Origin of the sequence: Litchfieldia alkalitelluris (genome assembly GCF_002153425.1) — a bacterium.
Taxonomy (GTDB): Bacteria; Bacillota; Bacilli; order Bacillales; family Salisediminibacteriaceae; genus Evansella; species Evansella alkalicola.
On the sequence record NZ_KZ119600.1, the window covers coordinates 3,540,120 to 3,597,790 of the forward strand.

55 protein-coding genes, 1 pseudogene, 1 riboswitch and 1 other annotated feature (1 of these 58 only partly in view) are annotated in these 57,671 nt (G+C 36.4%); of the genes and pseudogenes, 14 read left to right on the top strand and 42 right to left on the bottom strand.

The window, feature by feature from the left end; all coding sequences use genetic code 11:
- Positions 1-91: 91 nt before the first annotated feature.
- Positions 92-650 (bottom strand) — a sequence feature (16S ribosomal RNA rRNA prediction is too short).
- 467 nt (positions 651-1,117) lie between these two features.
- The gene (locus tag BW724_RS17065; protein WP_176371449.1) at positions 1,118-1,972 is read right to left on the bottom strand and encodes a hypothetical protein; all 855 of its coding nucleotides are present in this window, start codon (positions 1,970-1,972) and stop codon (positions 1,118-1,120) included.
- 271 nt (positions 1,973-2,243) lie between these two features.
- Here BW724_RS17065 and BW724_RS17070 point away from each other — a divergent pair, with 271 nt between their 5' ends.
- Entirely contained in the window at positions 2,244-2,846 is a 603-nt protein-coding gene (locus tag BW724_RS17070; RefSeq protein ID WP_088076354.1) for a biotin transporter BioY, read from the top strand.
- A gap of 168 nt (positions 2,847-3,014) precedes the next feature.
- Positions 3,015-3,647 (top strand): hypothetical protein, encoded by a 633-nt coding sequence (locus BW724_RS17075; RefSeq protein ID WP_088076355.1) that lies wholly within the window; start codon positions 3,015-3,017, stop codon positions 3,645-3,647.
- A 95-nt stretch (positions 3,648-3,742) separates the two neighbouring features.
- On the opposite strand, the gene BW724_RS17080 is transcribed toward BW724_RS17075, so the two are convergent.
- The 4 genes from BW724_RS17080 to BW724_RS17095 all read right to left on the bottom strand — a co-directional run bounded on the left by BW724_RS17080 (position 3,743) and on the right by BW724_RS17095 (position 8,242).
- Positions 3,743-5,089, bottom strand: a complete 1,347-nt coding sequence (locus BW724_RS17080; RefSeq protein WP_088076356.1) for a Na+/H+ antiporter family protein — start codon at positions 5,087-5,089, stop codon at positions 3,743-3,745.
- Between the two features lie 239 nt (positions 5,090-5,328).
- Positions 5,329-6,363: a TRAP transporter substrate-binding protein DctP gene (gene dctP, locus BW724_RS17085; protein WP_088076357.1), complete on the bottom strand. Its 1,035-nt coding sequence runs from the start codon at positions 6,361-6,363 to the stop codon at positions 5,329-5,331.
- A 56-nt stretch (positions 6,364-6,419) separates the two neighbouring features.
- Positions 6,420-7,694: a TRAP transporter large permease gene (locus BW724_RS17090; protein WP_088076358.1), complete on the bottom strand. Its 1,275-nt coding sequence runs from the start codon at positions 7,692-7,694 to the stop codon at positions 6,420-6,422.
- 23 nt (positions 7,695-7,717) lie between these two features.
- Positions 7,718-8,242, bottom strand: coding sequence for a TRAP transporter small permease (locus BW724_RS17095; RefSeq protein ID WP_235849002.1), 525 nt, complete (start codon positions 8,240-8,242; stop codon positions 7,718-7,720).
- Between the two features lie 601 nt (positions 8,243-8,843).
- Between BW724_RS17095 and BW724_RS17100 the strand changes: the two genes are divergently transcribed.
- Complete coding sequence (locus tag BW724_RS17100; RefSeq protein ID WP_088076359.1) at positions 8,844-9,320, top strand: divergent PAP2 family protein; 477 nt, start codon at positions 8,844-8,846, stop codon at positions 9,318-9,320.
- Positions 9,321-9,430: 110 nt separating this feature from the next.
- Here BW724_RS17100 and BW724_RS17105 read toward each other — a convergent pair whose 3' ends face one another.
- From BW724_RS17105 to BW724_RS17115, 4 genes are all read right to left on the bottom strand, one after another.
- Entirely contained in the window at positions 9,431-10,153 is a 723-nt protein-coding gene (locus tag BW724_RS17105) for a 3D domain-containing protein (RefSeq protein WP_088076360.1), read from the bottom strand.
- Between the two features lie 126 nt (positions 10,154-10,279).
- Entirely contained in the window at positions 10,280-10,600 is a 321-nt protein-coding gene (locus BW724_RS17110) for a YuiB family protein (RefSeq protein ID WP_088076361.1), read from the bottom strand.
- Positions 10,601-10,749: 149 nt separating this feature from the next.
- Positions 10,750-10,890 (bottom strand): YuiA family protein, encoded by a 141-nt coding sequence (locus BW724_RS23705; RefSeq protein ID WP_176371450.1) that lies wholly within the window; start codon positions 10,888-10,890, stop codon positions 10,750-10,752.
- Between the two features lie 285 nt (positions 10,891-11,175).
- Positions 11,176-12,384, bottom strand: a complete 1,209-nt coding sequence (locus BW724_RS17115) for an NAD(P)/FAD-dependent oxidoreductase (protein WP_088076362.1) — start codon at positions 12,382-12,384, stop codon at positions 11,176-11,178.
- Between the two features lie 470 nt (positions 12,385-12,854).
- On the opposite strand from BW724_RS17115, the gene BW724_RS17120 reads away from it, so the two are divergent.
- Complete coding sequence (locus BW724_RS17120) at positions 12,855-13,853, top strand: NAD(P)/FAD-dependent oxidoreductase (protein ID WP_088076363.1); 999 nt, start codon at positions 12,855-12,857, stop codon at positions 13,851-13,853.
- A gap of 115 nt (positions 13,854-13,968) precedes the next feature.
- On the opposite strand, the gene erpA is transcribed toward BW724_RS17120, so the two are convergent.
- Positions 13,969-14,328: an iron-sulfur cluster insertion protein ErpA gene (gene erpA, locus BW724_RS17125; protein WP_088076364.1), complete on the bottom strand. Its 360-nt coding sequence runs from the start codon at positions 14,326-14,328 to the stop codon at positions 13,969-13,971.
- Positions 14,329-14,596: 268 nt separating this feature from the next.
- On the opposite strand from erpA, the gene mqnE reads away from it, so the two are divergent.
- Complete coding sequence (mqnE, locus tag BW724_RS17130; RefSeq protein ID WP_088076365.1) at positions 14,597-15,691, top strand: aminofutalosine synthase MqnE; 1,095 nt, start codon at positions 14,597-14,599, stop codon at positions 15,689-15,691.
- Positions 15,692-15,747: 56 nt separating this feature from the next.
- Here the strand turns inward: mqnE and dapF are convergent, their stop codons facing one another.
- The 3 genes from dapF to BW724_RS17145 form a co-directional block, all read right to left on the bottom strand.
- Positions 15,748-16,611, bottom strand: coding sequence for a diaminopimelate epimerase (gene dapF, locus BW724_RS17135; protein WP_088076366.1), 864 nt, complete (start codon positions 16,609-16,611; stop codon positions 15,748-15,750).
- Between the two features lie 20 nt (positions 16,612-16,631).
- The gene (locus BW724_RS17140; protein ID WP_088076367.1) at positions 16,632-16,868 is read right to left on the bottom strand and encodes a hypothetical protein; all 237 of its coding nucleotides are present in this window, start codon (positions 16,866-16,868) and stop codon (positions 16,632-16,634) included.
- A gap of 79 nt (positions 16,869-16,947) precedes the next feature.
- On the bottom strand, positions 16,948-17,184 hold the full coding sequence (locus tag BW724_RS17145; RefSeq protein WP_088076368.1) for a YuzB family protein: 237 nt from the start codon (positions 17,182-17,184) through the stop codon (positions 16,948-16,950).
- Positions 17,185-17,447: 263 nt separating this feature from the next.
- On the opposite strand from BW724_RS17145, the gene BW724_RS17150 reads away from it, so the two are divergent.
- Entirely contained in the window at positions 17,448-18,518 is a 1,071-nt protein-coding gene (locus BW724_RS17150) for an NAD(P)/FAD-dependent oxidoreductase (RefSeq protein ID WP_088076369.1), read from the top strand.
- An 85-nt stretch (positions 18,519-18,603) separates the two neighbouring features.
- Here the strand turns inward: BW724_RS17150 and BW724_RS17155 are convergent, their stop codons facing one another.
- The gene (locus tag BW724_RS17155) at positions 18,604-18,915 is read right to left on the bottom strand and encodes a YuzD family protein (RefSeq protein ID WP_088076370.1); all 312 of its coding nucleotides are present in this window, start codon (positions 18,913-18,915) and stop codon (positions 18,604-18,606) included.
- 188 nt (positions 18,916-19,103) lie between these two features.
- Here BW724_RS17155 and BW724_RS17160 point away from each other — a divergent pair, with 188 nt between their 5' ends.
- Entirely contained in the window at positions 19,104-19,340 is a 237-nt protein-coding gene (locus BW724_RS17160) for a NifU family protein (protein ID WP_088076371.1), read from the top strand.
- Positions 19,341-19,410: 70 nt separating this feature from the next.
- Here BW724_RS17160 and BW724_RS17165 read toward each other — a convergent pair whose 3' ends face one another.
- Together BW724_RS17165 and yutH are read right to left on the bottom strand one after the other, a co-directional pair.
- Entirely contained in the window at positions 19,411-20,376 is a 966-nt protein-coding gene (locus tag BW724_RS17165) for a 2-hydroxyacid dehydrogenase (RefSeq protein ID WP_088076372.1), read from the bottom strand.
- A 70-nt stretch (positions 20,377-20,446) separates the two neighbouring features.
- Positions 20,447-21,490 carry a spore coat putative kinase YutH gene (gene yutH / locus BW724_RS17170; RefSeq protein WP_176371451.1) on the bottom strand — a complete coding sequence of 348 codons (1,044 nt, stop codon included), beginning with the start codon at positions 21,488-21,490 and terminating at the stop codon, positions 20,447-20,449.
- Positions 21,491-21,829: 339 nt separating this feature from the next.
- On the opposite strand from yutH, the gene BW724_RS17175 reads away from it, so the two are divergent.
- The gene (locus tag BW724_RS17175; protein ID WP_088076374.1) at positions 21,830-22,321 is read left to right on the top strand and encodes a phosphatidylglycerophosphatase A family protein; all 492 of its coding nucleotides are present in this window, start codon (positions 21,830-21,832) and stop codon (positions 22,319-22,321) included.
- Between the two features lie 63 nt (positions 22,322-22,384).
- Here the strand turns inward: BW724_RS17175 and BW724_RS17180 are convergent, their stop codons facing one another.
- The 3 genes from BW724_RS17180 to BW724_RS17190 all read right to left on the bottom strand — a co-directional run bounded on the left by BW724_RS17180 (position 22,385) and on the right by BW724_RS17190 (position 24,434).
- A complete protein-coding gene (locus BW724_RS17180; protein WP_140354993.1) occupies positions 22,385-23,155 on the bottom strand; it encodes a TIGR01457 family HAD-type hydrolase in 771 nt (256 codons plus the stop codon).
- A 65-nt stretch (positions 23,156-23,220) separates the two neighbouring features.
- Positions 23,221-23,850: a helix-turn-helix transcriptional regulator gene (locus BW724_RS17185; RefSeq protein WP_088076375.1), complete on the bottom strand. Its 630-nt coding sequence runs from the start codon at positions 23,848-23,850 to the stop codon at positions 23,221-23,223.
- Between the two features lie 140 nt (positions 23,851-23,990).
- A complete protein-coding gene (locus BW724_RS17190; RefSeq protein ID WP_088076376.1) occupies positions 23,991-24,434 on the bottom strand; it encodes a DUF86 domain-containing protein in 444 nt (147 codons plus the stop codon).
- 218 nt (positions 24,435-24,652) lie between these two features.
- Here BW724_RS17190 and BW724_RS17195 point away from each other — a divergent pair, with 218 nt between their 5' ends.
- Entirely contained in the window at positions 24,653-24,919 is a 267-nt protein-coding gene (locus BW724_RS17195; protein ID WP_088076377.1) for a DUF3055 domain-containing protein, read from the top strand.
- Positions 24,920-24,971: 52 nt separating this feature from the next.
- Complete coding sequence (locus tag BW724_RS17200) at positions 24,972-25,241, top strand: hypothetical protein (protein ID WP_088076378.1); 270 nt, start codon at positions 24,972-24,974, stop codon at positions 25,239-25,241.
- Between the two features lie 210 nt (positions 25,242-25,451).
- Here the strand turns inward: BW724_RS17200 and BW724_RS17205 are convergent, their stop codons facing one another.
- Positions 25,452-26,951 carry a CE1 family esterase gene (locus BW724_RS17205; protein ID WP_176371452.1) on the bottom strand — a complete coding sequence of 500 codons (1,500 nt, stop codon included), beginning with the start codon at positions 26,949-26,951 and terminating at the stop codon, positions 25,452-25,454.
- A gap of 498 nt (positions 26,952-27,449) precedes the next feature.
- Here BW724_RS17205 and BW724_RS17210 point away from each other — a divergent pair.
- Positions 27,450-28,070: pseudogene (locus BW724_RS17210) on the top strand (IS1595 family transposase); the annotation flags it as partial.
- Positions 28,071-28,211: 141 nt separating this feature from the next.
- On the opposite strand, the gene BW724_RS17215 reads toward BW724_RS17210, so the two are convergent.
- The 3 genes from BW724_RS17215 to BW724_RS17225 all read right to left on the bottom strand — a co-directional run bounded on the left by BW724_RS17215 (position 28,212) and on the right by BW724_RS17225 (position 29,251).
- Positions 28,212-28,505 carry a hypothetical protein gene (locus BW724_RS17215; RefSeq protein WP_088076380.1) on the bottom strand — a complete coding sequence of 98 codons (294 nt, stop codon included), beginning with the start codon at positions 28,503-28,505 and terminating at the stop codon, positions 28,212-28,214.
- Positions 28,506-28,510: 5 nt separating this feature from the next.
- Positions 28,511-28,711, bottom strand: coding sequence for a helix-turn-helix transcriptional regulator (locus BW724_RS17220; protein WP_140355097.1), 201 nt, complete (start codon positions 28,709-28,711; stop codon positions 28,511-28,513).
- 237 nt (positions 28,712-28,948) lie between these two features.
- Positions 28,949-29,251, bottom strand: coding sequence for a YutD family protein (locus BW724_RS17225; RefSeq protein ID WP_088076382.1), 303 nt, complete (start codon positions 29,249-29,251; stop codon positions 28,949-28,951).
- Positions 29,252-29,402: 151 nt separating this feature from the next.
- On the opposite strand from BW724_RS17225, the gene BW724_RS17230 reads away from it, so the two are divergent.
- A complete protein-coding gene (locus BW724_RS17230; protein ID WP_088076383.1) occupies positions 29,403-30,113 on the top strand; it encodes a YhcN/YlaJ family sporulation lipoprotein in 711 nt (236 codons plus the stop codon).
- A 1,604-nt stretch (positions 30,114-31,717) separates the two neighbouring features.
- On the opposite strand, the gene lipA is transcribed toward BW724_RS17230, so the two are convergent.
- Positions 31,718-32,626, bottom strand: a complete 909-nt coding sequence (gene lipA, locus BW724_RS17235; protein WP_088076384.1) for a lipoyl synthase — start codon at positions 32,624-32,626, stop codon at positions 31,718-31,720.
- Positions 32,627-32,948: 322 nt separating this feature from the next.
- Between lipA and BW724_RS17240 the strand changes: the two genes are divergently transcribed.
- On the top strand, positions 32,949-33,941 hold the full coding sequence (locus BW724_RS17240) for a M23 family metallopeptidase (protein WP_088076385.1): 993 nt from the start codon (positions 32,949-32,951) through the stop codon (positions 33,939-33,941).
- Between the two features lie 45 nt (positions 33,942-33,986).
- Here BW724_RS17240 and BW724_RS17245 read toward each other — a convergent pair whose 3' ends face one another.
- From BW724_RS17245 to BW724_RS17285, 9 genes are all read right to left on the bottom strand, one after another.
- Positions 33,987-35,336 carry a sodium-dependent transporter gene (locus BW724_RS17245; RefSeq protein ID WP_088076386.1) on the bottom strand — a complete coding sequence of 450 codons (1,350 nt, stop codon included), beginning with the start codon at positions 35,334-35,336 and terminating at the stop codon, positions 33,987-33,989.
- A gap of 818 nt (positions 35,337-36,154) precedes the next feature.
- Entirely contained in the window at positions 36,155-37,717 is a 1,563-nt protein-coding gene (locus tag BW724_RS17250; RefSeq protein ID WP_088076387.1) for a Na+/H+ antiporter NhaC family protein, read from the bottom strand.
- Positions 37,718-37,915: 198 nt separating this feature from the next.
- Positions 37,916-38,097: riboswitch (Lysine riboswitch) on the bottom strand.
- Between the two features lie 120 nt (positions 38,098-38,217).
- The gene (gene yunB / locus BW724_RS17255) at positions 38,218-39,099 is read right to left on the bottom strand and encodes a sporulation protein YunB (protein ID WP_088076388.1); all 882 of its coding nucleotides are present in this window, start codon (positions 39,097-39,099) and stop codon (positions 38,218-38,220) included.
- 102 nt (positions 39,100-39,201) lie between these two features.
- Complete coding sequence (locus tag BW724_RS17260) at positions 39,202-39,687, bottom strand: dihydrofolate reductase (protein ID WP_088076389.1); 486 nt, start codon at positions 39,685-39,687, stop codon at positions 39,202-39,204.
- Positions 39,684-40,478, bottom strand: coding sequence for a thymidylate synthase (locus tag BW724_RS17265; protein ID WP_088076390.1), 795 nt, complete (start codon positions 40,476-40,478; stop codon positions 39,684-39,686). Before BW724_RS17265 ends, BW724_RS17260 begins: the two co-directional genes overlap by 4 nt.
- A gap of 55 nt (positions 40,479-40,533) precedes the next feature.
- The gene (locus BW724_RS17270; RefSeq protein ID WP_088076391.1) at positions 40,534-41,637 is read right to left on the bottom strand and encodes an HD-GYP domain-containing protein; all 1,104 of its coding nucleotides are present in this window, start codon (positions 41,635-41,637) and stop codon (positions 40,534-40,536) included.
- A gap of 79 nt (positions 41,638-41,716) precedes the next feature.
- Positions 41,717-42,019, bottom strand: coding sequence for a YunC family protein (locus BW724_RS17275; RefSeq protein ID WP_088076392.1), 303 nt, complete (start codon positions 42,017-42,019; stop codon positions 41,717-41,719).
- Positions 42,020-42,132: 113 nt separating this feature from the next.
- The gene (locus BW724_RS17280; protein ID WP_088076393.1) at positions 42,133-43,536 is read right to left on the bottom strand and encodes a bifunctional metallophosphatase/5'-nucleotidase; all 1,404 of its coding nucleotides are present in this window, start codon (positions 43,534-43,536) and stop codon (positions 42,133-42,135) included.
- A 30-nt stretch (positions 43,537-43,566) separates the two neighbouring features.
- Complete coding sequence (locus BW724_RS17285) at positions 43,567-44,391, bottom strand: sulfite exporter TauE/SafE family protein (protein ID WP_088076394.1); 825 nt, start codon at positions 44,389-44,391, stop codon at positions 43,567-43,569.
- Positions 44,392-44,860: 469 nt separating this feature from the next.
- Between BW724_RS17285 and BW724_RS17290 the strand changes: the two genes are divergently transcribed.
- A complete protein-coding gene (locus BW724_RS17290; protein ID WP_088076395.1) occupies positions 44,861-46,792 on the top strand; it encodes an FAD-dependent oxidoreductase in 1,932 nt (643 codons plus the stop codon).
- 409 nt (positions 46,793-47,201) lie between these two features.
- On the opposite strand, the gene BW724_RS17295 is transcribed toward BW724_RS17290, so the two are convergent.
- From BW724_RS17295 to BW724_RS17335, 9 genes are all read right to left on the bottom strand, one after another.
- Positions 47,202-49,949, bottom strand: coding sequence for a DEAD/DEAH box helicase family protein (locus BW724_RS17295; RefSeq protein ID WP_088076396.1), 2,748 nt, complete (start codon positions 49,947-49,949; stop codon positions 47,202-47,204).
- A 2-nt stretch (positions 49,950-49,951) separates the two neighbouring features.
- Positions 49,952-51,964, bottom strand: a complete 2,013-nt coding sequence (locus BW724_RS17300; protein ID WP_088076397.1) for a site-specific DNA-methyltransferase — start codon at positions 51,962-51,964, stop codon at positions 49,952-49,954.
- Between the two features lie 149 nt (positions 51,965-52,113).
- Positions 52,114-52,560 carry a hypothetical protein gene (locus tag BW724_RS17305; RefSeq protein ID WP_088076398.1) on the bottom strand — a complete coding sequence of 149 codons (447 nt, stop codon included), beginning with the start codon at positions 52,558-52,560 and terminating at the stop codon, positions 52,114-52,116.
- Positions 52,541-54,409 (bottom strand): DEAD/DEAH box helicase, encoded by a 1,869-nt coding sequence (locus tag BW724_RS17310; RefSeq protein ID WP_088076399.1) that lies wholly within the window; start codon positions 54,407-54,409, stop codon positions 52,541-52,543. The genes BW724_RS17305 and BW724_RS17310 overlap by 20 nt, the downstream gene beginning before the upstream one ends.
- Before the next feature lie 380 nt (positions 54,410-54,789).
- Positions 54,790-55,362, bottom strand: a complete 573-nt coding sequence (locus BW724_RS17315; protein ID WP_088076400.1) for a hypothetical protein — start codon at positions 55,360-55,362, stop codon at positions 54,790-54,792.
- Between the two features lie 3 nt (positions 55,363-55,365).
- Positions 55,366-56,034, bottom strand: coding sequence for a head maturation protease, ClpP-related (locus tag BW724_RS17320; RefSeq protein ID WP_088076401.1), 669 nt, complete (start codon positions 56,032-56,034; stop codon positions 55,366-55,368).
- 16 nt (positions 56,035-56,050) lie between these two features.
- Entirely contained in the window at positions 56,051-56,335 is a 285-nt protein-coding gene (locus BW724_RS17325) for a hypothetical protein (protein WP_088076402.1), read from the bottom strand.
- Positions 56,336-56,634: 299 nt separating this feature from the next.
- On the bottom strand, positions 56,635-56,850 hold the full coding sequence (locus BW724_RS17330) for a hypothetical protein (RefSeq protein ID WP_088076403.1): 216 nt from the start codon (positions 56,848-56,850) through the stop codon (positions 56,635-56,637).
- Between the two features lie 301 nt (positions 56,851-57,151).
- Positions 57,152-57,671, bottom strand: the final stretch of a protein-coding gene (locus BW724_RS17335; protein WP_088076404.1) for a DUF5906 domain-containing protein. It continues 1,343 nt past the right edge of the window; 520 of the gene's 1,863 nt are visible here — the last part of the coding sequence; its start codon lies beyond the right edge, outside the window — the gene reads right to left on this strand; it ends in the stop codon at positions 57,152-57,154.

Here is a 57,671-nt window from a genome sequence, read left to right on the forward strand (position 1 = left end):
CCCAGTTTCCAATGACCCTCCACGGTTGAGCCGTGGGCTTTCACATCAGACTTAAGAGACCGCCTGCGCGCGCTTTACGCCCAATAATTCCGGACAACGCTTGCCCCCTACGTATTACCGCGGCTGCTGGCACGTAGTTAGCCGGGGCTTTCTGGTTAGGTACCGTCAAGGTGCCAACCTATTCGAATGGCACTTGTTCTTCCCTAACAACAGAACTTTACAATCCGAAGACCTTCATCGTTCACGCGGCGTTGCACCGTCAGGCTTTCGCCCATTGCGGATGATTCCCTACTGCTGCCTCCCGTAGGAGTCTGGACCGTGTCTCAGTTCCAGTGTGGCCGATCACCCTCTCAGGTCGGCTACGCATCGTTGCCTTGGTGAGCCGTTACCTCACCAACTAGCTAATGCGCCGCGGGCCCATCTCACAGTGTTAGGATAAATCCCAACTTTTACAATTGAACCATGCGGTTCATTTGATCATCCGGTATTAGCTTCGGTTTCCCGAAGTTATCCCAGTCTGTAAGGCAGGTTGCCCACGTGTTACTCACCCGTCCGCCGCTAACTTCTCTAAAGCAAGCTTTAAAGAAGTCCGCTCGACTTGCATGTATTAGGCACGCCGCCAGCGTTCGTCCTGAGCCAGGATCAAACTCTCCAATAAAGTGTTTGATGTCTAGCTGCAGATTTTCATCTGGCTAATTTTGTAATTCATTGACGGGATATTCTTCATCACCTCATATAATATGAAGTAACTTCTTATCCCACTTCGCTTGGCTTTTTGTTTAGTTTTCAAAGGTCAATTTTGAAACAATGTCGTTTGACAGCGACTTTTATATTATATCAATATATTTTGTCGGAGTCAACAACTTTTTTAAATAGTGTTTACATCGTTTTTAGCGACAAATACTAATTTAACATCTTTCTAAATATAAGTCAACAAAAAGTTTATTTAAATAATAAGGTTTTTTGCGACGACTAAAAATATAACATACTATGATCCTGTCTTCAAGAGGTATTATATAATTTTCAGGTGAAAATCAACAAAAAAAAGACCAACAACTGAAGTTAGTCTTTATTTAATATATAGATCAAATATTCCTAAAAAAATATTCCCCATTATTTAATTTGCTTTATATAACGGAAAGGGATCGACATCAAACCTGTCAGCAAAACCCCAGTCATACAAATTTACCTTATTACCATAGTAACCTGATTTAGAATCATAGCAGTCAGTTATATTTGGTCCTTTATATCGTTGTTCATGCCAAGCTCCCATTAAGTCTATCCCATCATAAGAAATAGGTAGAGTTTTTATAAATTCATTTTCCGGCGAGAAAGAAGAAAGTAAACATATACTACGAATACATTGAATATTTACCTCACTATGATTATCTGGAAATACTAAGTGATGGTGTAGATCAGTTCCTTCATATAATAACTTATATAAAATGGATAACGATCTTCCATCAAGACCAGACCATTCTGAGACTTTTTCAAGAGTATATTGTTCTATTAACCACCTATAGGCCTCATTGGTTTTAAAGCATTTAGAAGAAAAATGTTCAGGTAAAGGTTTTCTAGTTAAATAGTAATAGAAGAAACCAAGAACTATTGGTATGCTACTATCATTTTTAATTGAAAAATAGTTCTCGTAGTGACTGGACCCACTATTATTAGTACTATCAATAATATAAACATTAGTCTTTCTTTGTTTGACTGTTTTAATTTGTCTGATGATCTCATGTAGGCATTTTGATTCGTCTGAGTACCATATAATTACGGAATTACTACTAGTAATATTCGAAAATGAAATATTATCGCCGTATATGGCATGAATGATTTTGTTAGTGATGTGTCCATACTCCTTATAATTTTTCTTTTCATCTGAACTGAATTGCCTTCTCCCTGTAATTGACAATGGCTCACCAATAAAGATTTCCTTTATTTTATTTTCAGATATCAATGATTTTACCACGTTAATAACACCTCTATTTTTAGGTGCTATAGTTAACACCATAATAACAATCCTTTAGAATCATGAAATTATTCCACACTACAAGTTTACACAAGAACTAGCCTCAATTTTTCACCAAAGAATGAAATGTTTGTGAATATTCTTACATTAACCTCTTGAGAGTTGTTAACCGTTTTAGAGGTTTTAGTTGACAATAAACTTGATAGATTTTAATATATTGTTAACAATATATAGTTATTGGTTAACAATACTGCGAGAGTGAGGTAGAGTGATGGCAAAAACAAAAAATAATATGTTTACAGTTTTAGATTTAACGAAGGCTGCAATGTTTATTGCTTTAATGGGGATTGGGGCTAATATTACAGCTTTTATTACCGTAGGAGCAGTTCCCTTAACATTCCAAACAGTTATTGCAATTTTAGCTGGTGTTTTATTAGGAAAGAAAGTTGGAGCATTTTCTATGATTGGTTATACCATCATTGGATTAATCGGTGTTCCAGTATTCGCTGGTTTTCAAGGAGGAATGCACAACTTTCTAAGCCCTACTTTCGGATTCGTTCTATCTTTTATTATCTTGGCATTCTTTGTGGGCTGGATTCTTGAAATAGTAAAACCTTCTATACTAATGTATCTATTCGCTTGCTATATTGGCTTAATAATTAATTATGCTATCGGAGTACCATATTTATACTTACATCAACAGTTTATTTTAAATTTAGATGAGGTAACATTTTTGTCTACCTCTGTTATTATGGCTCCTTTTTTTGTAAAAGATTTTATTCTCACTGGAATGATTGCTTTGGTTCTTCCGAGGATGGTGAAGGCTATTAATAGGTCAAAGTCAGGAATAAACAACATTCAACATAGTGCTTAAGATAGGTTCATTAATTAGACAAGATGACCTCCTGATAAAACACGGATAATGTAACTCATTTGACTAGCTGACTGGGACCAAGTTTGTTAGTCTTTTTTTTGTAAAAATGGATTTAATATAAAAAAGAGCAAAAACTACATAACGATTATATTAAGTAGGTGGGTTGAAATGAGAATCAAAAAAAATTATGAAAATAGGAGAAGACACACAGTTTTAGTAATTCTAATCATATTGTTAGCCCTATCAAGTAATTCTTTGCCTAAAATTCCTAAGTTTTATAAAAATATGATTTATGTCAGTTCCTTTAATGGACTTTATTATTTGCTATGTAGACGACACCTAGTTTGGGAATTCATCCCAAACATTGGAGTTAACTGGTTACTTCTTAGATTAGTTCATACAATACTTGTAACTCCTTTAGTAGTGCTTGTTTTCCTAAGTGAGATGCCACATACACTATCTAAGCAATTTATTCATTTTGCACGTTGGATTACAATAAGCTTTGCTGTTGAGTATTTGATTCACAAGGAAGACTTAATTCTTTATGCTCATGGTTGGAACGTTTTTTGGTCAGGAGTAATTTATGTGAAAATGTATTTTTATAGCTATTTAATAACAAAACGACCTCTCCTTACATTATTTCTATCTTTTTGTTCAACCATTTATTTCATTACAAAGTTTAATGTCCCTTTAAAAAAGAACCACATTTCAAGGTATTTTGAACCACTAGTTGATGTGTACTACCATACATTTTTGGAAGACTTAACTGATAAAAAACGTAAAATATTCGGTCTTCCTTAATACAGTGGATGAACAAATAAGAACCTGCTCCTTTCACAAGCGTGAACAGAGCAGGCTCTTTTATATTTTTTCACTATAAATTATTGATTACACCCTTATAAAATAACCGCAGCTAACCAACCAAATATGATTAATGGTATATTAAAATGCAAGAATGTTGGTACACAAGTATCCCAAATGTGATGATGTTGTCCGTCCACATTTAAACCTGCAGTTGGTCCAAGTGTACTGTCAGATGCTGGTGATCCTGCATCACCTAAAGCTCCAGCTGTTCCTATTAACGCTATTGTTGCTAAAGGACTGAATCCTAATACAGATGCTAGTGGTACAAAGATAACCGCTATAATCGGAATCGTCGAGAATGATGAGCCTATTCCCATTGTAATCAATAGACCAACTATAAGCATTAATAAAGCTCCTAACCCTTTATTATCTCCAATTAAATCAGCGACTGAGGCCACTAATGTGTTTACATGCCCCGTCTCTCTAATTACTTCCGCAAAACCACCTGCAGCTATCATAACGAAGCCAATGAAAGCCATCATTTTCATTCCATTTGTCATCAATGTTTCTGATTCTGACATGCTATGCTTCCCTTTAAACTGTTTTACAATAAAATAAAGATAAATAATTACTAAACCAACAAATGAACTGAATATCATAGAGTCAGTAAGAATTTGTAAGACAAGAACTGTAATAATTGAAAGTATACCAATTACAACAGACGGTATAGTATAAGCAAAATCATTTTGTTTATCTTCTTGACTAACTATCTCACGGTCTTCATATGTCCTTCGTTTTCGATATGAAATGAACACAGCAACGATTAAACCAATTACCATTCCAAGTACTGGGAGTGCCATCGCTTTCGGTATCATTGAAAGCTCGATCTCCATACCACTTTCAACCATGTTTCTCTCAATTATTTCATGGAATATAAGTCCAAAACCAAAAGGTAATAAAATATATGGTGCTTTTAAACCAAAAGTCATAATAGCTGCAATTCCACGTCTATCAATCATTAAGGCATTAAACACTTTGATCATAGGTGGTATTAATATAGGAATAAATGCAATATGAATTGGAATTAAGTTTTGTGAAGACACTGAAATTAATAATATTCCAAGTAAAATCAATACCTTTGTAAGCGTCCTAGTTTCCGTTTCTCCTTCTTTCCCAACTGCAGACACTACACTTCGAACTAATAGATTTGGTAAACCTGTAAAACTGATAGAAATTGCAAACGCCCCAAGCATTGCATAACTTAACGCTACTCCTGCATTCGCTCCTAACCCTGTGCCAAATATCGTCAATGTTTCTTCTAGTGTAAAACCAGCAGTTAGCCCTCCAACAAGTGCCCCAGACACAAGTGCAATAACGACATGAATTCTAAATAAACTTAAAACGATCATAACTAAAACTGCAATTATTACTGCATTCATGATTCATTCTCCTCTCCAAATAAATGATTTTTAATATATTACAATATTTTCGCTTTATCATGCTAAATCACTAATGTATTAAAATGCTTGTTTAATATAACATTAGACTAATATAGTGTCAATAGATTAACAAAAAGTTCGGGGACCTGGTCCCCGAACTTTTTCCGAACTTTTTGTGGACTAAAGAAAAGACCTAAGGAACTATATCCTCAGGCCTTTCTCAAACTATCTTTTCTACATTACTGTTGAGCTGCTTGAATCTCTTCTTCTAACATGTTTAAGATTCTACCAGAATCCTCACCATAGTTATCAATGAAGAATTGACGAACTGGAATTGCTAGTTCACGGAACGCTTGACGCTCATCTTCAGATAAATAGTAAACTTCTGTTGGGTTTTCTGTATCTTCTTCAATAGCAGTTAATAGTTCTTCATTCATTTGATCCTGCATTTCAAATCCAACTGATCGCATTTCTTCTACTGTTTCATCAACCATTTCACGAATATCATCTGGAAGGTCGTTATAGAAATCTGTATTTACAACAGTCATAGCGACATAGTTATTGTGATTAGAAACTGTCATATGGTCTTGCACTTCATGGAATCCAGCATCCTCAATAAAGAAGATAGGGTTTTCCTGACCATCTAGTGCACCTTGCTGTAAACTAGTGTATAACTCACCCCAGTCAAGTGGAGTAGGGTCTGCACCATATGCTTGATAGGAATTACTAATTAATGGAGACTCTTGGATACGCATTTGGAAACCATCAAAATCATCTGGAGTTCTTAATGGACTACTACCAGTCCATTGCATAGCACCTTCAGTCCAGAATGCTAGCGGTGTCATATTATGTTCTTCATACTTTGCACGTAGTTCTACATTTAATGCTTCACTTTCGTCCAAGATTTGCTGAGTTAAAGCAATATCATCTGGGAACAAGAAATGTAATGCGAATAATTGAGCTTCCTCAACCATTGTTCCAGTAAAACCTGGAGAAACAATAGCTAACTCCGTGTAACCATCCATTAACTGCTCCGCTTGGTCTACACCATCACCAAGACCACCATATTCAAAAACAGTGATTTCTACTCGACCGTCAGATTTCTCTGCCATTCTTTCTGCAAATTCAGCAGCATATTCATATTGTACTTGTCCTTGCACTTCCTCTGTTACAAAGTCCCATTGAAACTCTGCACCGTCGTCGTCACCACAAGCTGCCAAGAAGAAAGCCATGGAAATAGCTGTGATGAGCAATAAGCTTTTTTTCAAATTCATAACTAAAATTACCCCCATAATTTGATTTATTTATTTTAAGGATATCTCAAACCTTCTTACATCAAGCGAACTAAGAAAAGTGAGATGTCCTCAAACAGTATGACTAATACAGCAACTATCACTAACATAACGATATATGGCGGTGTCCCACGAATAACATCGAGATAGGACTTGTTGAACACCGCACTGGCGGTGAAGATATCGACGCCAAAAGGTGGTGTTGCTGAACCTAAAGCTGCTTGGAATACTATTACTACACCTAGATGGACTGGATCTACACCTGCAGCAGTTGCTACTGGAGCAAATATTGGTGATAAAATCAAAATCACTACTATTGGATCCACAAACATACAACCAATAAAGAAGAATAGTGCAACAATAAATAGAACTGTCAATGCTGAAGGGTCTGGCCCTAAAACAGCATCAGTAAGTGTATGTGGGATTCTCGCCCTATTAATAGCCATTGAAAAAGCTTGACCTGCTGCTACAAGAATGAAAACTGCAGAGGTTACTAGACCACTAGACATAGCAATTTTTGGAATGTTCTTCAATTTTATAGTTCTATAAATTAACACTTCCAAAATCAATGCATATAAAACGGATATCCCAGCTGCTTCCGTAGGCGTGAACATTCCAGTGTAAATCCCACCTACGATAATAAAAGGGAAACCTAATGGAAGAAGTGCCTTTCGTGTTCTCTCTAATCTATCAGACCAGGTTGCCTTTTCCACTTTTGGTATTTTATAAATTTTTGCGTGTATGTAGGCATAAACCGCAAAAAATATAAAAATTAAAACTCCTGGACCAATCCCTGCAATAAACAAATCCCCAACGGATGCATTGGAAACTAGCGCGTAAATAATCATTCCAATACTAGGTGGAATAAGTAATGCAATATCACTAGCATTAATAATAAGAGCAATTGCACTAGAATCTTTATATCCCATTTTTAACAACCGTTGACGCATTGGAGTACCAACTGCAACAACCGTCGCTTGTGTCGAACCTGATATCGATCCAAACAAAGTACAAGCTGCAGCTGTTGTGATCGCGTAACCACCACGAAGGTGTCCGACGAAAGCACCAACAAAATCTACTAATCTATTTGAGGTTTTTCCTGTTGCCATTATATCCGCAGCAAATATAAACAGAGGTACTGCTAGAAGGGCATAAGGAACAATCCCTGTCCTCATTTGTTGTATGATAATATACGGGTCCAATGAACCAAGGAAAAAGAAAACTAAGACCAAGGCCCCTGCTATTAAAGGAATCATCATTGGCAGACCCATAACGAGTAATACTACCATTACAAGAAGTATAATCCACTCCATATTAAATTCCTCTCATTTTCATTTTATTGTTCATCATAATCTTTTTTCTCCTGGGCCAGATAAACTTCATCATTAACTATGTTCACCCATGCATTTCGTAAGAATTGTAATCCACCTAGAAACAAGCCGATTGGTATAAACATAACCATTACCCAATAAGGAAGCTCCATTGCTGCTGTTGTTCTCGTCTGATTTACCGTATACCCATATGCATAGTACGTAAGAAGGAATAATATGAGCGCTGTTATTAATGGATTGACAATAGCTAAAACTTTCTTTACTTTTTTAGGTGCCATATCAAAGAATGCTGACATGCTAATATGTCTTCCTTTTCTAGCCGCGTAACTAATTCCCATAAAAGTTGCCATTATAATAGCTATTTCACTTACTTCAGAAGCAAACAACCAACTACTTCCCGTTACCCTACGGCTAATTACATTCCCAAAAGTCATGACCGAAATGATGATGATGGACCAACTTAAGACGATAGTTTCGAATTTTATCAATAAGTTATCTAGAAATTTAAGTACTTTTTTTATACCGTCCAATTCTCCTACCCCTCCTCTCCGAATTTGACATTTTTCATCAATATACCCATGTATTTCGATGTGTTTAGTAGGATATATGTTATATGAAGGCTTTCTTTATCAGCTTTTCGTTAATTGTTGTCGAATAAAGTCATATGTAGTAGACGGTTATTTTTCAACTAACTCGCCTATTAAATAGCATAAAGCAATATTCGTAAATGTACAAAAAGGATATGTGGACATATTAGAGGATTTCTCTGTAAATATTACGCTTAGTTCAAATAACACTGTCCCTATATAATATTACTCCGCTCAACTCCATATAATTACCATATTCTCTAAAATGTCTTCATTATATATTTCCCTAACCCCAGATATGCAAACCTTCATTTGTTTAAATCCAACTATGCTCTCAAAACGTGAGTAGCGTGCAGCGATCACCAACACAAAATATGTATTTTCACGGTAGCTAATTAAATGTAATAATAAAAAAATAGTCTATATAATAATCACCTATAAAATTATGCTATAATGAACGTTGCAAAATACGTTTATACTATAGTTTAGATTCCTAATAGCTAGGGTAAATATACTATCAACTGAGGAAAGGACATCTATCGTTATGGAATTATTCTCTAATTTTCCCTTATGGGCGGCTCTATTTGCAATTGGGTTTGCTCAATTTATAAAAGTACCACTTCAATATATCGCATCTAAAAGATTCGATTGGACGCTTCTCACCAGTACAGGTGGAATGCCCAGTTCTCATTCTGGTGCTGTAACCGCGTTATCGACTGCGATTGCCCTAGAGGAAGGTCTAGGCTCGCCACTATTTGCTATTGCAGCAACTTTTGGTATCATCGTGATGTTTGATGCAACAGGAGTACGCTGGCATGCAGGCGAACAAGCTACAGTTCTAAACAGATTAGTGATGGATTTTAATAAGCTAGTTGAAGAGATGAGGTCTTGGCCTGATAAAAAAGAGCAGGAAAAAAGGAAAGAATTAAAAGAGCTATTAGGTCATCAACCAATAGAAGTATTTTTTGGTGGGATCTTAGGCATCGTTCTTACATTAATATTACATGCAGTATTGCATTAGTCCAAAAAGTTTCATTTATACGCCATATACAGCTTTCTTGCTTCTTGAACTTAAAACACTTACTACAAAAAACTGCTGACCTGTTATTTACAAGGCAGCAGTTTTTGTTATTAAGAAGCATCTACAAAACGCATCTGTCTTCTATATACTTGTATCGCTTCATCTTCATTTAACTTGATTAATTCGTCATCCGTTAAATGACCTTCTCCACTCTCTACAATATATACTTCAACAGAGCGTTTACCCCATTGTTCATAAACATCATCCACGGTTTCATAGTAAAGATCTATTTTATTACCCTTGATAGCTGATCCAGTATCTGCAACAACACCATACCCATACCCTGGTATAAAAAGAATTGTCCCGATAGGAAATACTTCCGTATCAGCAGCAACAGTGGAATAAATATCCCTCTTCACCTCAACACCAGAATAAGTTATACCATATTGTGGATGGTCTTCAGTCTTCCCTGTTGATTCAGGTCCTGCTGTGTATCCTGTTGCTACTACCTCAACAGCTGGGTACTGACTCCAATCTTCAAGATCTTCTAATGCCTGAAATGTCTCTTCAGTTGTGTTAAAAGTCAGTTGTTCCATATCTACATGATGAAACACATTTATAAATTCCCTGTTCCTCAACTGACTTTCTCTTTTTAAATGTGTCCTTCCAGCTAATATCTCAGAACTTTTGTTCCATAATAAATTCCGTTCCGTGACCAAGGAATCCAGTTCATTAGCTTTAACATTTGATAAACCAAAGAAAGTTGAAAAAATAGCGCCAATAAATAAGAACGTGAAAATAATGTACTTAAATGGCACTTTTAGTCTTGTCATTTTTTTCACTCCTCTCACCTTGACAGAGTTTCCAAATGACGGGACCTTTATTCAACCACTAGTCTGAAAATAACAATGATGCATATAAAAAAGCCCTAAAGGCAAAAACCTTTTGGGCTCGATTAATTAGAACATTTGATATCCGCGGTTTCTTAACATTCGATTAGCAATGCCTGACAAAATTGCTCCAGCCATTCCCGCACTTAAGATAATGATGTCTGCAGTTTTTAATGCAATTAAATCATTAAAAAAAGTAGGAAACGCTTCTCCAGGACTCAAGAAATACTGCAGTAAACCTGACTCATCTACAATAAAGAAAATGACAATTGGATAAATAACTGCCATTGTCCACGTGGAGCGAAGCAACATATTTAATATAAATCCAATCCCGAAGAAAAGTACGAAATATAATACAATAGCTATTATTAATTGTGGTAAGCTCAACATTACTTTCACCCCCATAAGGTCAAAATTAAGTTTACTCTATCTATAGAAGCTTAGTCAATTAGAAGGTCCATTCAAAGGTCATTTTTATAATAATTGCAAACAAAAAAATAACCCTCAGGCGTTAAACCTGAGAGTTCATTCATCATTAATCATTTTGCTACACTATTTTTCTGGCCAGTACCATGACAATTATCGCAAGTTTCGGAACCACCCAGCAACAACTGGAAATACCCTTTTCCTGTACAGTATGGACAATCACCTGTTTTAAGCTTTTGCTTTCTTAGAGCCATGATGACTCCTCCTTTATGATTATTTTTTCTGAAGTTTCTGATAATATAACAGTTTTTAAATAAAATGAAAAACTGCATATACGTGCTAAATCCTCGATGAAAGCGTAATCAACACTTCTTTCCTTTTAATATCTCCATGTTAAAAAAACTTACATACATTTTTTCTTTAACGCTTTTTATAGTTAAAGTCCCTAATCCAGTACCATCTTATTCGCAATTGCATATAAATACATAAAATAAAAAAAGCAATTCTGGATATTGTCATCCAGAACTGCTTTAAAATCCTTAAAAGAAGTTTAATTTACCTTTTTTCAATACAAGTGGCATTCCACCAAGTAAGAACAGGTACCTATTATCAATAACTTTCTTCATTGCGGAAGCTGAATGTCCATATAGCTTTGTAGAACCAACTAGACCGATCGCTTCTTTTCCACCAAGAGAAGCCACTGTACCTTTAATATCAGGTGTAAATTCTTCCAGCTTTTCTTTACCTGCTATTAGGGCTTTTATATTATTCGAACAAGTATAAGATTGTTGAATAGCAATTTGAGCAGTAGGTGGATATGGGCGGTTAATCTCTTCATTGATAATTAAAGCACAATCACCAATGACGAAGATGTTATCAAAACCAGGTGCCCTTAAATCCTTCTCCACTTTAATTCTTCCTCGCATTGCTTCAAATCCAGACTTTTCAATTACCGCATTCCCTCTAACACCAGTAGTCCAGACCACAGTACTCGCTTTAATCTCTTCACCATTATTCAATAATACGCCATCTTCTTTTACTTCTTTGATCGGAGTATTGATTAGAAACTCAACGCCTCGACTCTCCAATAAATTCATAGCGTAATTGACGAGTTCGTCATCAAAGCCAGGAAGTGCTGTTGGTGCTGCTTCAACAGAATAAATTTTTACTTTATCACGATCGATATCATATTCCTCGCAAAGTTCAGGAACTCGTTTAGAAAGTTCACCAACAAACTCAATTCCAGTGAAGCCTGCTCCAGCAACAATAAATGTTAAATCTTCATCGTGTTTTTCTTCTTGGCTGTTATAAGATGCAAATTTATATTCGATGTGCTCCCGAATATGACGAACTGAGTTGACACTTCGAATAGCAAATGCATGCTCTTCAACCCCAGGAATACCAAATGTTTCTGGCTCCGACCCTAAACCTATTACTAAATAATCATATTCCAATTCTCCACCTTCGAGAATTACTTTCTGTTCATCTGTTTTTATCTCACTTACTGCATCTTTTATGAAATGAATTTTTTTTGTATCAATGACGCTATCAATACGCATTCTCGTTCGATCATGATGCAATGTTCCTGCCGCCGGTTCATGTAACCATGTTGTTTGGTAATGATAATTGTGCTTATTCACTAACGTGATTTCAGCATCATGATGAGCATTCGCCTTTTGAAGTCTCGTGGCTGTCATCATTCCCCCATAACCCGCACCTAAAATAACTATTTTTGGTCTTTTATGCATGCTTCTCACTCCATTTATTATCTTTCTTATTCTCCATTTTTCCCTACATAACAATCAATCACGCATGTGTTTTTTTCCATAAAGGAAAACCCTTCATTTGTGATATAATTCACGTACAAGATCATAAAATAACGATAAACTTTTTAACCAATAAGGTATTACTATTATTTACACGGAGAATATGTTTTTTTCTCATATTTCATCATATGGGTATCCTGCAATTTTTTCAACCTATTTTTGACGAATTGTTGAACTTTTTTATTATTATATTACTTTTCCAGAAAAATTGTTAAGATAAACACCTATCAAAAATGATTTATATTTTTCCGATATTTATAACGGATTAGTTATTAGAATTTTTTGATTAATTTTAGTATTTTACATTCGATCCTTTGCATTAAATCATTTTACATTTATAATAAATGTGATGTGACATTGTCAAATATTTTTAAAAAGTGGAGGTGTGAGATTTGTCTACAGAAAGAGATGTATACGATATTACGATTATTGGGGGAGGACCTGTCGGAATTTTTACATCATTTTATGCTGGAATGCGACAGGCTAAAGTAAAAATTATTGAAGCTATGCCTCAACTTGGAGGCCAATTATCGGCGCTTTATCCAGAAAAATATATTTACGATATTGCTGGTTTCCCTAAAGTCCGTGCTCAAGAACTTGTAGATAGTCTTATTGAACAAACAAATCAATTTAATCCAACAGTTGTTTTGGAACAATCTGTGGAGGAGGTTGAAAAGGGCGAGGATAATATTTTCTCATTGAAAACAAATAAGGAAACTCATTATTCTAAGACAGTGATAATCACTGCAGGAGTTGGGGCTTTCCAACCACGCCGTTTAGAAGTAGAAGATGCAGATCAATACGAAGGAAAAAATCTACATTATTTTGTTAGTGATTTAAATAAATTCGCTGGTGATCGTGTAGTATTATCTGGTGGCGGAGATTCCGCAGTAGACTGGACTTTAATGCTTGAAGATATTGCGGAAGAAATTACAATCGTCCACCGTAGAAACAAATTCCGTGCACACGAACATAGTGTAGAACAATTAGAAGGATCTGATAAAATTCAGATTAAAACACCATACGTAATTACAAAACTCCATGGTAATGGTGAGAAAATTACAGCCGTTGACCTTAAAGAAAAAGATGGAGAAGTAGTTGAAACCATCGATATTGACACTTTAATTGTTAACTTTGGATTCATATCCAACCTTGGTCCAATTAAAGAGTGGGGCCTTGAAATAGTTAAAAATTCCATTGTGGTTAATTCAAGAATGGAAACTAATATTGAAGGTATTTATGCATGTGGAGATATTTGTACTTATGATGGAAAAGCCAAGCTGATTGCAACAGGTTTCGGTGAAGCACCAGTTGCAGTTAACCACGCAAAGGCTTATGTAGATCCAACAGCAAAACTTCACCCTGGACATAGCTCAAGCATTATGGGGTAATTGATCGTGGGTAAGAAGAAGAGGCTGGGACAAAATTACACTTTTGTCTCAGCCTCTATTTGTAAATTAAATGATGCGCTATTGGAAAGCACATTCCATTCTGAACAAGTCTACTTTAACAATCTTCCGGCGTTCCAGCATTTGTTGCAGTTCTAAAGGAAGAACCACATCCACAGGAAGCGATAGCGTTTGGATTATCGATCGTAAATCCTCCACCCATCATGTTTTGCTTATAATCTATAACAACACCCTTTAAGATAGCTGCACTTTCCTTATCGACTACAACATTTACACCATTTTGCTCAAATGTCGTATCCTCTTCCTTAACTTCCGCATCAAACCCCATTCCGTATGAGAGACCGCTGCAGCCACCTCCTTTGACACCTACACGAAGAAGAACATTTTCACTTTCCTCTTCCTTCATTTTCTTAATTTGTGCTGCTGCTGATTCAGTTATTTCAATCACATTATTCACCCCTTTAACATTTGGAAGTTATCTATAGTATATCGTTTCCCCTTTTCAGCTTCAACAAAAGCAGATTTCCCTTATTAATAATCCTCCAGGAAGGATTAACACATACTACCAGCTATTCTATTTGTCACTATTGAAAAAAAGATGGTAAGATAGATTAAGAGTTTCGTTTTACGAAAAGGATTAACACATATTATATTTTATGTTATTTTCAAAATGCTGTTAAACATAAAATGCTTGTATTTACTTATTGATTGGGGGAAGGAAGAATATGAGTACATTGCTGTTAGATAATAATCTTCAGGAAATAAAAGAAAAAATCGCCAATGGTGAAAGACTAACTATAGAAGATGGTCTTAAGCTATATGACACTCCTGACTTATTATCTGTTGCACAATTAGCTAACCACGTGAACACAGAGAAGAACGGAGACAACGTTTACTTCATTCAAAATATGTACATTAATCCTACGAATGTATGTGAAGCAAGTTGTTCATTCTGTGGTTTTAAAAGAAAACCAGGTGAAGAAGGCGCGTATACAATGGATGAAGAAGATCTTCTAAAATACGTGTCAGATCGTTGGAATGATAATATCCGCGAATTTCATATTGTTGGGGGACATAATAACGAGGTCCCATTTGACTATTACTTAGACACTATTCGAATATTAAAGAAACATTACCCACAATGTACAGTTAAGGCTTATACAGGAGCTGAAATTGAGTTTTTCTCTCGTATTTCTGGATTGTCAATGAAAGAAGTTCTAGAAGAGCTAATCAAAGCTGGTCTAGATACTTTACCAGGCGGAGGCGCTGAAATACTTACAGAACGCTACCGTGCAAAAATGAGTCCTGAAAAGGCATCGACGGACCAGTGGTTAGAAGCACATGAAATTGCCCATGGACTTGGCTTAAAAACACATGCCACTATGCTTTATGGTTCCATAGAGTCAAAAGAAGAACGATTAATCCATATGGATCGTGTTCGTCAATTGCAAGATAAGACTAACGGGTACATGGTGTTTATTCCCCTTGCAATGCAGCCTAAGAGTATTAATGCTGGGCTAAAACGCCGAACAACTGCCTATGATGACTTAAGAACAATCGCTATTAGTCGCTTAATGTTGGACAACTTTGATCATATTAAAGCTTATTGGATCAATATTGGTCCTCAATTAACTCAAATGGCCTTAACTTTTGGTAGTTCAGATATTCATGGTACGCTTATTGAGGAAAGAATCTCTCACTCCGTAGGTGCTTTAACTTCACAAGGCTTAACTCGTGAAGAATTAATCTACATGATAAAAGGTGCAAATAAAACACCAGTTGAGCGCGATACTTTCTATAACGTAATTAAGAAGTACTAACACAAATAAAAAAACGAGGCTGTGACATTTACGTCCAAGCCTCGTTTTTTTTTACCTTAATTTCTTTCTTGTTTTCTAAAATAGGTTCCTTCACATATCGTTTCTGCAGGGCCTTTCATCCATATATGATCATTGACATTCCAAGTAATGTATAAATCGCCGCCAGCTAGATGAACGCAAACCTCTTCACCTTTATCTGAAAAATCGTTTAATACTGATGCGACAACAGCAGCACAAGCGCCTGTACCACAAGCTTGCGTCACCCCAGATCCCCTTTCCCACACTCGAAAATGCATTTCATCTCTTGATACGACTTCAATAAATTCCACGTTTACACTTTCAGGAAACCTCTTATGCTTTTCGACTTTAGGACCTAATGCCGTTAGGGGTGCTTTTTCAATATCATTAACAAAGAAAACTGCATGTGGGTTCCCCATTGATACTGCTGTCATTTCATACTCTTGACCAGCCACTTCTATTTTTTCACCTATAACTTTCGTTTCTGAAACACCTGTGACTGGGACTTCCTCTGGTTTCAGGCGAGGGATCCCCATGTCTACAGTAATTAGCTCTATTTTATTGTTTGAATCAGGGTGAACCGTTGCGTGAACATTACCGCCCAAGGTCTCTATAGACATATTACCAGTTGTTATTAGTCCATTTTCATAAGCGTATTTGGCTACACATCGCAATCCATTACCACAATTCTTTGCTTCAGAGCCATCTTTGTTGAAGATTCTCATTCTTAAATCAGCCACATGTGAAGGACCAATTAGAATGAGACCGTCAGATCCTATTCCTGTAAAAATATCAGCAACTTCAATCGCCAATGAAGGTAACTCTTCTTCTTTTAGAACCTCTTCAAATTCATTAACAAATATATATTGATTTCCTAGTCCATGCATTTTTGTAAACTTCATCTCTATCTATCCTTCCTGCATTATCTCAATGATTCATTTGTCCAAAAATAATCCTCGTCCGCTTCTAAAATAATCATTGTTTTCCTACAACATGGTAAGTTTAATCGCTGTTTCACTTTATCCTTGGCTAACTCTAAGGAATCGAGAGCCATATGTGTCAGTACATTATTAGTCCCACAATATGGGCATTCATGTAAATATATTTCACCCATTTGTTTTTCGTATGGCCATGTATGATCAAATGGTATTGGTTTCATCGTATTCCCCCATTTATTATTATTGAAGTTATTTTATCACAATTATTAAAAACTGCCGGCATAAACTGCCGACAGTGATTTAAAACATTGGGTTATCTTCTATAAACTGATATATATTGGTCAGCAATTCCTCATTCGTATCTCCTGTGACAACTTCCCCATTCACAAGAGCGAACTTCTTCCTAGCACATTGACCACAAAAGCTAAGGCATCCGTATTCAATTACATCTAAATTTGGATCCTTTTCTAACTCTTCCTTCACAGCTTGTGTTCCACTAGCTAAATTGCTAACACAAAATTCGATGATTGGATTCAAGTTAAACCACCTCTGTGTTAGTCAAATTTGTATCATTTACATCTTCCTATTTTACCATCTGTTTGTCAACATCTTAGGACTGGCAATGAATTTTTTACAAAAGAAAAATTATTCTAAAATATATTGTTATTTCGACAAATAGCTGATATGATTTACATGGTACGAAACTTATTATTATATGCACGTTGTTTATGATATATACATAAAATATATATTTGCTTAAAAGAACCTTTAAAAATGCTCTTTGAAGAGGAGGCCATCCAATGCGGAATCTACTCATACTTGGCGGTGGTTATGGAGGACTTCGTGTAATACATAAGCTTTTAGCAGTAAAAAATCTTAAGAATACAACCATAACCTTGATTGAAAAGGAACCATATCATAGTTTAAAGACAGAATTTTATGCATTAGCGGCAGGAACCGTTGCCGACACACATTTACGTGTTTCTTTTCCAAACGATGTCAGATTAGAACTGAAATTTGAAAGCGTATCAAATATTATGTTAGAAAAGAAAATGGTCCAGTTAGGAAACGGAGAGTCTTTACCTTATGATGACCTTATTATTGGTTTGGGTTGTGAGGATAGGTATCATGGCGTACCAGGTGCAGATAAGTATACGTTAAGTATTCAAAGTATGCGCCGTGCTAGGAAGACTTATCAAGTTCTTCAAGGAATTAGGGCTAACGGTTCTGTAGCAATTGTTGGAGGCGGGTTAAGCGGTGTTGAACTTGCCAGTGAATTAAGGGAAAGTCGCCCTGATTTAAATGTAAAGATTTTTGACCGTGGCAAAAATATATTATCTATGTTTCCAGCGAAGCTGTATACATACGTTCAAAATTGGCTCAAAGATCACCAAGTAGAGATTATTAGTGAGGCCAACATAACAAAGGTTGAACCTGAGACACTATATAATCACGATCAAGCCCATGCTATGGATGCGATTATCTGGACAGCTGGTATTCAAGCAAATAAATCGGTTCGTGAATTAGATGTTGAGAAAGATAATATTGGACGAGTCAAAGTAACGAAATACCATCATATTCCAGGATATGAGGACGTTTTTGTTGTAGGTGATTGTGCAGCACTAAACCACGCTCCAAGTGCACAGCTTGCAGAAGCACAAGCTGAACAAATATCCATGCTACTTGTAAAAAAATGGAATGACGAGCCTTATCCTGAGGAAATGCCTAAAATTAAACTAAAAGGGGTTTTAGGTTCATTGGGGAAAAAGCATGGGTTTGGACTTATGGGAGAAAAAGCACTTACTGGTAGAGTGCCTCGTGTCTTAAAATCAGGAGTACTATGGATGTACAAGTATCATTCAGGTCATTAATTAAATAATTTAGTAAGCAGTCCATGATAACTTAAATCTAGGACTGCTTTTTCTTTTTTTATGGCAAAAAAAGTTGTGCCACTTATTATTGAGGATCATACTCTTCAATTTTTTTATAAACATCAGGGAGTCTTGGGTTCCCCTCCGCCACAATCTCATCATCAATCACAACAAGGGGATAGAAATACTCGTCATTTAATATTTTTTGTGCATATATCTTTTGTTCCTCATTAACTGGAGCTTCAATATCGCAATAAACAAATTGAAATGACTTTTCAGGGTATTTTCTGTTCACCGCCGCTTCCAACCATTCCATTGTTTCCAAAGCACTTGGTAAATGTATACAACTGGCACATTTCTCTTCTGCACCGTATACTGTAATAGTAATTGGATTCATGTAATTCGCCTCTCCTTTTAAGGACTAACAGTACTGACTATATCATATCATATAAAGTAATCCAGATATTAGTTTGCAGTATTGTCACATTTTTAACTATAAAGATAGAAAAAATAAGACGTGTTCATGGATTTTTTCCTTCATGGATATTATAATGTTTGTAAGAGTAAAGAAAGGAGTTGTTAAGAATGGCAGAAACTACAATTGAAGCACAAGTACAAGAAGTTCTTGATAAATTACGTCCGTTCCTACTTCGTGACGGCGGAGACGTTGAACTAGTTGATGTGGAAGACGGCGTTGTTAAAGTTCGATTAATGGGGGCTTGCGGTTCTTGCCCAAGTTCAACTATCACATTAAAAGCTGGTATTGAACGCGCTCTTCTAGAGGAAGTACCAGGAATAACTGAACTAGAACAAGTATTTTAATTAATAATTTCTAAATCAAAGACTATCCTGAGCTGTTTTTTCAAACAGTCTGGATAGTCTTTTTTTGGCTCTAATTTACTGTTGCTTCTGGTTTCTTCCCACTTAGGACATCAATGATATTACGACTAGCAAGCTTAGCCATCTCCTGTCTTGTCTCTACACTGGCACTGCCAATATGAGGAAGGGCAACGACGTTTGAAAAACCTAGGAGGGGATGGTCATTACTTATTGGTTCTTCTCTGAATACATCCAATCCAGCTGCAGCAATTTCCTTTGAGCTCAGGGCGATTATTAAATCATCTTCGTTCACTAATCCACCCCTAGAAGCGTTAATAAAAATACTACTGTTTTTCATTTGCTTAAATGCCTCTATATCAAACATTTCCTTCGTTTTTTCCGTTAAAGGGGCAAGACAAACCACAAAGTCCGAACGTTCTAATAAATGTTGAAAGCTAACATATGTAGCACCGAGCTCCTTTTCAGCATCGCTGTTATGCGTACGGTTATGATAAAGTATCTCCATGTCAAAACCTTTAGCCCGCTTTGCAACGGCTGCACCAATTCTCCCCATTCCTATTATTCCTAACGTCTTATGGTGAATATCAGTTCCAGCTAACAGCATTGGAGCCCAGTTTTTCCAATTACCAGCTTTAATATATTCTGCACCTTCCACAATCCTTCTTGCAGTTGCCATTAGTAAACCAAAGGTCAGGTCAGCAGTTGTATCAGTCAATACATCTGGCGTGTTGCAAACTACGACGCCTTTTTCTGTTGCAGCTTGAATATTAATGTTATCGAAACCAACAGCCATATTAGAAACAACCTTTAAATTGGGAGATTGATCTAATAATTTTTCATCAATTTTATCCGATAACATCGTATACAAAGCAGTGGCTGTTTTAGCTTTCTCTATGAGTATTTCACGTGGGATAGGTTCCATTTCATGTGGCCACATTTCCACTTCACCTATCTCCATTAAAGGGAGTAACGCCTCCTCAGGTACTTTCCGTGTAACATAAATAAATGGCTTTTCCATGTTACGATCCCCTCCTTAATACCATTATACTTATTAACTTTATTGAAATAAAAAATAAACACAGCTTATCCTAATCGGTGCTGTGTTGAGAATGAATGATCCAGTGTGGAAGTTTACTCACTACCTTTAATTGCTCAAATCGTTGAAACAAATACTCAAATAACAATTCAAAATCTCCTGAACCCTTAAATAATTGGTAACATTTTTGAGCAATGATTTCTTTTTCTATTTCATTTCCTACTTGGTAATACTTTTCGATGTTCTCGAAATAATGAAGTGGAAATAACAGCCTAGAAAACAATAGCTTTTGATCTAGTAATGATAAGGGTTGCACTTTTTCATATTCATTTAAGAATGTGTCTATTAGATTGATACGTAAATGAAGGTATTCTGGAGAAACCCATATATTACGAATATACTCTGCTATGTCTCTCGTATAGTGATCAAATGTTAGATCTGTTGGCACTTTAATTTGTGATGTAGCACCTTCCCAAATCGTTAACCAGGTTGATTCCTGAAAGCGCTCATGGCAAATAGTCTTATGGACTCCCTGATAAGAAAAATCGTCGATTGCCATATCAGCAATCATTTGAATAGCATTTTCACTTACACCTAAAAAATATGGAAAGGACAAACAAAATTCTTTTTCAAGCTCTGTTTTCTCACTACTTTTAGTAACAGTTACATACCAGTTTTCTAATTGATCGAGACGTCGTTCCCACCTTTCCTTCCAAGGAAGAAACTGATTAGATAAATTTTTATCACTTGGGGTGTAATGATATCCAAGCTGATGAAATTGTGCTAGGCGATAACCTAATTCCCCTCCCATGTCCCCATTAAATTCAGGGAGTTGGAAAACAATATAACTGACGCCGTTATCCCAAATTGTACTACTCCTTTTACCTTCAGGGCTTATATAGGCAGCTACGTCATAGTCACCTTGATTGTTCAGCCATTGACCCATAAATATTTTTTCATTAACCATCTTTTCAGGATAATTGATTGGACGAAGTAAATAGCCCAGACCTTCTGCAAAAATAATGTGGTCACTTCCAATTTGCATGATTTGTTCTGGATATATTTTAAATTGATTATACAGTTCTCTTTCTATCATAAAAACACCACCTTCCTCCATCCCTGATTACCCTTTTATAGTCTATGACCTAGAATCACAACACGTTCACTTCTAATGGAATATTTTAACGAACATCACACACACTAAAGGATATTCTGCACAATTAATTGACTAAAGCTACACAATTGAACTAGCTTCAGGCTACTCGAATTCCGTAATCGGCTAGCAAGGTTCTTATTGCATTATATCGCTTTACGCCTTATCCAATGCTAGCTATTTCGATTAACAGTGTACAACTTCTATCTCATTTACTATTTATATGTAACATAGGCTAATGAACTGCATATACTTTTCAAAAGATGCAGAAAGGGGATTTCAATGAAAAAGAACAGTGAATATTATACGCAAAAAGCTCGTGAGTGGTTGCTCGAACGTGGAGTGACTATTGAAGATATTGGTGATCTTGTATTTTTCCTTCAAGAAGCATACGTAGATGGACTTACGAAGGAACAATGTATTGAACACATTGAAAAGGTTTTGCAGAAAAGAGAAGTTCAAAATGCCATTATGACTGGCATTCAGTTAGACCGTTTAGCCGAACAAGGTAAGTTAGATGATCCTATTCAAGGAATTATTGAACGAGATGAAGGGCTATATGGTGTAGATGAAATTATCGCCCTCTCTATAGTTAATGTTTATGGATCAATCGGTTTTACCAATTATGGTTATATTGATAAGAAAAAGCCTGGTGTTCTCCAGAAGCTAAATGATAAGAATCAGGGATGTCATACATTTTTAGATGATATTGTAGGGGCAATTGCAGCTGCCGCATCTAGTAGGCTTGCCCACAGTGTCGAAGAAACAGAATAACGAAAGATATTATATAAAAAACACCACGAAATTGGTCAATTGAACGATTTCGTGGTGTTTCTTTTAAAATTTCCATTCATATAGGGAGTCAATGGACCAGGTTGGTTGAACCTCAATTTCCTTTAGGTGCTCCTTTGAAGTAACACCTGTATGTACAATAATCGTATCCATACCAGCGTTAATGCCAGCTAAAATATCTGTCTGATAGTTATCTCCTACCATCACCGTTTCTTCTAATGACGTGCCTAAAACTTCTAGTGCTTGATTAACGATAATCGACTCAGGTTTTCCAATAAATATAGGCTTAACCCCAGTAGATACATGAACAACAGAGGTCAGGGAACCGTTACCAGGAAGAAGCCCTCTCTCCGTTGGAATAGCAACATCTCCATTTGTAGATATAAATAGTGCACCGGCTCTCACAGCAAGACATGCCTTTGACAGCTTTTCATAATTAATATCTCTGTCAATTCCCATTACAACAACGTCTACATTTTTTTCAACTTCTACTAATTGTAATCCATTCTCCTTTAATGCTTCTTCAAGCCCTTCTTCTCCAATCATATATACACGGGCTTCAGGGGACCGTTCATGGATGTAATTTGATGTTGCCATACTTGTGGTAAAAACATGTTCTGCGGTCGCTGGAATGTCGAGCGTAATTAGTTTTTCTGCAACCTGCTCAGGTGTTCTTGAAGAATTATTTGTTACAAATAAATAAGGCAAGTTTCTATCTGCAAGATTCTTTACGAAATAAGATGCTGCTTCTATTTTTTCTTCTCCTCGATACATCGTTCCATCGAGGTCTATTAAATATCCTTTATACTCTTTCACACTAACTCTCCTCCTGTTCAATAAAAAATACCGTCACCCTTGTATGAGTGACGATACTCCAAATATTACTTTGGACTGATTTTATAATAACAGTGCCCATCTTGTCCAGTTGCCATGCAATTGATCACTTGAACTTCTGCATTTAAAAGTTCTGTTAATAGGTTCTTTTCACACTCACAGACCACTGGAAACTCCTTAGCCACTTCAGCTATGGGACAATTAAATTGTTTTAATACATAAGTCCCATCAGGTTCTTCAGTTACCTCCGCCATAAAGCCATTTTCATTTTGAAGCCTAGCAATTTCATATAGTTTTTCTTGGAAGTCTTTTAAAAACATTCGCTTTTCGTATTTCTTCTTGATTCGCTCTGTTCTCATGTCAAATAATGCTTTTACCTTTGTAGCACCATCCAATTCCTCTAAGTTTTTTAGTAGCTCAATTGCAAGTGTCGCATAATCCCTTGGAAACATCTCCTGACCTGAATGGGACAATTGATAAACATTTGTTGGGCGTCCCATCGCTTGCCTTAATAAAGTTGTCTCAACAATATCATCTCTCTCTAATGTGTTAAGATGTCTCCTTACTGCCATTTCTGTTATATCCAATTCATGAGCGATTGCTGAAACGGTTAGCTGCCTTTCCCTTTTTAACAGACTCAATATTTGTTCTCTTGTTGAGGTGGTTTTAGTTGCCATCTTCCTCACCTTCCTTCCCCTTTATTTTACATAATTAAATATAAGCAGAGAATAAGATTACATAAATGTTTACAAATTTGACTAAATCAGTTCACTGTTTGTTCACTATTTCACATAATTACTTGAAAAAGGAGTGTGCGTCACTCCTTAGTAGGGAGAAAAGCAGAAACTGGTCCCAATTCACTTTTTAAATACAATCTAATTTTTCCAGAATACTTTAGTAATATCTCTGATTCATTTCGTAATGATTCGGCTAACTTGTCGTGGTCAATACTTATGTAATCTTGTAATAGGACCTTTCTCCAAGGTATGATCCTCTTTAAAGACAAACCATCATTTTCAGAAATTACTCTTTCATCAACTAATATGTCTACGACGTCTTCATAACTTCCAGGATCGCGCATAATAAAACCATCAATCATCTGGTTCCCAACGTCTATAATAATTTCAATTGTCATATGAGCGATACGTTCTAAAGCTAATTTATTTATTTCATGATCCCATTCGTGTGCTGAAAATAACTCAAGCTGTTTTTCCAGGACTTTTAATCGCTTCTCGATTAAATCACGATCTACAAAGTACATTTTCATCACATCCTACTCTAAATCTACACTTACAGATATTTTACCACAAAAATTTATATATCTAGAGAGAATTTTGTCAAAAAGTTGTTAACATTTATTTTATAGTGTTTATTTGGTATGATTATGTAGTAATTCTTTTTATTCATAGACGGATTTTTACTTTTTATCATGCTGTTTTCTTAATGTAAACATCCCAAAAACGTAAAGGGGCGAATGATATGTCAGAACGGTTCTTTTTATATGATGAAAATGAAGACACTAAATCGAGGTATGTTAGTTTTATGGGGGAACAACAACGCTACGATATTATTTTAATATCTACCAATCGTTATTATGGGAAAAAATTAGTCTTAGATGTACAATCTAACCGTTTTGCTATTATAGGGCAAGATGACTTAGAAGAGCCTGGGTACATAGAAGAAGCTTTTAATCTGAAGGACGATGAAGGCCAAGAGTTAAGGGAATTTCTTTACGAAGTAATATAATGATTTAAATAAACCTCCTCTCCACATACTATTTGGAAAGGAGGTTTTTTTGGTGACGAAAAAGGAAGAAAAACACTACACTGACTTTTCTACTGTTGAAAAAAACAGAAATGAAGTTATTCCAGAACAAACCCCCGAAGGGCCATATGGCTCCCCTTACGAAGGGAGCTTAGAAAAAACCACACCTTGGCAAGAAGGACAAAGGTCAGTAAGCGGGTTTGCTTATGAAAATCGTAACCTACACCAAGACCTTGAACGAAAAGACCCTAATGCTCATAAAACACACGATGATAAACGGGTAGATAGTGAGGAACCATTTTAAATTTAAATTGGCTGCCCTGAAAAATTATTACTATTTTTATTGCCATTTAAAAACACTTCACTCGCTTTCCGTTGGTCGAACATGAGCATCGTCGCTATTTTCATGCTTTAACTAGTTAAGTGCCCAATATTATTTATTGGGCACTCTCTATAGTTATGGTTTCTTCATTCTCTTATATACCTCATAAAGTATTGCCGAAGCAGCCTCCAATTATTGAAGCTGGTCTGTGTTCAAAGTATATTGACTTAGATAATCCCAAACGATCTGACGGTTAATATCAACATTGTTTGGCTCACTGTGACCATGTCCAGCAATTGCATACTGAATAATATCAGCATGATCACCACTGTATGAGTATCTAGTGACGTTAGCATTCACTGTTTCTCCATCTACTCGGCCATCATTATCTATGCCTAACTTATCTGCCCACCAAGGACCTACATCTAAGAAGTGGTGGAAAGCAGGTTCACCAAAGTTCGCACCAAAGTTGTCTGTCCCGCCTTGGAATGGAATAACAGTATCTGCTTCTCCCATTACGTGAATAATGGAAATTGGTGTTGTTGGAGACTCATCATTTAATTCATATCCTAATGTCATAGTAGCTCCAAGCGGTGCAACTGCAGCAAGTCTATCTGACAGGTTCACTGCTAGGTTGAATGAGAACATCCCACCACTAGAGAAACCAGTAGCATATACGCGATCAAGATCAATGGTGTATAGTTCATCAAAATGATCAATCATTGCAGATACAAAACCTACATCGTCCACTTGATCTCTATAAATGTACTGAAGGGCGATAGAATATCCTGGATCCCATTGAGTACCTGCAACAGGTAACGGATTACCGAAGAAACCTGGAAGATAGCCTGAATTCGGGTCATCTAATGGCAATACTGTTGAACTTGGGAAAACTGCAATAACGCCTTCTTCTTCTGCTATATCCCGCCAAGCTCCTTGTACATTACCGCTACCACCCATTCCATGGAAGTAGAATAGTAATGGAACATCACTTTGACCATCATAACTAGAGGGTATATAGTATTGGAAATTTCGGTCGTATTCAGCATGACTGAATCCGTCACTTAAAACCATAGCACCTGTTTTTTGAACATTGAATTGTAAATCTACTGACTCGACTCGGCCATCAATCGTTACTGTAAGCACTTCCAAATTAGCAGATCCATTTAAATGAAGGCTGCCATCTACAGTAGCGTGATCTCCGTTGATAACGCTTTCAACAACATTTTCATTATCGGAAATGTATGTGAAATGAGTGACAGCAGAACCATCAATGGTTTCATTACGTCTTTTAATATCAAGAACTTCAACTAGTGCATTGAATAAAGAACCGTCAACAGCTTCTACCTCAAGTTCCGAAGATGTTTGAGATACTCTATATGGAGGACCAGGTTGTGCAAATCTAGACATTAATTCTTGAACAGATAAACCTATATTCTCTTCCGTTACCTCTTCGCCAAGCAAATTAGTAATGATATTATATTTTCCAGGTGTGATACCTAAAGCTTTAGCTTCCTGAACCATGTCATAGCCCGAAGATCCACTTGCTTCCTCCGCACTCATATCATTATCTGTTATTTCCTCTTCAGCTGCTACTCCCCATGCTCCGACTCCCAACAACATCACTAACATAACTGCCGCTGTGACTATAAAACTTAATTTGCCTTTTCTTCGCATCTTCTTCTCTCGCATATTCATAACGCCTCCAATCATAGAATTCTGTTCTTCATTTTACAAGCATTCGATAGCCCTGTAGCCCTGTAGTACTGCAACTTGTCCGTCCTTAATTCCCACTAAGACTGATTTCATCCTCACAAATCCTTCCAAACCACCTTTATAAAACTGAATATTCAGTCTTTTTTATAGAAACTCCTCCCCTCATTAAAAACCGAATGTAATTTAGTACAAACTAAAGATAATATATTAGATTTTCTTACACAACGTACATGATGTTCTAAAATAACATTCTTATTTCCTCATTTATACTGAATGTCCAGATGAGTAAACACTACAACCAACACCAACAGTGGCTTTTTGACAGGTTTTTAATCTAGTCGTTCTGTACTTCCCATCGTTTTTCATGTCAAGGTCTTCTTTACATAAAAAAGGCTGTTTTCGTATAGATTGTTGCTTTCTTGACCATATACTTATAAAGGGTTGATATAATGGGGTTTAAGGAGGCGTTCGGGTATGTGGAAAGATGTATATGAGGGTTTCAGCGAATTAACGAAAACAGAGCAAATGGCTCTTTTTGACGCTATGAAGCAGGATTTGTTTCCAGAAGAACCAGATAAAATCACAAAACTACTCAAAACCATTCATGAGGCACGATTTTCTTCGGGGATTGCTTGTGTGCATTTTGGAAGTATGTCTGTTAAGCGTAATGGTAAGTATCGTACTCGCCAACGCTATCTATGTAAGGATTGCAATAAGACGTTCAACGATATGACCAATACGCCATTTGCAGATTCACGATACCCTGAAAAATGGGTTAAGTACATCGAACTAATGGTTAATGGATTTACACTACCCAAAATTGCTGAACAACTTCAAATACACATTTCCACTGCATTTTATTGGAGACATAAAATCTTGAACGCTTTAGGGAGTCTTGGTTTTAATCAATTGCAAGGGACCGTAGAAAGTGACGAAACCTTCTTTCGTGAGTCTTTAAAAGGTCGACGTGAAATCACTCATAGAAAAGCCAAGAAACGTGGTCAAAAGGACAAGAAAAGAGGTATTTCTAACCTTAAAATTGCTGTTGTAGTAGCACAAGATAGAAATGGTAATACCTCTATTGGTTCCGTTGGCTTGAATTAGGCAAGGATTTAGCGTTTGATAAACGAGTTGAGCAAATGCTTATTTCAGCGTGTCAAAAGTCTAATTATATAACAGTTGAAATGTTGAGAAGTGCATAAAAAAAAGACCCCAAATTTGAGGTCTAACGGATTTTCAATAGTTTTTCTTGTTCTTGTTGATATAAACAAAAATGCTACCAAATACACTCAAAGAAACCGTAAAATATAACAATATGTCGGGTATTATTTTTGTTGGAACTACGTCTATCAAATGAAGAACAATTAGTGCGACAATACCTAAATATAAGAAATTGAACAACATATTATTTGTTTTATATTGAATTTCTTTGCCTCTTTCATCTTTCCCTTCTGCACTTGATTGGAATTTCAATAGATACATTTGACTAATGAATATTAAAACAACAAATAAAATTTTTAACCATAACATCGTTATCACCCCTCCCTATAATCAAAAACATCTGTCAATGGTTTTTCAAAAGCGTTTGCAATTTTAAAGGCAAGAATTAAAGAAGGATTATATTTATTTTTCTCAAGGGTAGCAATCGTTTGTCTACTAACCCCAACCCTTGTTGCAAGTTGTTCTTGAGTCCATCCTTTTTCCGCCCGATAAATTACTAATTTATTGTGCAACAATAGAACCACCTCTGACCTCCATTGTAATCTATTTCTTACAAATTGTAAAATTTTTCTTACAAATTTTTATAAGTTGAATTTTCGAGAGAATTTGTGGTAAAAGCAACAATCTTTTAGAAAACAGCCTAAAAAAAATCCCTTGTACCATAAGCACAAGAGATTTGGTTCAAAAATTAAACGATAACTTCCTCACTATCTCAAAAACTAGGATAAAAACAAGTTGGAATATAAATTAAGTTATCCTTCACTTGTATCACTGCTCGCTGATTGCTTTACTTTTTTCAATATAAAGTAAGCACAGCCGAAATTACAGTATTCATAAATATATTCAGGTAGAGCTGTTATTTTTGAATCAAAAGTGGCTTTCTTGTTTTGCTCATCAAAAAAACCTTTGAGTCGAAGTTGATCATATCCCCAATCCCCAACAATATAGTCATATTTATTTAAGACATCACTGTATCTATTTTTAAATTCTTCTTCATTCCATCCGTTCTTTACATCTTCAATTACTTCGAAACTTACTCCTTGGATGCGAATCATTTGATAGCCACCTCGCTTTATTATTACTATCATGACTTATTTTTCAATAAATTTCAATAAAAAATCATTCCGACTACCCTAAAAATACCCACTAATTACCACAAAAAATAAAAATAACATAGGTCAACCTAATAAATAGGAGGTGGTCTTGATGAAAAAACGTATTTCATCCATCCTAGTCACAAGTTTATGTATAACTATTATGAGTGGCTGTGGTACCAATGAAGAAAGCGCAGACGGAGCAAGGGGACAGCAGTTAGATTTTTTAAGAGGATACCAGCAACCTGAAAAGCACTTTGTCATAAACCGAAGCGCCAATACTGACTTCGACCAATATTCTCGATTTGGATTTGGGCGATATACTGATAACATTGCTTTAGGTAACAATGATGAGCAACCCTATGCAGTGTACGACCGTTCCCTAATGGCCGAAACGATTGGTCAACTCACTGCTTCTCTTAGGGAGATTAATGAAGCTGCTGCATTAGTGACTGACCATTATGTTTTAGTCGCTTATGATTCAAGGGATAATAACGGCGATAATGATGAAAAAAATAGAGACTATATAGCTACTCAAGTGAAAAATACGGCTTACTCTATTGTGCCTGCATATTATGACGTATATGTGAGTGACGAGCCAACGATGATGATTGAGCTCGAAAAATTCAGAGGGTTATCACCTAAAGATCAAGATTATAGAGGTTCCTTAAATGCTACCATTGAGGAGATGAAACAATCGCCACAAGGAGAAACAATTAACTTCAGTGACGATCGTATGTCCCAATCTGAAGATCTAGAGAACATTGATGACAATCAAGATATTAATACTAATCGAGCAGGTAGCATGATGTTCAGGGATTAACACTATATTGATACCGGGCAAAAATCGCCCGGTTTTTTTATGGTATCTTTGGTATCTTTGGTATCTTTGGTATCTGTGGGATCTGTGGGATCTGTGGTATCTTTGGTATCTGTTCTTCTAATCAAGATTAGTATAGTGCCCGGGGCGGTTTTATGCGCAGTGATTCGGGCACTATTTCTTGGTTATAGTGCCCGAAGACTATTCAGCACTCGTGTTTCGGGCACTATCCCTTACTCATAGTGCCCGAAGCTCCTTCAGTACTCGGGCTCCGGGAACTATTTCTTACTCATAGTGCCCGGAGACTATTCAGCACTCGGGCTTCGGGCACTATTTCTCGCTCATAGTGCTCGGAGCACCTTCAGCACTCAAGCTTCGGGAACTATTCCTCGCTCGTAGTGCCCGAAGCTACTTTAGGAATCGGGCTTCGGGCACTATTCCTTATTCATAGTGCCCGAAGACTATTCAGCACTCGGGCTTCGGGAACTATCCCTTACTAATAGTGCCCGGAGATACTTCAGCACTCGGGCTTCGGGCACTATTTCTTACTCATAGTGCCCGGAGACTATTCAGCACTCGGGCTTCGGGCACTATTTCTCGCTCATAGTGCTCGGAGCATCTTTAGCACTCGGGCTTCGGGCACTATCCCTTACTCATAGTGCCCGGAGATGCTTCAGCACTCGGGCTTCGGGCACTATCCCTTACTCATAGTGCCCAGAGCTACTTCAGTACTCGGGGTTCGGGCACTATTTCTTGATCATAGTGCCCGGAGCTACTTCAGTACTCGGGGTTCGGGCACTATTTCTTGATCATAGTGCCCGGAGATGCTTCAGCACTCGGGCTTCGGGAACTATTCCTTACTCATAGTGCCCGGAGATGCTTCAGCACTCGTGTTTCGGGAACTATTCCTTACTCATAGTGCCCGGAGATGCTTCAGCACTCGTGTTTCGGGCACTATTTCTTGATCATAGTGCCCGAAGCTACTTCAGGAATCGGGCTTCGGGAACTATTCCTCGCTCATAGTTGCCCGAAGCTACTTTAGGAATCGGGCTTCGGGCACTATTCCTTATTCATAGTGCCCGGAGACTATTCAGCACCTGGGCTTCGGGTACTATTTCTCGCTCATAGTGCCCGAAGCTACTTCAGGAATCGGGCTTCGGGTACTATTTCTCGCTCATAGTGCCCGAAGCTACTTCAGGAATCGGGCTTCGGGTACTATTTCTCGCTCATAGTGCCCGAAGATGCTTCAGTAATCGGGCTTCGGGCACTATCCCTTACTAATAGTGCCCGAAGACTATTCAGTACTCGGGTTTCGGGCACTATCCCTTACTAATAGTGCTCGGAGCACCTTCAGCACTCAAGCTTCGGGCACTATCCCTTACTAATAGTGCCCGGAGCTACTTCAGTCTCGGGGTTCGGGCACTATTTCTTGATCATAGTGCCCGAAGCTACTTCAGTCTCGGGGTTCGGGAACTATTTCTTGATCATAGTGCCCGGAGCTACTTCAGTCTCGGGGTTCGGGCACTATTTCACTCTCATAGTCCCAGCCAGAGAATCTTTAAATAAACAGAAAGAGGACATCAACAGACGCCCTCTCTCTAACTCTATTATTTCGCTTCCCTTTGCTCATCAAAGCCATGTTCCTCTGCTGCATTAACCTGCTCATCAGCATGATAAGAAGAGCGAACTAATGGACCAGACTCACAATGCTTGAAGCCTTTACTCATAGCAATTTCACGTAATTCATTAAATTCTTCTGGAGTCCAATATTTTTTTATCTTTAAGTGACTTTTCGTTGGTTGTAGATATTGACCAATCGTCATAATGTCTACGTCAACAGACCTAAGATCATCCATCACCTGTATAATTTCTTCTTTCGTTTCTCCAAGACCTATCATTAGACTTGATTTGGTTGGAATCTTAGGTTGCATTTCTTTTGCTCTTCTTAAGAATTCTAAGGATCGACGATAAGTTGCCCTGGCACGAACTTTTGGTGTCAGCCTCTCAACCGTCTCAATATTGTGATTAAGAATATTTGGGCGAGCATCCATTAAAATCTTAAGGTTTTCCTCTTTTCCACCCATGTCTGATGGCAAGACCTCAACAGTAGTAAATGGACTCTTACGACGGATAGCACGGACAGTTTCAGCAAAAATTTCAGCACCGCCATCTTTTAAGTCATCTCTCGCTACAGCAGTAATAACTGCATGCTTAAGACCCATTAGCTTCACTGACTCAGCTACTCGTTCTGGCTCTTGACGGTCTAATTCATTAGGAAGACCAGTATTTACAGCACAGAATCTGCAAGCACGTGTACAAACATCCCCAAGAATCATAAAGGTTGCTGTCTTTCTTTCTGCCCAACATTCATGAATATTAGGACAACGTGCTTCTTCACATACAGTATGTAGTTTTTTCTCACGCATCATCTTTTTTAATCCTGTATAAGAATCATTAGTATTCAGTTTTATTTTCAACCATTCAGGTTTACGGATATATTCTTCGTTGTTTGCCATATCAATTCACGCTCCGTTCTATTCCCATAAAACACATTTCATTATTATTTATAAGACACGTTGTAGAAGGACACTACTAAAAGTATTCCATAAAGCTTGAGAATCATTAGTAACTTTACCATGAAAAAAAGTATGGCGCAAGGCAACTGCCTAGGGCTAATACGGTGTCTATCCTTGTGATCAAAGGCATTATCCCCAACTTTTTTGATAATTAAATGTTATCTTGCTCACTTAGATAGTGGCATTGTTAACATTTGTCAGAATGAGTGAATCGATTTTGCAAAAAATATGCAGGGATGACGATGAAAGGAGAAATCTTCGTATGAAAACATTTAAACCGATTTTTTTCCTACTACCTCTTTTATTCATCTTGCCACTACATTTTTCAGCAGAAAATACGGATGATCTGTCTCCTGAGGAAATATATCACGAACGGATGGCTTTATATTTAAAGGCAGAGACAATGACTCAAATACCATGGTACTACTATGCTGCTGTAGATAGTTATGAAAGGGGATTAAGGCGGGCAAGAAAAGATTTACCTGAGGAAGAGGGTTTGATTGCCATTTATTACACTCCAGAAGAATGGGTTGGGGCACAAAACCCAGATTTGGATGACACTAACCCAACTTCCATTGCCATGTTTGGGGGAATTGGTTTAGATGGTAATGGAGATGGAAAAGCAGATATCACTGATGATGAAGATGTCTTATACACTTTTTCACAGCATATGGATAAGTACGGGGCGAAAGAAGAGGATATAAAAATAGCTTTATGGGACTATTATCAGCGAGATAAGGCTGTCGAGCTTGTAACAGGACATGCAAAAGTTTATAAAGAGTTCAACACCCTTGATCTAAGTGATAGATCATTCCCAGTACCGTTGCGTTATAACTATAGTTATCGAAGTACATGGGGTGATGGACGAGGCTGGGGAGGACGAAGAATTCATGAAGGGACGGATATATTCGCAGATCATGGTACTCCAGTTAAGTCCACCACTTATGGAATTGTGGAACTAAAGGGTTGGAATAAGTATGGTGGATGGCGCGTTGGTATCCGTGATATAAACAATGTGTACCACTACTATGCCCATTTGAGTAGCTTTGAGAAAAACATGGAACGTGGAACGATCGTTGAACCTGGAACAGTCATTGGGTATGTCGGAAGCTCTGGTTATGGAAAACCAGGTACACAAGGAAAGTTTCCGCCTCACCTACATTATGGCATGTATCGGGATAACGGATTAATTGAGTGGTCCTTTGATCCATATCCAAGGCTTAGAGCTTGGGAAAAACAAGATAGGAAAAAGTAAAGAAAAAAGAGTATCCCATCAAATACAACGGGATACTCCTTCTTTTTATGCAAAGAACATATTATAAATATTTAACCCTAGGATAACTAATATACCTAGTGGTGCTACAATTCTTAAGAACCAAAGCCATAGAAGACCGATAATGCTGTCTGTTAAGCCAGTTTCTCTTAATGCATCAACTTTATTCCATCCCCACCCTACAAATAGAGCAACAATTAAGCCACCTAATGGTAAGGTATATTGATCCGTAATCGTATCAACAAGGTCTAAGAATGGAAGTCCAAAGATCGGTTGAGATAATGGTCCACCTTGACTCAACGCAGATGGTACTCCGAATAATGTGACTAAAATACCTGCTACTAATGTCGCTTTCCTTCTACTCCAAGTGAATTGTCGCATGACATAAGAAACACTTACTTCAAGTAACGAGATTGCTGATGACAGTGCGGCAATCGCTACTAAGAAGAAGAATACAATAGCAACGAAAGTTCCAGCGCCTCCCATTGCATTAAATACTTCTGGCAATGCGATGAAGATTAATCCAGGACCATCTCCTGGCTCTCCACCAAATGTGAATACAACTGGGAAGATAACAATACCTGCAATAATTGCAAATAGGGTATCTAAAGTAACAACTGTTCCAGCTGCACTTGGGAGCCTCGCGTCCTTTGGTAAATAACTACTATAGGCAATCATAGCACCCATACCAAGTGATAAAGTAAAGAATGCCTGACCGATTGCTGCTACATAAACACTTGGTTCAGCAAATGCACCCCAATCTGGAGTGAATAGGAAGGCTAAACCTTCTCCAGCACCATCTAGTGTAAGAGAGTATCCAGCTAAAATAATTAATAATAAAGCTAATAGTGGCATGAATATTTTATTTGAAAGTTCAATACCTTTTTTAACACCAAAGAATACAATACCAACTACTACAGCCATAAAGATTACTTGCCATACGACAGGGCCTGCAGTTCCACCGATGAATGCTCCGAAGAAATCACCATATTCTCCAGCACCCACTGCTTGTGCAGATCCTGTTAAGTAGCTGAAGAAGTAATAAACGACCCAACCAGCAATAACACCGTAGAAAGATAAAATTAAGAATGAGGTTAAAACACCTAATACCCCACCAATTACCCAAGGCTTCCCGGGAGCAATATTTTTGTAAGAACCAATAACGTCTGATTGCCCCTTTCGCCCAATGGAAAATTCAGCAAGTAAGACAGGTAAACCTACTAAGAAAATACAAAGTACATAAATTATTAAAAATGCCGCTCCACCATTTTCACCTGTTACGTAAGAAAAACGCCAAATATTCCCTAAACCAACTGCTGATCCAACTGCGGCTAATATAAAGCCCATTTTCGTTGCCCATTGTTCACGTGTTGCCATTGAATGCAACTCCTTCCCCCTAGTAAAATTTACTCACTTTTTTCTGTATATTCTGACTTTTAAGCACGCAAAAATGTTTTTGTTCTTCTCCCCCCCCCTTAAACACCATAGGATTACTTTCATAACATGTCTTATGGCATATTTTTTATCATTATATTCGTCCTATTGCGTTTTATTATATATATCTAATGTCGAAATGTCAAAGTATTTTCTGAATATTATATATAACTCAGAAAACTTTTTACTAGAATGCTACCATACTATATGTTTTTAAGGGATTATCAGTATTCAAAGAGTGTTATTAGTGCTGTATGGATATGTGAATATATTTTTTCAAGAAAGTAAAATTTGCTCTATTTAGTAGATTGACTGACAGTTTTCCACAATTAACACTATTTTTTTGAGAAGTAGAAGATATCTTCTTTAATGAGTACCCAAAGCTACGCTAAATAAGTGGAGTTTTTCCCTCTAAACTGCAAAAGATAGCTTGCTTACGCAAAATAAGGGTAGGTTTTCCCTTTAAGCACACACATAACTCAAAATATCTTGATTATCAAGTAAATAGCGGGAATTTCTCCATCTATTTTAACTATTTTCGGTGCCATTTTTTTAATAAGGGTAATTTCTCCACTTATCATATCAACGCATGTTACTGATTGATTTCCTCACTTATTAACAAACAAAAAGCGCTGCAAAATACAGCGCTTTTTGATTTCCATATTCATATACATTCGTCACGTAAATTATAGTTTTGCGATAGGTATTGGAACCTGTCACCATAAATCAGGACACTTTTTTTAAAACACTATTACTTTTCCTTATGCTTGTTGATATACAGTTTTTATTACCATTTTTAGTATGACAATTGCTAGAACAAACACTGCCAAAGCAACTAGAAGTGATAATACCAAGCTGCCTGTAAAACCTAGTACTAGGAAGCCTGCGATAGAAATTGCTGCAACGATCAAAGCATATGGTAATTGTGTGATAACATGATCGATATGGTGACTTCCTGCTCCTGCAGAGGAAAGAATTGTTGTATCAGAGATTGGTGAACAGTGATCACCAAAAATTGCTCCAGCAAGAACTGCTGCTAATACAGGTAGTAATAAAGTCACGTCAGTTTGAGCAGCAATTTCCGCTGCAATCGGTAGCATAATCCCAAACGTTCCCCATGACGTACCAGTAGAAAATGCCATAAATCCAGCAATGATAAACAACAATACTGGTAATAGACCTAACGGGATATTTCCATCAATGATGCTAGCCAAATACTCACCCGTACCTAGTCCATCAATAATTTCAATAATAGTCCATGCAAAAACAAGAATATAAACTGCTGGAAGCATAGATTTAATACCAGTCCAGATTCCATTTCCAATTTGACTGCCCCTAACTTTTCGTACAAATGATAGAGCAACAGTCACAATGATACTAATTAACCCACCATATAGAAGAGCTGCTGCAACATCAGTGTTCTCAAAAGTTGCTAATAATGTTACTTGTCCTTCTGTTCCATCTATACCTGTCATAATCATGAAAAAGACCGTCGCTGCAATTAATGTTGCAATCGGCACAATTAAGTCACTGACGCGCCCTTGTACTGCAGCTACAGCTTCCTTGTTTTCCCCTGGAATTCCACCACGGTTTTCATCATATAATTCTCCAGTCTGCTGTGCTCTTAATTCATGTGCACGCATTGGACCAAAGTCTAATTTAAAGTACGCTACTGCAAAAACTAGTAGAATAGCAAAAATAGCATAAAAGTTCATTGGTGCTATAATCATAAATGCTTGTAATGCTTCATACTGTGTTACACCGTGTGTAATTAAAATAGAACCAATGATTGTGATAATGTAAGCGCCCCAGCTTGATAAAGGTGCAATAACACACATCGGTGCAGCTGTGGAGTCTACTAAATAAGCTAACTTCGCACGGGAGATACGGTGTCTATCTGTTAAAGGTCTGCTCACATTTCCAACTGTTAAACTGTTGAAGTAATCATCAATAAAAATAATTATTCCTAAAAAGCCTGCTACAAATTGAGCTCCTACTCTAGTTTTAACTTTAGTAAGGGCCCACTCACCAAACGCACGGCTTCCCCCAGTGATCGTGATCAAGGAAGCAATAACACCTAACATGAGTAATAATAGAATAATATAAAATTCCCAAGTGTTAATACCTTCTGAAGTGAAGAAAATTGCTCCTACAGTGGAAGCTATTTGAGTGATGCTATCCAGCACCATATTTCCACCTTCATAATTAATCATCAACGCCCCAACAACAATCCCTAATCCAAGGGAAGGTAGTACACGTCTTGTTATCATTACCATCACCAACGCTAGCACTGGTGGCAGTAAAGACCAAATACCTAATTCCATCATTTCTCCTCCTATCGAGCTATAAATAAGTTTATTTTGATAGGTTTAACATGAAAAGTATATGAACGGTCATAAAAAACTGGATGCTTGTCCAGCTTTGAACAGTGGATTAATAAACTAATGAGCACACAAAAAAAAGCAACAAAGGGTATTTCCCCTTGCCACTTTATGCACCAAGAAAAAGTTCCCATCAAATAGTTGGTAAGTAGTCCTCCACTATAGTTATCCACTAAAGTGACAGTGCTGTACTTATTCAATACAGCCCCAGCTAGAAAAACCTAGACAAGTTTTTCTGCTTCGGCAAAGTTCCCTTTCAAAAGCTTTCAACGTCGTCTCAACTCCAGCTTTATACTTATTAACTTCGCGCCTCTACCCCATCAATGATGAGGTACTTCATACCGATTCAATTGTTAAACACGGAGACTATTGTATCAGAGACCATGTGACTAAACAAGACTGTAAAATTTTCCATCACAAAACTGTCATTATTCTTTTTTAAATTATGGTCTAATCTCAAATATATCTTCCTCATTCCAATCTAAGTCAGGCAGATTTGGTCGTTCTTCATCTTCAGGGAGCTGTGGTTGTTGCGGAATAATGGCTGGATTCATTCCATCTCCTCCTGAACTGAAAAACTCAGGTACTTCTCCTGGAATCCAAGCCATGGCAACTGGAATACTTGTCGTTACTTTCTCTGTTTCCGTAGAAAATGGAATGACAATTCGCACGTCTACTTCAAGATCAATATAAATACTAATCCAAGTGTTGTTGATCCCCGTTGTAATTAATTCATCACGAAAATCAGCCTGCACATCCCCAATTGCTGATAAACGAACTGGAATTCTAGGTCCTAAGTGAGCTAATAGGGCGTTATTGGTAGCTTGGCCAAGGGGAATCATATGAATAATTCCGTCTTCAGTAAAAGTAGCCCCTTCCCTTTCCACGTCCACATCTGTCGGTAATGTAATATCTCGAATTCTACCATGCTCAATCGCATTGAGATAATCTTGTACACGTCTCACAGTTTCCCTTAATACGCGACCATAAATGGCAGCATTTATATCTACTGAGGTCACATTACCATTATTATCGTATTGATATTCTATAATTTCTTCCATCCCTGACTCTTCAAGTATCTTTTTTGATATGGCATCATTAATAGCCAAGGTTCCAATTCTTTGTGTTTCGGTTCGAGCAATATCTACTAATGTAGGCCTAATCCCCTCTTCTACTATGACAAATCCCATGACAGTAAAAAAACTAAAAATAGAGAAAGATATCAGAAGTACATAACGAAAAGGCAGTGGTCCCTTCCTTTTTTTAGGCTTGGCCCTTAAAAATGGGCTCTTTTTTTGGGGCCTAATTGGTCCTCTCATTCTCATGTTGTTTGTACCCCCCCTCTGTTTGCATTATATGCAGACAAGGGGTATTTCTAGCACAAAAAGTTCGGGGACCAGGTCCCCGAACTTTTTGTGAACTTTTATTTAATTCTTCCGTTCATATACTTTAAATGTATGTGGATATGGATTTTTCTCGTCCATTTCCCCTTCTTCAGTAGAAACTAACTCCCATTTTTCCATATCAAAAGCTGGGAAAAAAGTATCCCCTTCAAAGCTTTCATGAATCTCAGTCACATACAATCTTTCTGCAAGTGGCATTAATTGCTCATAGACAGTAGCACCGCCGATAACGAAGAACTCTTCCTCTTCCCTAGCTAAACCATTTACTTCATCTAGTGAATGAATGACCTCGACTCCTTCAGCAGAAAAGTCATCACTTCGAGTTAAAACAATGTTTCTTCGTTTTGGCAAAGCTTTACCGATAGAATCAAAGGTTGTTCTTCCCATCAATACTGGATGACCAGAAGTGACTTTTTTAAAGTACTTCAGGTCATTCGGTAAGTGCCACGGCATATCACCATCTTTTCCAATGACACGATTAGAACTCATAGCCCATATCATTGAAATCATACAGATACCTCACCCTTAATATGTGGATGTGGATCATAGCCAACTAATTCAAAATCCTCTATCGTAAAGTCCTCAATGGATTTTAATTCAGGGTTCAACTTCATCTTTGGAAGTGGTCTTGGATCTCTTGTGAGCTGTAAGCGAACCTGCTCCACATGATTTTTATAAATATGCACATCTCCAAAGGTATGTACAAAATCACCTAACTCCAAATCACATTCTTGGGCAATCATCATTGTTAGCAAAGCATACGATGCAATATTAAATGGAACACCAAGGAACACATCTGCACTTCTCTGATATAACTGGCATGACAGCTTCCCATCAGCAACATAAAACTGGAATAAACAATGACAAGGAGCTAAAGCCATTTTATCAATTTCACCAACATTCCAAGCATTAACAATGAGACGGCGGGAATCTGGGTTATTCTTGATTTGTTCAATTACATCCTTCAGTTGATCAATAGATTCCCCGTCAGGAGTTGGCCAAGAACGCCATTGTCTACCATAGACTGGACCTAAGTCCCCATTTTCATCTGCCCATTCATTCCAAATGCGAACATTGTTCTCTTGTAGATACTTAATGTTAGTATCCCCTTTTATAAACCAGAGAAGTTCATGGATGATAGCACGTAAGGCAAGTTTTTTTGTAGTGACTACTGGAAATCCTTCGTTTAAATCAAACCTCATTTGATAGCCGAATGTGCTGATTGTCCCCGTCCCTGTTCGGTCTTCCTTTTCTGTTCCATTATCTAAAATATGCTGAAGTAAATCTAAATACTGTTGCATACATCATCACCTTCCAGTCCTTAATACTATTAAAAGATTTTACCTCTTATTTTTTCTATGAGGCTTCTTCTTGATTTAGTGAAGTCTCACAAGATACAATCGTGACATTTAATTCACTCATTAAATCAAAATCATACGGTTCTACGTTTTCTCCATTCTCCTTGAGAACTCTTATAACTGGTCTCGAAGTCATCTCACCATTTTGCTTTGAAACGACACCTTCTTTTCCGTCACTTAATTCTACCTCTAACCCATTAGGATAAAGAGCTATTGTTCTCGCAAAAGTCTCTACCATATCTTTGTCAAAAAGGGTATTAGCACCTGCATATAATATTTCCAAAGCTTCATGTGGTAATTTTGCATTTCTGTACACTCGATTAGCAGTTACTGCATCAAAAACATCTGCAATACCAATGATTTTCGCATAGAGGTGGATATCTTTCCCTTGTAAGCCCCTAGGATACCCTGAACCATCTAAACGTTCATGATGCTGATAAGCACAATGGGCCGTTAGCAAGGAAATAGTATGGGCCCCGCGGAGCATATCAAAACCTACCTTTGAATGCTCTTGAATTAATTGAAACTCTTCATCCGTTAACTTTTCCTGTTTATTTAATACACTTACTGGAATAGCAATTTTACCTACATCGTGTAGAATTGCTCCCATTCCTAATTCATGTAACTGCTTTTCATTTAACCCAAATTTTTTCCCGAAAGCTAGGGAGTATACTGCTACATTCAAAGAATGGTGAAATACATATGAATCATAGCAGAATACATCAGAAAGCATTGAAATAGCTTCATTGTGTCCCCTAATATCCGATAATATATTGTTCACGATAGTTGAAAAAGATGGACTAAGGTTGTCCAAATCAACAGACTTCCCTAGTACATTTTGTCTAGAAATTACTTTGAAATTCTCCTGAATCTGCTTAATGGATATAATCCTTGTATGATCACTGATTACATCATCCACAAGAATATCATTCGTATCCCCATCATCAATATAAACAAACGATATCCCTTTATCCTTTAAACGATCGATCATCGTACTGGAAAGAGAGACTCCGCTGTTTAAAAGAGCTTGTCCATGCTCATTATAAATTGTTTTTGCTAAAATTTCATTCCCTTGTAAAGAATGAATGGAACGTAGTCTCATTGAAGATCCCGCCCTTAATTTATTGGAAGAGGAGGCTGGGACAAAAGTATAATGGATAATGTCCCAGGCTCCCTGTCATTTATGTTAATTTGAGTAGTGCTTCTTTTCCTGTCATTCCTTTATAGATACCTTGGTTTTCTGCTTCAATTGTTACAGATTCTAGTGGGGCTTCGATTAATTCATCTATTGTTTTTACACCAACTGCTCTTCCTGCAATCACTTTGCGTGCCTTTAACTTTTCATTTAGTAAAGCCACATCTAAAGCGCCACACATGATGTAGCCTTTATCATTTGTAACTACAAGTAGATTCGTTTCTGGTAATTTAACAGAGACTGCCGTAAAGGGCTTTCCTTCTAAAAACACTGGATATAGTTCGACCATGTTGCTCCACCTCTTTTCATTTACTAAGGCACAGAGACACATTCAGTGCTATGCCACTAATAGCCTATGAAAAATGAGGTCGATGGTGTAAGTCCAATCTGCTGACAAGTTAATTAGTAGTTACCTTTAAGCTTCCAAGCGAGAATGTCCCTAAGAAACTCAGGCATATAATACTGTTTTTCCTTAATACTACTAAGAGCTGGATACAAGTGGCCAAAAGTAAACATATCCAGTGTTGCTAATTTATAAAGTCGATCCTTTGATAATGACTCTCCATTAATTAAAATATCTTTGTCTTGTATATAAGTGGATGGTCTTTCATGATCAATGACAACTCCATCAAAAACCATTGCTCCAAGAATCTTACCACGAAAGCCAAATCCTTTTAGTTCATATTCTATCATGTCCTTTTTCTGAGCTTGTCTAATAATCTCTAACAATCTCTCACCCGAAATCATTACTGTTGCAGGATTGATGGGGTGCGGACAAATTTTATGCAAGTCCTTTAAAGTAATTGGACCAGCTTCTAGATCTTCTAACAGGACACCAGCACACAACATGCTAATCTCACCTTTACACCACTCTTTCAACCCCTGGCAAAGCAACCTTATAATTGGAGTTTCCTTATGCCAGTCCACTTCCATTTTTTCATTCAAGACTGTAACTTCTTCATTAAGCTTTATAAGTGCTTCTTCCGTTAGCTCCTTTAGTAAATGTTCTGTAGAAGCATCCGGCATATTTGTATCGATCTTTTCTGACCTTACTTCGATATTTGATAGCTCCAATAAATCGGCATCGGTTGTTGTATCTATGCTCATTTTTATATTCCCTGTATACTTTCCAGATCTTCCTGACTGATTAATCCATGTATTCCCGATTTTTTTCCCTTCTGGTAAAACATGATGCGTATGAGCACCAAGAATAAAATCAAAATCATTGAATGCTTCAGCTAGCTTCTCATCTTCAAATAGACCAAGGTGTGATAAACATATTAGAATATCCACCTCTGGCCGAAGCATGGAAACAATGGGTGTGAGTGTTTCCTGTGGGTCTGCAATATTCCAACCTAAAGTTTTATAAAATGTATAAAAAGGTGCAGTTACTCCCGTCACTCCAACCTTAATTCCACTCTTCGTCGTTATGATTCGATAGGGCTCAGCCCATTGAGGGCGTTCTCCACTCTCATGAAACAAATTTGCGAGTAATATAGGAAAGTTAGCATGATCATATAAGCTATTTAACTCTGCTTTTGAAAAAGTCATTCCCTCATTATTTCCAATTGTTACTGCATCATAATGAAGTTGATTTAGAAGTGATGTATTCCCTTTTCCTAACAACCCTTCCGTCATGGGGTGTACCCTATCAGCATGATCTCCTATATCAAATAGAAGAACATCTTCTCCATTCTGCAGTGCTTCTTCACGAGTTCTAATTAACCAACTTACAACAGAGGGCCAATTATCAAGCGAACTATGTAAGTCATTCGTATGTAAAATGCGAAGTTGTTTTGTTGACAAGAGTATCCCCCCACATATTCGTTCTCAGCTTTAAGACCCAGTAATTCCTTGATATATAAGCCTGATACCTATGATAACAAGGAAAATTCTTAAGAGATTTACAACTGTTTCACTTGCCAGCTTTCTGTTAATTAAAGCTCCAAGTTGGCCTCCAAACCACGCTCCAGGTAGAAGCGCCAATGCATAAAGCCAATCTACATTACCTAGTGCAATATGTGATGCAGAGCTTAGAATAGATGATAAAAAGATCATCATCATGGACGTGGCTACTGCAAGATGTGGAGGAAATCCAAATAATATGATCATGGCTGGAACCATTAATGAGCCACCACCAATGCCGAATAACCCTGAACACGTCCCTACAAAAAAGGCAATTGGAATTGCGATGATCCGTTGATAGCCATATTCAATTGTATTTCCTTGCTGTGTAATGTAAATTCGATTTACGCCATTAGGCCTCCGTCTTAATGGTTTAATATGCTTTCGCATCATTAAGATGAATGAAACTATAACAATAAATATTCCAAATAAGATAAGAAAAGGATCTGTTTGAATGCCTTTATTTAACCAAACACCAAACAGAGCTCCAGGACCACTTCCTGAGAAAAATATTAGTGCACTTTTGAAATCAACTGTTTTTTGTTTTAAATAAGCTAGTGTAGAAGACAAACCTGTAAATATCATAATTAAGAGGGAAGTTCCAACAGCTACTTGTGGTGTGATTCCATTTAAAATAGTACTGTAATTTCCCAAAAGCATCAGTGCAGGAACAATAATAATTCCACCACCAAGTCCCATAACACTGCCTAACATAGCTGCAAAGAGACCTAACACTACTAGTACAAGCCATTCCATTATGTAACGCCTGCTTCCTTATTCAATCATTAACTATCCATTTATAATGTCGGCATTAAAGTATTCGCTCTTTTTCGACATTCGTCTCCTATTATCCATCAAATAGTCCTAATTGTCGAGGTGCCAAGCCACTATACTTTAGACCTAATCTGTCGACAAACCGTTGTGCATTTGAGGCTGCGTGCCCTCCAGAGTTATTAATAAATATAACAAAATAGATATTCACTTGTGTAATAATTTGTTTTAACATTACTATCTAGAATAATAATCTATAAGAATCAAATTACTGCATAGGAACATTATCATACATAAACAGACTTGAGTTCAAGTTCAAAGGATGAGTTTAAAAATAGCAACATTTAATTGAATGAAGCTTTTTCCAAAAATAGAACACTAAACTTTCCGTTTATTAACCTCACTACAAGGGAAAACTATTATTGAATCTAAATTCAGAATAGGAGAGATTTTATTGGCTTTTTCAAAATCATTATCACCCATAAATATTGGGACTGTTAAACTTAAAAACCGCTTCATTGTTCCTGCTATGGGGTCCCACTTAGGAGAATCTAATGGACAAGTTTCACAACGAACTATCGATTACTATGTTGCTAGGGCAAAAGGCGGCTACGGGCTTATCTTTACGGAGTTTACCTGCATTGATCCAGTTGGCATGGCTATGCCTGGTCAGTTAGGTATCTGGGACGACTCATTTATCCCAGGTCATAAACGGTTGACAGAAGAAATCCATAAAAATGATGGGTTAATTTTCTGTCAATTACAACATGCTGGACGCCTGTCCTACTCCATGGTTACTGGTAATCAGCCAGTTGCACCTTCCCCCGTTGCAAGTCCAGCAAACAAGGAGATTCCTAGAGAGTTAAAGACAGAGGAAGTATATGAATTGATTGAGAAATTTGCCAATGGAGCTGTTCGAGCGAAAGAAGCTGGATACGATGGCGTAGAGCTTCATGGTGCACATCAATACATCATCGCACAATTTATGTCACCATATTCGAACAAACGAATGGACGAGTTCGGGGGACATTTTCATAATCGCATGAGATTTGCAACGGAAATCGTTAAGAAAATAAAAGAAAAATGTGGTGATGATTTTCCAGTTAGTGTTCGAATTAGTGCAGAAGAATCCGAGCATGACAGCTGGGGTGTTAGGCAAGCTAGAACAGCTGCAAAAACACTAGAAGAAGCTGGGACAGATGTAATTAGTGTTTCGATAGGAGGTGCTCACGGTACTAGCTATAAAACATTGGCTCCTCAAGCGATTCCTCCTGGATTTAATGCCGAAAATTCTGCATTAATTAAGGAAGTCCTTCAAATCCCAGTCATTGTAACAGGACGTATTGTTGACCCTTATATTGCAGAGGATATCCTTGCTTCTGAATCTGCTGACATCGTTTCTTTAGGTAGACCTTCTTTAGCTGATCCTGAATTCCCAAATAAAGTGAAAGAGAACCGGATTGACGAGATAATTCCTTGTGTAGCTTGTCTCCAGAGATGCGCAAGCGGAGGCGGCCGTGATGAATGGGATAAAGGGGTTTCCTGTACTTATAATCCATTTACAGGGAAAGAGGGAATTCTTAAGTTTATTTCTCCTGAAAAGCCAAAACAAATCGCAATTATCGGTGCAGGTCCTGCAGGGCTTGAAACAGCATGGGTAGCTGCTAAGCGTGGTCATTCTGTAACTGTTTTTGAAAAAGCAGATCGACCAGGTGGACAAATTGCAGTTGGTGCAAGACCTCCATATAAACAGGAAATCTTGAAAGCTGTCCAAACGTATATGACACTAGGCAAAAAACATGGTGTAACTTTTAAATTTGGCGTGGAGGCAACTCCTGATACCGTTAAAGACTTCGATGAAATTGTCTTGGCTACTGGTGGTGTACCCGTTCAGCCAGCTTTTGAAGGTATCGATGAAGCTGGTGTTGTACAAGCTATCGATATCCTAGAAGGAAAAGAATTAGCAGGTGATAACATCGTCATTATCGGTGGTGGACAAGTTGGTGTCGAAACGGGAGAAATGTTAGCTAACCAATTTCGCCGCGTAACCATTGTGGAAATGAGCGATGAAATTGCAAAAGAAGAACATCGTGATATTCGCTATTTAACCCATCAGCGATTAACTAAATATGGTGTTAATATCTTAACAAACACTAAAGTAAAATCCCTTACTAAAGGAAGTCTAACTGTAGAACAAAAAGGGGTTGAGCAAACTCTAGAAGGTTTTGATTCAATTATTCTCGCAGTTGGTACAAAATCATATAATCCTTTAGAAAAACCAATGCAGGAAACAGGTAAGAAAATACACACCATCGGAGATGCAAATAAAGCAGGAAATATAACAGATGCTATTTACGAAGGTGCAAAACTAGGAGTTAGTATATAACTTTTTTAAAAATACCTAAAGGCACAACATCTTTTTATATAAAAATGACTACCCTGATTTTTTATCAGGGTAGTTTTTTTATTCCTTATATATTTAAAATGAATTAACCAATCGAACCTTCCATTTCGAACTTGATTAAGTTTGCTCGAAATGGGACGTAATGATTAACAACAAAGCCGCTCAAACCTTTGATATATAGCCATTCTTCAAATGGTTTAAAATGGATTATAATATCAAGTTGGCACGAAATAGGCACGGGATTACAGTCGAAAAGCACATATAACAAAATTAAATGTTTCTAATTCTATTTATACAGCAGCCTTTTAAGAAGTGACTGCTGTTTCTTTTCTTTTATTTTTAAAAAGTTTCGCTAGTGCATAGATTTTCTTTATTACGACTAGTCCTATTTTTATTTATCATCATCATAAAGCAAAGGTAGCTCAGCAACTTTACTTTCTTGTTCATAAGACAGTCCTGAAAAATGGTCTTTATCTAATACAACCTGTGCCAGTTGACTAAACATATTACGTCCATCTTTATCAGTATAGAATTTTAGACCTTTTATTTTTACATTCGAAACTTCATCTTCGAATACTAATTCAGCTTCATGTTCCGTAATATAGGTCAACAGTTCTTCTTTCCATTGCTCTCTTTCCATGCGTCTAGAGTCTCCACCTTTAGGTTCAATAAATACTTGTATATAATATTCAGCATTCCTAAGGTACAAAATAAAGTCAGGCTGAAAACCTTCAAACCTCACTTGCTCAGATTGTTGGAACTGGTGCAACTTAAGATTTTCACCTTTACGTGTTTCTCTATTCATTTGCTCATCCATACGAAATAAATAAGTTTCTGGATATTTCCCTCGTAATTCTTGTACACGCTCGCCTATCTTTTGAATCAAATCATATTCAAGTTCATTAACAATTGCTAGGTTATAAACAAACCAGTCTTTCTCATCACCTAACATCTTACGTGGCTCAACAATCTGACTACGATTCCCCTTTAAAGAGTCGTATTTTGGAACACGCTTTCTATAATCAGTAAGATATTCTTTAATTGGATAACCAATAAAATTGTTACTACCACGTGCACTTGAATATCCTTTAATTATCTTTGTTTCAATATCGCTTAGATAAGACATTACAATGTTTAACTTATCTTTGCTAGTCAAGTCACTTTCTGCAAACTCAATCGGCGCTTCTACCCGTAGCGTTAACTTTTTTATATTTAACCAATTCTCACCATACAAAAATTCTTCTTTTGATTTCAACTCTGGTAAGTACCTCTTCATCGAATCAAACCGAAAGAATGTAAGCTTTTGCATAGCCTTTTTAAAGTACCTGTCATCTAATTTAACTACAATTGGATGTGTTTTTAAACTTGTCGATTCTTCTTTATAATCTACTTCTCGAGAAGAGTACGACCAAGGTAGCGTTACGTCATTTATACTTTGAACCCCGTATTTTGACAAGTCAGTGTAATAAGAGTCAGGTACAACAATGGTCTGATTATAAAAGATTTTTCCATGTCTCCAAACGTCAGTTCTTTTAAAACTTGATTTCACCTTTACTTCGAGTGGAGGGTTTTTCTCATCTGTTCCACTAGGTAAATCCAATGCTTCTAGTGAATTAACTAAATTTTTCAGATACTGCGGCTCATTGATTGTATGATAGTGAAGAGTTTCAAGCAATAAGCTGTCATGTGAATCGTCTTCAAACCTTCTTTTATAGGAAGACTGCCCCTCTAAGATAAATGGATTATATCTAGCACCACGTCCAATTAACTGTGCTTCAGACATCGTAGACTTTTTATCACCTTTAGCATTTTCACTTATTCGTACAATATCATAAAGATTTAACACATCCCAACCTTCAGTTAGCTTTGCAACTGCAAATATAACACGATACAAGTTATCTTCATCTTCTAAAGAATTGAGTGCCTGATATTGCCCTTTTTCCAGCATACCTGCTCCACGGTCAGAGTCGTTTGCATTTAACACTCGTCTAGGTTCAAATTCTCGTTTGATTGTACGTAATATAGTTGGAAGTTCTTCACTATGTTCCAAGTAATACTGATAAGCATAATTCAATGTTGAACTTTCACTATCATCCAACTTTTGTTGACGTAGTATAAACTGGTTAAGTACCTCAACAGTCAAACCTTCAATCATCTCGTTAAATACTTCGTTAGAATAGTTAGAGGCTTTAATATTTTGAGACTTAAACATTATAACAGGTTTAAAAATTGGAATCCCTTTAGCCAATGCTGTGTATCTTCTATATTCACTCAACAATACTACGTTTAACATCTTATCTCTATCATCTGCAGAGCCTTCAATACGCTTTACGTTTTTAGAAAAGCCCTGAAACATAAATTTGTCTAATGTATAACGATAAATAACTTTATCCTTATACTTCTCATAAATATTCCTATTTTCCAAATCAATAGTAGCGGTAAACTCCATTAACCTGTTGTCTTCTCTTGCATTAAGTATTCTTTTAATTGCAGCTTCCCAAGTCTTTTCCTCATCTTTTTCTTTCTTGGTTGAAGCAGAATAATGGTGTGCTTCATCCCCAAGTATTACAACCTTGTTTCGACCATATTCTAATTCAGACATTGAATTTTCTGCAGGAATAAATAAATCGTTTGATAAAGACTGTACCGTTGAAAGCTTCAAATAAATCACATTCTGAGACTGTTCAACAGGAAACCTAGTTACAGGTATGATATTTATACGTTCACCATTAATCTCCATTGTTTGCTGGAATAAATATTTATTTGACGCTTTATTTGTGAGATTGTCAATAGTCTTATTTAGTACACTATTTGTATTTACTGTAAAAACAAAATTTTGATATCCATATTCTTTAAACATAAATAAGATGAGAGCAGCCATTAAATCTGTTTTACCAGAACCAGTTGCCATGTTAAACAGTACATGATTGATATTACGTGCATCATTAAACGTTTGAGTGTAATGGAAAAATCTAATTGCATTTTCCTGATAATCACGTAAATCATGTATTAGATTATTATTAACATATTCAGGAACCTGAAAAGCTATATTTTCATTAAATAATGACGCATCGTGTCTTTTAAGCTCGTCTAGTAATGGTAAAGATATTTGCTTCTTTTTCTTAGGTTTTGAAGACATTGTTAAGCCTCCTCTCCATAGAAACTCTTATTAAATTCGTAGTCAGAATCACTAATGAGTTCCCTAACATTCGAATCATCTATTTCACTCAAATTATAATATAGTTGGTTTTTCTCAATAATCTTAATAAGTAATTTACGGTTTTCTTCAGTGCCACGACTCCAATCAATTTTGGTTAAATCAGCACGGAAATCTATATCCGCTTTCTCCTGTGTGTCCGACCCTTGTATCATACGGTCATAAACAACCTTTAATTCACTAATCGAATTTGCTTTTATTATATCAATCAGATAACCGATATTTTTGGGGAACAATTCAGTGTAAACAAAACTTCCTCCACCATTCCATTTGACAATCTTAGAAATACCCGATTGGTCTTCACCGCTTACAACATCTTTTAATCTGTTCCAAGGACTATTCTCTTCATAGTCAAGCTGTTCAATAGTAATATATTTCCGTTCAACCTTATGTGCAACAGCAGCCGTTGTGCCCGAACCACCAAAGAAATCGAGTACAATATCACCTTTGTTACTAGCCATCTCAATAATTCTTCTAATAAGCTTTTCAGGCTTTTTACCACCTTTTAGGGTAACTCCCCCTTCTTTTGCAATCCCTTCGTATGGAGTGTCCATCCAAATATTACTTAACTGTATACTCGGCACTTTTTTACCATCAATTTCTCTAACCTTTTTAGAGTAGAAAGCAATTTCCTGCCCATTATGAACTATTACGTCATAATGAGTTTCTCTTTGAATTTTATAAATTGTATCTTTATCTCCCTTTGAAATATTTCGCATAGAAACAATTTCTTGACCTGCATCATTTCCAATTGCAGTATATCTAAAAACTGAATCAGCATTTTCTAAAGCGAAATCACTCATTTTTTTTTCTAATACATCTTTTCCGAGTTCATCAACAAATGCTTGTTTGTTTTCATAACCGAAAAGTGTCGGTAGGTAGTCATTTAAACTTACTATTTCCCACTGAGAGATATCATCTTGTTTATTTTTAACATAATATTTATAGTTAGAGTCATAGGATGTTTCAACAAATTGAGGATTATATGTCCAATTAGGCTTATCTTTTGCAAATCCAATGATGTATTCTGCAGTTTCAAATACACCTGCATTAACACTAGCGAAACCAGAAGGTGACTTTGTTTTTACTGTAATTTTATTAATAAAGTTATTCTTCCCTGGTTCGTTAAAAATGTCTTTCATTAATCGGTGCAATTCAGCCACACCGTCATCACTAATTTGTACAAAAATAGCCCCATCTTCGCTTAATAATTCCTTAGCCACTTCCAGTCTATTTTTCATAAAAACTAGCCATGTTGAAAGTTTGAAATTTGAATTGTACTTAAAGGTATCTTCCTTTTTCTTGGCTTCAAAATAATATGGAGGATCTATGTATACAAGTTTTATTCTGCCTCGATATTTTTCCTTTAATGTATGTAATGCTAAAAGATTGTTTCCCTTTATTACTAAATTTTCATCATTGAAATCAGACACAGTTTGTTCTCCATGTTCATCAAATTTAGTAACATTAATTAATATTTTTTTATCTAACATTACATCTATTTCATCCTTTTCAATTACTTCATTGAAAAAGGATTCGTCATAGCCTATATCCTCTTTACTCATTGCAGCACTTAGAAAACCATCTTTAAAAGGGAAATCCAAAACAACATCTTGCTGTTCAGATAAATACTTTCCACCTGAATTGAAACCAATTTGATTTTCATATTTAGTGTAACTAGTTTCCCAATAGTCTCGGTATTGTAACATGTCTACAAATTGGTCAAATAAGAAGATATCTTTTTCTGCAATTTTCTTGAAATAATGCTCATTTATGTAATCATCTTTCATCAAAGCTGAGATAAGTGTTTCATCATAGTTACGTAAATCATTTACTAAAGCAGTCCGTTTCAATCCACCTTCTGCAATGTACTTTTCACCAAATGATTCTACGATTTCGATTATTTTATCAAACACTTTAGGTTGAATTTTTGCCATCCTGTTAATTCTCCTTCTATAAAATTTAGTAAATAAATTATACCACTATTGAATAACAAGAGCCCATCTCATCGAGAAGGGCTATAGTTTAACCATTTATCACGAGCTATAATACTCTTCCAGACTTCCTACTTTATTACTTTTATTTTTTATACAACCTTACTTTCATTTAATAAAGAGTTTTTAATCAAGTTTTTTAACTCCGCTGGGAAAGTACTTAATATTAACCGAACCTCAGTCTCATTTTCAATCTGCCTTAATCCAGCTGCAATGTCTCTTAAAAGTAGTTCTTCCTCTTTTTTTCTACTCCATGTCACTGCGGTTTTCTTACCCTTTTTTTGTTGTATTTCCTCAAGGCATAAATCTTTATTGTAAATATACAGATATTCATATTTTACCGATTTATCCCCAAAGAGTTCCTGATCATAAAATACAACATTACAAAGAATTTTATCGAAGTTTCTTTTAAGTTTTATTTCTGAGTATTCTTCATTATAAATATTTGTTGCAAGCTCAACAGGGCTGACACCTTTATTTAACCTAAGCTTGACTAGTTCTTGGACAGTATGTTTTATGTTATTTTGCGGTGATTCCATTTAATATCAACTCCACTTCTTCCTTTAGCTGACCAAATAAGTAACTTTCTGCAGCGTATAAATCATCTATTTCCATTTCATCCCTGCTTGAAAATTTTCTTTTTAATTTTGTGTTAATATATATTACTAATATTCCATCATTTTTATATGATTGTTTTATGAATGGAATTGTCGTTTTAAAACTTGAATAAAGAGAATTGTCTTTTGCTTCAATACCACTGTCTTGAAGAACTTCTACAGCCAGTAGTTGAATTTTCTCATTTAACAATCTTCTTATCATTTTCCTTCTTTCAAGAGGTCTCTTTTCATTATATAGTTGATTGATTTCATGTGATTTAATCCTAGTTCTTTTTCTTTGAATTTTTTCTAATGCCTCTTCAATATCTTCTTTTTCCCAACCCATACCCTCTAATTGTTTTCTTTTTTCATCCAACTCTTCTTGTATAGCCTGCTTTGCATTTTCAAATGCTTTATTAAAATCAATTTTCGAACTAAACGAATCAACTGATTCTACTAATTCACCCTTTACAATTACTTGTCCAAATATGCTCTCTTTACGTTCAAAGTCTTCATCAGATACATTTATTTCTCTTACCCGATTATATTTTCCTACGTTTTCTACTTCCTCTTTGAAATAAGCCCATAATTTCTCTAACCCGAGTTCTTCATGATATAATACCAATGCATTATTATCAATTTCATGACTTCTAACCTCATCTTCTGGAATAGCTCTTAATACTCGTCCTATTATCTGAGCGAACTGGTTGAGACTTTTATATGGTCTAAAAAGGGCTGCAATGGTTAAGTACTTATGGTCATAACCTTCACCCATCATTCCCACGTTGATAACCACTTTACATTTATGTAGTTCTATTGCTTTAAATCTACTTTCTTGCTCATCGTTAGGCATATTACTATGAATAAGAATTGCTTCAACGCCTTGTTGTGAATAAAGTTCATATAACCTTTCAGCATGTTTTATACTGCACGCAGCTGCCATTATTTTGTGAGGAACGTCAGGAGATATGGAGTTCAAATCATTCAGATGTTTAATACTTTCTTTTATTATCTCTAAAGAGCATTCGTCAGAAAGAGCAACGGATTTTCTAATCCACTCATCCTCTTTCAAAGTTTTTGCCGCTTCAATATCTAACACTTCTCCATTTTCCATCCTAAAAAATATTTCTTCAGAATTTAACGTTTTATTTCTTAACCATTTTACATACCTTTGTTCCATTACTTCAGATAAAGGGGTTGAATGTATTCTTTCCCCGGGAACGATTACACCATCACCTCTATAGGGAGTCCCAGTAACATGCAGTACCTTAGCTTCTGTAAAATAGTTTATAGCATTTTGCCAAGTATTCGCAGGTGCGTGATGTGCTTCATCGATTATAATCATATCAAAGTGGTCTGGCTTTACTCTATTTATTAAAGAGTTTTCATAATTTTGATTAAGCTTTTGTACATTTGTATATATAATATCTGCACTATATAATTCACTCTCTAATACATCATTTTCATACGGTAAAAGAACAGGACTATCTGCAATGTCAAAGATGACATTAGTATTGACTAAAAAATTATCATCTAGAGCATCCATTGTCTTAGAAATACTCCTACGTGTAACCTTATTTGGAGTTATGATTAAAACTCTTCCCATAGAAACGCCATATGGAGCAATCGATATCAATCCACTTTTACCTGCACCAGTTGGCAACACTACTAAAGCTTCTCTATTCGGGTATTGACTGTTAAAGTACGAACTTATTTTTAGATAAGCTTCTACTTGAGGTAGTCTTAATTTGTCGTTACCCTCAATATAAACTGTCGTGTTCATAAAATACATTCTTATCCCCCCAAACTCTTTTCCACTAATGTAATAATTATATCATTTAGTAGTTAAAAATTGGGAAAATATTCAGTTAATATATATACAAATTTTTTAAAACATTTTTTCTAGAAGCTACTTAGTCTAAGGTACGTACACGGATTAGATAAACAGCGACTGGACTAAAAGAAGGACAGCTATATTACATAGCTGCCAAGAGTAGGGATGTTTGAGATTAAATATCAATAAGCATTAAAATAAATGTATATTTTCATTTAACTATATAAATCCTGCCTTCTTTTAATAAATCCAAAAAAATACACGTTACTATCACGCAGAAAAATTAAGGTTCCCCCACCGGTCACAAAATGCGCTGTAAAAAAACCAAACAGGGGGGGTTAGGCGAGTTCTTTCAAAATCAACTCTTTTATTTTGTTTTCAATATCAGCTTTGCTCTCTGCTCTTCCATACTTGGTTTCGTATCGTTCCACCATTTCAGCGGTCAACGACAAATTAAAGTGAACTTGACAAAGCGATTGCTTCCTACGTTGCTCTTCTTGTTTCTTCTTCTGTTCCTCATCATGTTTACTTACCTGCTTCACTCTCGTCCAAACCAAAGCTCGGACAAACTCTTCAAGCGATAACCCAGCCTTCTTAGCTTCTTTTATTAGTGGTTCCTTTACTTCCTTATCAAACGTAAACGTCAGCCAATCTTGAGGCTCTTCGGTTGTATGTGGCTGGGTCAGTTCCGTTACCTTCTCAAATCTTTCAATAGCCTGTCGACAAAAAGGTTTGTATCCTCCGAACCTTAATTCACGACAAGTGTTAACAATCGCATTATATTCAAATTCTGTTACTCTCAGCTTAATCTTTCCGTCATAAGCCTTCTCCGCACTTGTTTTGGTGAACCACTGCATTCCTCTTTTTATTGTTGGTTTCTTTGATTGTAATTGTTCTTTTGTGATTTTCATTATTTAAATACCTACTTTCAATTTCAATAAATTTAAATGTGCTACTGAAGCTGCTACTTTGTTGTTATTTAATGAACACAATCCTGTGCGTTCAGGCTCTCTAGTTAAACTTGAACCAGATAGTACCCCTTTTCCCTCAAACAGGATTCCATCCACAAACCCTAATTCCAGCGCCTGTTGCACGGTCAACCATGTTTCCTCATCCATAAGAGCTAAAAGCTCTTCTTGGCTTCTGCCTGTCTTTAAATGATAAGCGTTAGCAATTGTTTGATTTACATTCTTTAATACACCCGACATATGTTCCATGTTCCGATAATCTCCGCTAGCGCCATTAATCCAAGCGTTATGTATCATCAGTTGGCTTGTGGCTGACATCATCACTCGATCACCTGCCATTGCCACCACACTCGCAGCAGACGCAGCTAGCCCAACGATGTTTACTGTTACATGACCACCATTCATGCTATACGCCTTTAATGCTGAATAGATTTCACTACCTGCAAAAACATCACCACCGCCAGAATTGATTTCTACTTCAACTGATTGCCCATTTGCTTTTGCTAATTGCTCATGTACGCCTCTTGGACAAGTCGCTTCTATTTCCAACCACTCATATACCTGATAATCTGAATTGTTAACAATAACTCCTTTAACCTCTATTCTCTTTGCCATATACTCGTCCTCTTTCTCAATAAAATGTGGGAGTGGCTAGCTGTTGTTGTTTCATTACGTCTTTAGCCTCTATTTCCAATTGACGGTTCTTCAATTGTTCTAATTCAAATAAGGCTTGTTCTTTAGGTGTCATCGATTTGTGTGGTTTATCCGCTTTTTCATTTTTTTCTGCTAGTGCTCTTTTCAAGAACCAATTATCCCGATACCCTTGTACTTTTTCAGGTTTCAATCTTCTATAATCTCTCATATATTCTCGATAATAAGCTCGTTTCGCTTCTTTGATTAATTCACGTTCATGCATTACAAACACCTCGTTTACCCTTTTATTGTTTATCTTTAATCTTATTATTCCAATATGTTTAATTCATTATTCTTTTAGATATCCTATTAATAAGCGCCAATGATGTGGGTTTTACTCAATCTTCTATTACCTCCAAACACAAAAAAACCAGTCCCGATTAAAGGACTGGTTTTTAACTAACAAGTTGATATAAATCCTGATTAGAAAAGGAGAGGAACGAACTACAAGCCTCATTATTATAGGTTTATTGCTCTATTTTAATACTGGCTCCCAATTCTACATACAAAGGCTTTTTCCTGTTAATCAATTTTCCTTGTAGGTAATTTAAACTCATATATCTTTGCTCCTTTTGGTTTGCAAGAACCACAGTAAATCAATTCATTCATTTGTTTCCAATCTCGTTCCATCACTGCAATTCTCAACACTATTTCAAATAATTCATCAGACGGATAATAATCTTCTATGTAATATGAGAACTCAGCATTGCATTTATTGCAATAAATAGTATGTTGCATTAATATCACTCCTCTGTTACAAAATCATAATCAAGGTGTAACCACTATACTCGCTTACTCTCTTTTGGGTTTTGACCTTCAATAGTTACAAGTTACATGTTATTTTCAAATTCGATTTTGCAATTTCTCCTATATTTATTACAAATCACTTAACATTAGTAATAAGAGAAGTAATTATATTTAAAATATGTTTTGTAACTTGTAACTATTTAAATAAAAACATAGTAATAACAAGTGTTTGACTTGGTTACATTTTGGATACATTCTGGTTACTCATTATAGGACTTGTAACTTTTTATTCCTAATTTGTTCTTCTCTCTATCTCTTTAGTTTCTTCTTTAGCCATATATACTCTCGCAGTTTTACCGTTTATTTTTTTAGGATAGACATCTAAATCAAATTCTTTTTTCAAGGTTTCTCGAAAAATACGAGAACTTATTGCAGAATCTGCACCGTAATTTTCTTCAGCCCAAACTTTATATTCTTCATAAGCCTCAGGCGCTCTTTTGCCAATAAAATGAGATTTATGATAATCATGAAGAAACGCAAGACAGTTGTTATTAGTTTCATGATAACCTATATTAAATTCCTTCACTTTATGACATTCGGTAAAACTACAATTTTCATATAATCGTTCATAAGCTTCAATAATCAACTTTAGCCAATATTCTAGCGCTTCTTTAGTTGTTAATTTCGCAATAAATTTTGGGTCTTTTTTTGTAGGAACACCAAACATTGGACACCAGTCTACTCTCCGTTTATATGCTTCACTTTTTTCAAAACTTTTTAGTAAGTGATTAGATGTAAATATTAAAGATGTT

Excerpts from the sequence above, each read along its gene's own strand:
- BW724_RS17070 (WP_088076354.1), top strand. The coding sequence starts at position 2,244 with ATGGCAAAAACAAAAAATAATATGTTTACAGTTTTAGATTTAACGAAG.
- BW724_RS17075 (WP_088076355.1), top strand. The coding sequence starts at position 3,015 with ATGAGAATCAAAAAAAATTATGAAAATAGGAGAAGACACACAGTTTTA.
- BW724_RS17080 (WP_088076356.1), bottom strand. The coding sequence starts at position 5,089 with ATGAATGCAGTAATAATTGCAGTTTTAGTTATGATCGTTTTAAGTTTA.
- dctP (WP_088076357.1), bottom strand. The coding sequence starts at position 6,363 with ATGAATTTGAAAAAAAGCTTATTGCTCATCACAGCTATTTCCATGGCT.
- BW724_RS17090 (WP_088076358.1), bottom strand. The coding sequence starts at position 7,694 with ATGGAGTGGATTATACTTCTTGTAATGGTAGTATTACTCGTTATGGGT.
- BW724_RS17100 (WP_088076359.1), top strand. The coding sequence starts at position 8,844 with ATGGAATTATTCTCTAATTTTCCCTTATGGGCGGCTCTATTTGCAATT.
- BW724_RS17105 (WP_088076360.1), bottom strand. The coding sequence starts at position 10,153 with ATGACAAGACTAAAAGTGCCATTTAAGTACATTATTTTCACGTTCTTA.
- BW724_RS17110 (WP_088076361.1), bottom strand. The coding sequence starts at position 10,600 with ATGTTGAGCTTACCACAATTAATAATAGCTATTGTATTATATTTCGTA.
- BW724_RS23705 (WP_176371450.1), bottom strand. The coding sequence starts at position 10,890 with ATGGCTCTAAGAAAGCAAAAGCTTAAAACAGGTGATTGTCCATACTGT.
- BW724_RS17115 (WP_088076362.1), bottom strand. The coding sequence starts at position 12,384 with ATGCATAAAAGACCAAAAATAGTTATTTTAGGTGCGGGTTATGGGGGA.
- mqnE (WP_088076365.1), top strand. The coding sequence starts at position 14,597 with ATGAGTACATTGCTGTTAGATAATAATCTTCAGGAAATAAAAGAAAAA.
- dapF (WP_088076366.1), bottom strand. The coding sequence starts at position 16,611 with ATGAAGTTTACAAAAATGCATGGACTAGGAAATCAATATATATTTGTT.
- BW724_RS17140 (WP_088076367.1), bottom strand. The coding sequence starts at position 16,868 with ATGAAACCAATACCATTTGATCATACATGGCCATACGAAAAACAAATG.
- BW724_RS17150 (WP_088076369.1), top strand. The coding sequence starts at position 17,448 with ATGCGGAATCTACTCATACTTGGCGGTGGTTATGGAGGACTTCGTGTA.
- BW724_RS17155 (WP_088076370.1), bottom strand. The coding sequence starts at position 18,915 with ATGAATCCAATTACTATTACAGTATACGGTGCAGAAGAGAAATGTGCC.
- BW724_RS17160 (WP_088076371.1), top strand. The coding sequence starts at position 19,104 with ATGGCAGAAACTACAATTGAAGCACAAGTACAAGAAGTTCTTGATAAA.
- BW724_RS17165 (WP_088076372.1), bottom strand. The coding sequence starts at position 20,376 with ATGGAAAAGCCATTTATTTATGTTACACGGAAAGTACCTGAGGAGGCG.
- yutH (WP_176371451.1), bottom strand. The coding sequence starts at position 21,490 with ATGATAGAAAGAGAACTGTATAATCAATTTAAAATATATCCAGAACAA.
- BW724_RS17175 (WP_088076374.1), top strand. The coding sequence starts at position 21,830 with ATGAAAAAGAACAGTGAATATTATACGCAAAAAGCTCGTGAGTGGTTG.
- BW724_RS17185 (WP_088076375.1), bottom strand. The coding sequence starts at position 23,850 with ATGGCAACTAAAACCACCTCAACAAGAGAACAAATATTGAGTCTGTTA.
- BW724_RS17190 (WP_088076376.1), bottom strand. The coding sequence starts at position 24,434 with ATGTACTTTGTAGATCGTGATTTAATCGAGAAGCGATTAAAAGTCCTG.
- BW724_RS17195 (WP_088076377.1), top strand. The coding sequence starts at position 24,653 with ATGTCAGAACGGTTCTTTTTATATGATGAAAATGAAGACACTAAATCG.
- BW724_RS17205 (WP_176371452.1), bottom strand. The coding sequence starts at position 26,951 with ATGCGAGAGAAGAAGATGCGAAGAAAAGGCAAATTAAGTTTTATAGTC.
- BW724_RS17215 (WP_088076380.1), bottom strand. The coding sequence starts at position 28,505 with ATGTTATGGTTAAAAATTTTATTTGTTGTTTTAATATTCATTAGTCAA.
- BW724_RS17225 (WP_088076382.1), bottom strand. The coding sequence starts at position 29,251 with ATGATTCGCATCCAAGGAGTAAGTTTCGAAGTAATTGAAGATGTAAAG.
- BW724_RS17230 (WP_088076383.1), top strand. The coding sequence starts at position 29,403 with ATGAAAAAACGTATTTCATCCATCCTAGTCACAAGTTTATGTATAACT.
- lipA (WP_088076384.1), bottom strand. The coding sequence starts at position 32,626 with ATGGCAAACAACGAAGAATATATCCGTAAACCTGAATGGTTGAAAATA.
- BW724_RS17240 (WP_088076385.1), top strand. The coding sequence starts at position 32,949 with ATGAAAACATTTAAACCGATTTTTTTCCTACTACCTCTTTTATTCATC.
- BW724_RS17245 (WP_088076386.1), bottom strand. The coding sequence starts at position 35,336 with ATGGCAACACGTGAACAATGGGCAACGAAAATGGGCTTTATATTAGCC.
- BW724_RS17250 (WP_088076387.1), bottom strand. The coding sequence starts at position 37,717 with ATGGAATTAGGTATTTGGTCTTTACTGCCACCAGTGCTAGCGTTGGTG.
- yunB (WP_088076388.1), bottom strand. The coding sequence starts at position 39,099 with ATGAGAATGAGAGGACCAATTAGGCCCCAAAAAAAGAGCCCATTTTTA.
- BW724_RS17260 (WP_088076389.1), bottom strand. The coding sequence starts at position 39,687 with ATGATTTCAATGATATGGGCTATGAGTTCTAATCGTGTCATTGGAAAA.
- BW724_RS17265 (WP_088076390.1), bottom strand. The coding sequence starts at position 40,478 with ATGCAACAGTATTTAGATTTACTTCAGCATATTTTAGATAATGGAACA.
- BW724_RS17270 (WP_088076391.1), bottom strand. The coding sequence starts at position 41,637 with ATGAGACTACGTTCCATTCATTCTTTACAAGGGAATGAAATTTTAGCA.
- BW724_RS17275 (WP_088076392.1), bottom strand. The coding sequence starts at position 42,019 with ATGGTCGAACTATATCCAGTGTTTTTAGAAGGAAAGCCCTTTACGGCA.
- BW724_RS17285 (WP_088076394.1), bottom strand. The coding sequence starts at position 44,391 with ATGGAATGGCTTGTACTAGTAGTGTTAGGTCTCTTTGCAGCTATGTTA.
- BW724_RS17295 (WP_088076396.1), bottom strand. The coding sequence starts at position 49,949 with ATGTCTTCAAAACCTAAGAAAAAGAAGCAAATATCTTTACCATTACTA.
- BW724_RS17300 (WP_088076397.1), bottom strand. The coding sequence starts at position 51,964 with ATGGCAAAAATTCAACCTAAAGTGTTTGATAAAATAATCGAAATCGTA.
- BW724_RS17305 (WP_088076398.1), bottom strand. The coding sequence starts at position 52,560 with ATGGAATCACCGCAAAATAACATAAAACATACTGTCCAAGAACTAGTC.
- BW724_RS17310 (WP_088076399.1), bottom strand. The coding sequence starts at position 54,409 with ATGTATTTTATGAACACGACAGTTTATATTGAGGGTAACGACAAATTA.
- BW724_RS17315 (WP_088076400.1), bottom strand. The coding sequence starts at position 55,362 with ATGAAAATCACAAAAGAACAATTACAATCAAAGAAACCAACAATAAAA.
- BW724_RS17320 (WP_088076401.1), bottom strand. The coding sequence starts at position 56,034 with ATGGCAAAGAGAATAGAGGTTAAAGGAGTTATTGTTAACAATTCAGAT.
- BW724_RS17325 (WP_088076402.1), bottom strand. The coding sequence starts at position 56,335 with ATGCATGAACGTGAATTAATCAAAGAAGCGAAACGAGCTTATTATCGA.
- BW724_RS17330 (WP_088076403.1), bottom strand. The coding sequence starts at position 56,850 with ATGCAACATACTATTTATTGCAATAAATGCAATGCTGAGTTCTCATAT.